Origin of the sequence: Mycobacterium alsense (genome assembly GCF_002086635.1) — a bacterium.
In the GTDB taxonomy this organism is placed as follows: Bacteria; Actinomycetota; Actinomycetes; order Mycobacteriales; family Mycobacteriaceae; genus Mycobacterium; species Mycobacterium alsense.
Genome location: NZ_MVHD01000008.1, coordinates 1 through 57,295, shown reverse-complemented (window position 1 = coordinate 57,295; position 57,295 = coordinate 1). Strand labels below are relative to the sequence as shown.

The window sequence follows — 57,295 nt, the reverse complement described above, 5'->3', positions numbered from 1 at the left end:
AGGACCCCGAGGTCGGTTACACGCGGACGGGCCGCGCGCTCGACGAGACGGTCACGTTCGTCCACGGTTAGTCCACCCGATGACCGCCGAAGCGCCCGGGCGTTGAATCGTTTGATGCTTGAATCTGCCACCGGAGCGGCGGGCGAATTATTCGATCGTTGACCCAAATGCCGTGCGGCGTGAGGATGAGCACGGTTGGCGTCCGATGACGGGAGTTGCAGATTCATGGGTGTCAAGACCGCGAGTGGACTGTCCTATGACCCCTACGATGTCGAACTCAACGCCGATCCGTATCCGCTGTTTCAGCGGCTCCGCGAGGAGGCGCCGCTGTCCTACAACGAACGACACGACTTTCACGCGCTGAGCCGATTCGACGACGTGCATGCGGCGCTGCATGACCATGAGACGTTCAGCTCTGCCCGGGGCAACATTCTCGAGTTGATCAAGGCTGACATGCCGATTCCGCCCGGAGTGTTTCTCATGGAGGACCCGCCGCTTCACGACATCTACCGCCAGAGCCTTTCTCGCATGTTCACGCCGCGCAAAATGCGCGAGGTCGAGGCCACCGCACGGCAATTCTGTGCCGAGAGTCTCGATCCGTTAGTCGGTACCGGTGAATTTGACTTCATCGCCAACCTGGGCGCCCAGATGCCGGTGCGAGTCGTGTGCAGGCTGCTGGGAATTCCCGACGAGATGCGGCAGGAGGTGCTCGACCTCGCCGAGGGTCACGTCAACACCGAGGCCGGCGGAAAAATGAAAGCGGCGTCCTCAGGGCTGGAAACGGGGCAGTTGTTCGCCGACTACCTCGATTGGCGCGCTGAACACCCCTCCGACGACGTTGTCACCGAATTGCTCGGCGTCCAATTCACCGACCTCGACGGCACGACACGGGGGCTGACCCGCGAGGAACTACTGATTTGCATCACGCTGGTCGCCGCGGGCGGCGCCGAGACAACGACCCGGCTAATCGGTTGGGCGGGCAAGGTTTTGGCCGAGCATCCCGAGCAACGGCGGGAGCTGGCCGCCGACCGCAGCCTGATTGCCGGCGCGATCGAGGAGCTGCTGCGTTTCGAACCCCCCGCGCCACACATCGCGCGCACCCTCACACGCGATGTGCAGTATTACGGACAGCACGTGCCGGCTGGCAGCATCATGATGTTGCTCGCCGGTGCTGCAAACCGCGACCACCGGCAGTTCCCACCCGATGGCGACGTCTTCGACATTCACCGCAAAGCCGGAGCCCATGTCGGATTCGGCGTTGGCGTGCACTACTGCCTGGGAGCGTCGTTAGCCCGGATGGAGGGCCGCGTGGCGCTCGACGAGGTGCTCAACCGCTTCCCGGAGTGGGACATCGATATGTCTCGGGCACGCATGACCACGACATCGACGGTTCGCGGCTGGGAGACGATGCCGGCCGTCCTCGCATGAAAACCAATCGCGGCGCCCCGACTTGACATTCGGCCCTGATGTAGTGCCGAAGAAACGCCCCCGGTTCATCGCCGGGGGTGTTTCGCTATGGGCATGGATCGCATCTGGCAATTGGCGTGGGAGCGGTACAAATCCAGGTATTCGTGGGTGGGCTGGGCGCTCACCCTCCCGGTGGCGCTCCCGGTCTATCTCGCCTGGTCGTTCGGCATCGTCGCTTTCGAGAGGTCCGATCGCTACACCGAGGCGGCCGCGGTGACCGCGGTCGCCGTGCTCGCGTACCTGTGCGTGCTGGTAGCTCCCGGCGCCAGGGATCCCCGCCTCATCGAGCGGTGGGCCGCCGGCGAAGACGTCGATCGAGAGAGCGCGCTGCGTGCCACCTACAGCTATGGCCGGAAACTGATCACGAGGGGGGTGGTCGTCACCTTCTTCTGGATCGCGGCCCTGTTCGTCGGTGTCGGGATGATTGCGGGAGCCAGCGGGTCGCGGCTCATCCAGTACGCGATTCTGGGCGCCGTCGTCGGGACCGCCGGCCAGCTGATCACTCTGCACAGCTACACCGAACAAACCCTGCGACCCGCCCGGACCGCGATGGTCTCGGACACCGGGATCGGCGATTCCCTGCCTCGCTCCCGCCCGACGTTCGCCATCTGGACCAACGTGGCCATGCTCGCGGTCGGGTTCGCGTTCGCCGTCGCGGGCGCGATCCTGGGGGCCGTACTGGACCTGACGAGCCACGGCCCCGCCCTCGCCATGGTGATCGGTGGTGTCCTGGTGCTCGTCATCGGGCCGTCGCTGTGGGCCGCGTACTCGCCAATGCTGCAACCCATTCGCGATCTTGCCGAGGGCACGAAACGTGTTGCGGCCGGGGATTACTCGCGACGGTTGCCGGTGGTGCAGGACGATGATTTGGGTGCGTTGGCGGCGTCGTTCAATCGGATGCAGGCGGGTTTGGCTGAGCGGCAACGTCTTCAGGCCGCGTTCGGTACCTATGTTGATCCGGCCTTGGCGGCGCGGTTGCTCGAGCAGGGCGACGACGTGTTCAGCGGGGAGCGTCGCGAGGTGACGGTGATGTTTGTCGACATTCGTGACTTCACCCCGTTCGCGGAGGCCAACAGTGCCGAGGACACGGTGGCGCGGCTCAATGCGCTGTTCGAGATCGTGGTGCCGGCCGTGGTGGACGCCGGGGGGCATGTCAACAAGTTCCTGGGGGATGGCGCGCTGGCGGTGTTCGGTGCCCCCAATGATCTTGCGGATCATGCCGAGGCCGCGGTGGCGGCGGCGGTGCGGATCCATCGGCTTGTGGCCGAGCGCTTCGGCGGGGAGCTTCGCATCGGCATCGGGATCAACACCGGCAAGGTGATCGCCGGGACGATCGGCGCCGCGGGCAAGCTGGAGTTCACCTTGATCGGTGACGCCGTCAACGTCGCGGCCCGCGTCGAGCAGCTGACCAAAACCACCGGCGACGCGATCCTGCTCACCCAGCAGACCGTCGACGCCCTGGTTTCTCCACCGCCCGGCCTCACCGACCGGGGCCCTCACGCGCTGAAGGGCAAGTCGACGCCCACACACCTTTTCGGCCTGGAGCCGGCCGCGGTCGGTTAGCCCGCGCGTCGGGGTTGACGCGCCGCACGCATCGGGTGCAGTGTGATACTCGTCATATGACCACTGGTCACACGGAGCAGAGAGGTAGTGGCTCATGACCACGCGGGACAAGTACACGGACGTGCCCGAGCCTTATTCGTGGGAGGTTCCCAGCGCCGGCGACGCGCGCTTCACGTGGGAGTACGACGAGGGGCGCGCCCGGCTCCTTTCGCTGTACCAGAAGGGCAAGGACAAGCAGTGGGATGCCCAGTCGCGCATCGACTGGGCCCAGGACGTCGACCCGATGAACCCCGTCGGGCTGCCCGACGAGTTCCATCCGCTGTTCGCCAGCCCGATGTGGGAGGCCGCCGACGAGGCGCGCCGCGATGAACTGCGCCAGCACTTCCAGGCCTGGCAGTTCTCCCAGTTCCTGCACGGCGAGCAGGGTGCGATGGTGTGCGCGGCCAAGATCGTCGAGGTGGTTCCGGATCTGGACGCGAAGTTCTACGCGGCCACCCAGACCATGGACGAGGCCCGGCACGTCGAGGCGTTCTCGCGATTCCTGCAGGAGAAAGTCGGCCTGGTCTACCCGATCAACAAGCACCTGACCGCGCTGCTGGACGACACCCTGCGCGACGCGCGTTGGGACATGCCCTATCTCGGCATGCAGGTGCTCATCGAGGGGCTCGCACTCGCCGCCTTCGGGGTGCTGCGTGACATGGCGCCGCAGGATTCGCTGGCCAAGAAGGTGCTGGCCTACGTCATGCAGGACGAGGCCCGGCACGTCGCCTTCGGCCGCATCTCGCTGAAGGACTACTACGCCGCGCTGACCGAGGCCGAGCGCGACGAGCGCGAGGAGTTCGTCGTGGACGCCTGCTACCTGATGCGCGACCGGTTCCGCGGCGAGGAGGTCTTCGAGACCCTCGGCATGGACGTCCAAGAATGCGCCGCGTGGGTCGACGCGTCGCCGCTGATGATCCAGTTCCGCTCGCATCTGTTCAGCCGCATCGTGCCGATCGTCAAGGACATCGGGCTGTGGGGAGACAAGGTGCAGAAGGCCTTCCGGGACATGGGTGTCCTCGACATGGCCGCCTTCGACATCGAGGCGCTGATGAAGGCCGACGAGGACCAGGCCGACGCCCTCGACAAGGCACACGCCGAGATGGCGGACCGGGCCCTCGAGGTGAACGAGGTGATCGCCGCGGGCGCGAGCTGACCCGGCAAGTCAGCTCCCACAAAGGTTTTCGGCCTCGACGTTGCCCTTTGGATTTCGTCATCGCCCGAATAGCCCGACGATCACGATGCCCACGCCGAACACGATCGCCAGCGCCAGGGAGATCAACAGAAGGCTGACGAGCCCTTCCTTCGCCGCCGGGGCCTCGTGGCCGGCGGCGGCGATGGGCGCGAGCCTGCGGCCCGCGCCCCATGCCGCTGCGAGCAGCGAGGCCAGCCAGTTCGCGTAGCCGGCGTACACGATCAGGGCGACCGCCGTGACCCCCCACGCTCGGGACAGGTGGATGTGCGGCCAGAGCAGGCCGAGTATCACGAGGAACATGCCGTTGATGACCGCCTCGAGGTGGCTCGACAGCGCCATGCGCGGGTTCTTCAGTGCCGGGACGGCGAACCCGGTAAGCAAGCCGATCAAGAACAGGACCAGGCCCAGCACGAACAAGACCGTCTGCATGTCAGAACAGTAGGGGCGCGCGGCCGCGCGCGCTGGCGTTATGGCGATCGACGTGCCTCTCGGAACTGAGGTGCCGCGGTGCGCCAGGTCAGCGATGCCAGATCGGCGAAATTCGCAGCACATTCCCAGAATTTCGTAAGATTGCGTCGTCCAGATGGAGGTCGGGCCGATGGCAGCGTTCCCCGTTGACCCCTCGTCCGTGACGGCGGAATGGCTCAGCGAGGTGCTGCGCGCCGACGTGCGGGAATGCCGGCTCGAACAAATCGGCATCGGCGTCGGACTGCTCGGCCGCTTGTACCGTGCGCATCTGCAAGGCGAGTCGGGTGTGCCGCAATCGGTGGTGGTGAAGCTGCCGCTGGTGGACACCGAAGCCCGGACGGCCGTCTGCGAGGACCTCGAGTTTTACCTCCGTGAGGTGCGCTTCTATCAAGAGATTGGCCACGCCAACCCGTTGCGGCCGCCGCGTCCGTACTTTGCGGCGTTCGACGAGACGACACACGATTTCGTGCTCGTACTCGAGGATCTCGGCCGACTTCGCGTCGCCGATCAGATCGCCGGCTGCGCCGCCGCGGATGCCGAAACAGTCGTCGAGGCCATCGCCGGCCACCACGCCCACTGGTGGGAGACCGATCGCCTCGCGGCTTTGCCGTGGCTGAAGCCGTTGAGCAGCGCGCCCTTCCCGGCAGTGCTGGCCGGCAACTTCGAGGCCGCGTGGCCACGCTTCCTCGAACGAGTGGGCTTTGACCTGTCCCCGCAGCTGCGTGCCTTCGGGGAGCGGTTTTCCGCGCTCATTCCATGGTTCCTGCAGGAGCTCGCGCGGCCGCCCCGCACCTTCCTGCACGGCGACTTGCGCCTCGACCAGCTGTTCTTCGCCGTCGATGCGGGCGATCCACCGGTGACGGCGCTGGACTGGCAGGTCACCTCGAAAGGCCGGGCTGCCTACGATGTCGGGTATTTCTTGTGCCAGAGCCTGGTCACCGAAACGCGGCGCGGCTGCGAAGGCCGGCTCATCGAGCGGTATGCCGAGGTGCTCGCCGAGCACGGTATCGACTACCCCCGCGACGAGCTGTGGCGCGACTACCGGCTCAACACGGCGTGGTGCTTCATCTACCCGGTGATTGCCTCCGGCCGGATCGACGTGGCCAACGACCGCCAGCTACAGCTGCTCCGCACCATCCTCGACCGCACCGCCGCGGCGATCGAGGACCATGACGCCCTGTCGCTGAGGCCCGACTGACATGTCCGATCCGCGACAGGGCCGCACCTGCGCCTCGTGCGGCACTGACAACGAAGACGACGCCCGCTTCTGCGAGGGGTGCGGCGGGTCGCTCGGCCGGGCGTGTCCGTCCTGCGGCGTGGAGGCCAGTGCCACCGCGCGATTCTGCCGGGCGTGCGGGGCGCCGCTCGAGGATCGGGATCGCCCGGAGCCGGGGCCGGCGCGGGCCGCGGCGCGCAAGACCGTGACGGTGATGTTCGCCGATCTGGCCGGTTCGACCAGCTTCGAGGAGCGGGTCGATGCGGAGACGGCACGCGAGGTCATCGGCCGTTACCACGACCTGCTTCGCTCGACTGCCGAACGCAATCGCGCGGGCGTGACCAAATACATCGGCGACGGATTCATGGCCGTGTGGGGCGTTCCCGAGATCGGTCCCGACGACGCCGGGCGGGCGGTCGATGCCGCCGTCGAGCTGCAAGAGCGCTTCGTCGACCTCGCCGCCGACGTGTCGCACGCGCACGGCGTCGATCTCGCCCTGCGGGTCGCGGTGAACACCGGTGAGGTCGTCGTCGGCACCGGCGACGCCGATCTCGTCGGCGACGCCGTGAACGTCGCGGCGCGGCTCGAGGCCGAATGCCCGCGCGGGCACGTCGTCGTCGGCGGGGAGACGTGGCGGTCGACCCGCGGCCGGCACTCCTACGACGCCCTCGGCCAGGTGCACGTCAAGGGCCGGACCGCGTCCGTGGCCGTCTACCAGTGGCTCGGCCGCCAATCCGAAGCCGCCGACTCCGCCGTCTTCGTCGGCAGGGCCGACGAGCTCGGGCGGCTCGGTGCCGCTTTCGACGACGCGGTCGCGGCGCGGGCGGCGCGGTTGGTCACGGTCATCGGTGACCCGGGCGTCGGCAAGAGCCGCTTGGCGGCGGAGTTCGTCGAGTCGCGGCCCGGCGCTCGCGTCGTGGCGGCCCGGTGCGACGCCGAGCAGACCGTGGCGCTGGCGCCGATCGTCGAGATACTGCGGGCCCGCGACCTCGATGCCGACCTCCCCGTCGGCGTCCCCGAGCGGGACCGCGTGCTCAGCGACCTCGAGGGCCTGGCGGCCGGCGTCCCCGCATCGGTGGAGGAGACGTTCTGGGCGCTGCGCCGCTTCGTCGAGGTGCTGGCGTCCGATGAGCCGCTGATCGTCATTCTCGACGACCTGCACTGGGCCGACACCCTGCTCGTCGACTTCGTCGAGCACCTCGCGGAGTGGGTCAAGGACGTGCCGGTTCTCGTGGTGGCGCTGGCCCGGCCCGAGCTGCGCGAGGCCCGACCCGATCTCGTCGGATGGGTATCCGAGGCGTTCCACCTCGGCGGCCTCGGCCCCGACGCGACAGCCGAGCTCGCGGCCGGCGTCCTGGGCGCCTCCCGGCTGCCGCAGGAGCTGGTGAGCCGCCTGCCGTCATCGACCGGAGGCAACCCCCTGTTCGTCCGCGAGCTGCTCGGAATGCTCGTGCACGACGAGGTCCTCGTGGCCGACCCGGCCGGTTGGCGGCTGACCATCGACGCCGACGCCATCACCATCCCGCCCACCATCCAGGCGCTGCTGGCGTCGCGGCTGGAGCGACTCGACGCGAGGGATCGGCGCGTGCTGGAGATCGCGTCGGTGGTCGGCACCGACTTCTCGCCGACGGCGGTCTGCGCCCTGGAGGAACGCGGTGTCGACATCAGGGCCTCGCTGGACCGGCTGCGCCGCCTTGAACTCGCGCAGCCGAGCGGAGCCTACATCGGCGACGAGCCGGTCTGGCGGTTTCACCATGTCCTGATTCGCGACGTCGCCTACCGCCGGCTGTTGAAGTCGGACCGCGCGGAGCTGCACGAGCGCCTCGCCGCGTGGGTGGAATCGGGCGGGGCGAGCCTTGCGTTCGACGCCCACGAGATGGTCGCCCGGCATCTGGACTACGCGCACAGGTACCGCCTGGACCTCGGCGTGCACGACGAGCACACCGCGGCGCTCGCGCTCCGGTCGGCGCGCGGCTACGCAACCTCGGCACGCCGCGCGCTGGACCGTGACCAACTCGTCTCGGCCGGCACCCAGGCGGCACGCGGCGCGGCCCTGGCCGCCGCCGACGAGGCGCTGCACGCCGAACTGCTGATGGTCGGCTGTGAAGCGTTCCTCGCCGCCGGCGACGTCGCCGCCGGGGCGCCGCTCGTCGACGACCTGGAGCGCATCGCCGGCGAGGCGCTCGAACCGTGGGCGACCTGCTACCGGTGCCAATTCGTCGTCTACACCGATCCGGAGCGGTTGTTGGAGGCCGACGCCCGCCTGCAGGGCGCGATCGATGAGTTCTCCCGGCGGGGGGACCAGGCCGGGCTGGCCAAGGCACACCAGGTGCGCGCGGGTGCGCGGGCCCGGCTCGGCCGGATCGGCGACTGCGAGGTCGACCTGTTCGAGTCACTGGTCGCGGCGCGGCAGGCCGGGGACCACCGGCGGACCACCGCGGCGCTCGCCGCGGCGCCCAATGCCGCGCTGTGGGGACCCAGCCCGGTGCCCAAGGCGGGCGGGCGGTGCCTCGACGTGGTTCGGATGCAGCGCATGACCACGGCGACGCCGTCGCTCGAGGCGACCTCGCTGCGCTGCCTGGCGGTACTCGAGCTGCTGCGCGGGCGACCCGACAAGGCCCGCTCGATGCTGGCCGACGCCCATCAGATCGTCGCCGAGCTCGGTTTGCGGCACGGGCTGATGGAGACCGAGCTCTTCGCCGGGATCATCGAGTTGATGGGCGGCGACCCGGTTGCGGCCGAGCCGCACCTCCGGGCCGCTCTGCAGGGCCTGGACGCGTTGGGTGTGGGCGCCGACGCCGGCCTGGCCGCCGCCCTGCTGGCACGATCGGTGCTCGCCCAGGGCCGCGTCGACGAAGCCGACCGGTACGCCTCCGAAAGCGAGCACCTCGCCGGGCACAACCTGAAGACGGCCATCGCGTGGCGCGCGGTGCGGGCCGAGATCCTGGCGGCACGGCGCCGCTACGACGAAGCCGTCGCGATGGCACGGGACGCGGTCGCCGTCGCCGCCGGGACCGACCTCGTCCTCGACCACGCCGATGCCTGCCGCGCACTCGGGCGGGTGCTGGCCGCGGCCGGTGACGCGCCGGGCGCGGCCGACGCGCGGCGTCACGCCGAGGCGTTGTACGCGGCGAAGGAGGCGCAGGGCGCGATCGCGCGGCCGGTCGAACAAGACGCGCCCAAGGCGGCCGGCGCGGCGCAGTCACGCCTGGCCGTCGCGAACCGTGCGAGCGCCCTCAGCGATCGCGCATTGTTGGCGATGCGAGCCGGAGACATCGACGCCGTGGCGGCGACCTACCAGGACCGGCATGTCTACGAAGACCGGCGTCGTCTCGCCGGTGACCCACTCACGGGTGGGATCCGTGCGGCCGCGGAGCGCCTCCACGATCAGTACGGCCACGTGGAGTGGCGCACGCTGGCCGTGCGGGGCGAACGCCTCCAGCTGCTGTGGACGCGCTGGTCGGATGACTCCACCAACGAGGCGGCATATCTGCACGTGACCGAGGTCGGCGATGACGGGCGGGTCTGCTACGAAGGTCGCTTCGACGAGGACGACTTCGAGAGTGCGTACGGTGAGCTGGAACGCCGGTATTACGCCGGCGGGGGCGCGGCGTTCGCCGAGGCGGGCGCTGTCGCGACCGATTTCATCACCGCCGTCAACCGGGGCGACTTCGACCGGGCGTTCGGCGAGCTCAGCTTTCCCGAGATGCGTTGGGAGAACCGGTCGCGGTCGGGTTTCCCGGATCAATCGGCCGGTGACCTTCGCGCCAGCTTCGAGGAGCTGGACGCGACGATGGGGTCGGTGCGGATGTGGCTGTCGGCGGTGTGCTGGCTGTCGTCGGCCCGCGCTGTCACCCGGCTGGAGCGCGAGGCCGTCGGGCCCGGAGGCGAGCGGTACGCGTGGACGCGGCTCCACGTGGTCGAGTTCCGTGACGTTCGAATCGAGTCGATGTGCGAGTTCGAAATCGACGACGAGGCAGCGGCGTTCGCCCTCGCCGAGGAGCGGATGCGAGCGAGACCCAGCCGGCTCGCCCTCAGCAACCGCGCCAGCCGGGCGATGGACGGCGTTATCGACGCGCTGCGGGCCCGGGATGCGACCGCCGCCGTCGAGTTCTACTCGGATCGCGGCACCTCCGACGATCGGCGCCGATTCAGCGGCGACCCGATCGGCGACCGCGCGGCGCTGGTCGGGGCCATTGACCGAGTCCTCGCCCAATACTCGCAATTCGAGGTACACACCTTGGCGGTGCGCGGTGAACGCCTGCAGCTGTCCAGGTGCCGCTGGTCCGATGAGGCCGGGAATCAAACTACTCATCTGCGCGTGACCGAGGTCGGCGATGACGGGCGGATCACACATGTCGGGCGCTACGAGGACGACGACTTCGAGAGCGCCTACCGAGAGCTGGAGCGCCGCTACTACGCCGCCGAGGGCTCGGCGTACGGCGAGGCCGGTGCCGTCGTGGTTGACTGCATGACCGCCTTCAACAAAGGCGACTTGGACCACGTGTTCGGCGAACTCAGCGCACCCGAGATGCGTCTGGAGAACCGGTCGCGCGCGGTCTTTCCCGACTTTTCGGTTGCCGAATTTCGCACCAGCGTCGAAACACTGAACGAGGGCGTCGCGTCCGTCAGGATGTGGCACTCGGCCGTCTGCTGGGTGTCGCCGACCTGTGGCGTGGTTCGCCAGGAGCGGGAGGCCGTGTGGCTGGACGGCGAACGCTACCTGTGGACGCACATCTTCGCGTACGGGGTGCGCGACGGCCGCGTGGAATGGATATGCCACTTCGACCCGGACGATGAGGAAGCGGCGTTCGGCCTCGCCGAGGAGCGGGTGCGGGCGACCTCAAGCCGGCTTGCGGTCAGCAACTGCGCCAGCCGGGCACACAACCACGTATTCACCGCGTTGCGGGCCCAGAACGCACACGCCGCCGTCGAGTTCTATTCCGATCGCTGCATTCACGACGACAGGCGCCGACTCAGGGGCGGCCTGGTGGACGACCCGGCGGTGCTGCTCGCAAGCGCTGAACGGGCCCTATTGCAATACAAGCGATTCGAGGATCGCACGCTGGCCGTGCGCGGTGAACGCGTGCAGCTGTCCTGGAGCCGCTGGTCCGATGACGCGGGGAACGAGAGCACCCATCTGCACGTGGTCGAGATCGGCGATGACGGGCTCATTTGTTACGACGGCCGCTTCGACGAGGACGACTTCGAGGGCGCCTACCGAGAGCTGGAGCGCCGCTACTACGCCGGCGAGGGCGCGGCGCTCGCCGAACCGGGCGCCGTCGCGACAGAAGCCATGATCGCCTTCAACCAAGGCGACTACGACCGGTCGTTCGGCGAGCTCATGGCGCCTGAGATGCGCCTCGAGACCCGGTCGCGGTCGGCTTTTCCGGATCGTTCGGCTACCGACCTGCGTGCCACTTCCGGGGAGCTGAAAGAAATGGCCGGCTCGGTGCGGATGTGGTTGTCGTCGGTGTGCTGGGTGTCGCCGGCGTGGAGTGTTGCGCGGTTTGAGCGGGAGGCCGGCGCGCCGGAAGGGGAGCTCCACGCGTGGACGCGGATCATGGTAGGCGAAATCCGTGACGGTCGAATCCAGTCCATGTGCACGTTCGAACCCGACGATGAGGAAGCGGCTTTCGCCTTGGCCGAGGAGCGGATCCGAGCAACACGGAGCCGGCTTACGGTCAGCAACCGCGCCACCCGGGCGATGGACGCGGTCTTCGATGCAAGGAACGCCGAGGCCGCCGTCCAGTTCTACGCGGATGCGTTCACCTACGATGATCGGCGCCGGCTCAGCGGCGAGCCGATTCACGACCGCGCGGCGCTACTGGCGGCCGGTGAACGAGTCCTGGCTCAGTACAAGCGATTCGAGGCCCGCATCCTGGCGGTGCGCGGTGAGCGGGTGCAGCTGTCCCGGTGCCGCTGGTCCGACGAGGCCGGGAACGAAACAACCCACCTACGCGTGGTCGAGGTCGGGGATGACGGACGAATCACGTATGCCGGGCGCTTCGACGAAGACGACTTCGAGGGTGCCTATCGCGAGCTGGAGCGACGCTACTACGCGGGCGAGGGCGCACCGTTCGCAGAGGCGGGTGCCGCGCTGGCCGACGCGATCGATGCCTTGAACAACCACGACTTCGACCGGTTGTTCGGCGGGCTCAGCCTCCCGGAGCTGCGCGTCGAGAACCGGACGCTATCGGCTTTCCCGAGTCGCTCGGCCAGCCAGCTTCGCGCCAGCCTGGACGACCTGTACTCGATGGTCGCCTCGGTTCGGACGTGGCTCTCTGCGGTGTGCTGGCTATCGCCGACCTGGTGTGTTACCCGCCTTGACCGAGAAGCCGTCGGGCCCGAAGCCGAGCAGTATGCGTGGACCGGGACCCTTGTTATCGAGATCCGCGACGGCGACTCGCGTTGCTTGGTCAGTTCGAACTCGACGACGAGGAAGCGGCGTTCGCGTTCGCCGAACAGCGGGCACGAACGTAGCCGTCGCGAAAATATGAGATGGGTATGAGGCCTGGCTTTGCCCGGGCTTCTCGCGCCGGACGCGTGCGAGCGTGGGTGGTGTGGCCTCCGACCCGCAGATAGAAGAAGCGCTCCGACAGGCGTCGACCTATCTATGGTTGGCCGATGTCGTCGGCAAGCGGAGGCTGCCGATCATCCAGTCGCTCTACAGCTTTGCCGCCCGGCAGATGGTCGCGTACACCACCGACGGCGAGGACTGGCACATCCGGGCGGCGACCGCCGCCGCACACGATGCCACCGAGATGCATCAGCTGATCACGGGCCGCGTCCAGCCCACCCCGGGCACACTGGACAAACCGTCGAACCTCTGAGACGTCAGCCGCCGGGCGGAAGGCTGTTCGTCGTCGTACTCGGCGTCGTCGTGACAGCCGGGCTGCTGGTGACCGTGACGGTGCTCGTGCTCGTGCTGGTGGACGGCGGCGGCACGGCGGTCGTCGTGGTGCTCGTGGTGACGCTGGTCGTCGCCGTCGCCGTCGCCGTCGTCGCCGTCGTCGTCGTCGCCGAGCCCGCCGCGATCACCCCGCAGGCCACGCGCTTGGCCGCGGCACCGGCGGGAGAGCCACCGAGGTTGTCCGCGTCCTGGTGGACGACCAGCGCGGTGCCCGAGCTGTTCCTCAGGTCCGCGGCGGTGAACGCGTTGCTGGTGGTGACGAGTTTCGCCGAGCCGTCCGAGCGCACCTGCAGGGCGGTCAGGTCGCCGCTGGCCGGGTAACCCGTGTGGCCCGGCGCCTGGTAGACGTCGCCGGCGGAGGCGAAGTCGCCCTCGCAGGTGCCCACCGAGTGGATCTGGAGCCCGTGGAAACCGGGGGTCAGGATCCGGTTGGGGCCGGCGTCCACGGTGACCGTGGCGTAGCCGTTCGCAAAATCGATGGTGGCGTTTGCGACGACGGTCCCGTCGGTGCTCTTCAGCTGCGTGGTCAGCTTCTCGGCGCCGGGCGGCGCGCTGCTGAGTGGCTCGGTATTGGGTTGGCTGCCGCGCTGGTTCGCGCATGCGGCCAGCGGTGCGATGGTCGCGGTGAGCACCGCGACCGCGAGGGATGCGCCCTTTTTCATGGGCCGTGCCTACCCCGATGCACCACCGGCGAAACGAGTGCGCCGGTGGAGTCGGGTAGGCGCACCCCTATGCAAAGCCGGGGCGCGGGCGTCATGCTCACCGGATGGGGGTCAAGGAGGAACGAGATGTCAGCACCTACGGCCGAGGAGATCCGAGCGGCCCTCGAGCGGCACGTCGAACTGTGGAACGCCGGTGACAAGGAGGCGTGGCTCGCGCACTGGAAGCGCGTCGTGCCGGGTGAGGTCACGATGGAGGACCCCGTGGGCACGCCGGTCAAACGCGGATGGGACGTGATGGCCGACGTGTGGGACGCCTCGCCCAACGCAGACTGGAAGCTGGGCATCGGCCTGCTCTACGTGTGCGGGACGACCGGCGCCGCCGTCATTCGCAACTCGGGCACCGTGAATGGCCAACCGGCGCTCATCCAGAGCATCGAGATCTACCGGTTCGGTGCCGACGGCTCGCTGCACACCTCGACGTTCTGGGACCTTGCCGCGGGCAACGAGTACGCGCAGTGGACGGCCGAGACCGGCGAGGCGGCGCGGTAACCCGCTCGGCCGCCGCTAGTCGGTCGCGACGTCGGGCGGGTCGTAGATCACGAGGAAGACCAGGTCGTCGCCGCCGGTGTTGGTGAGGCCGTGCCACGTGTTCGCGGGAACCTTGACGAAGGCGCCCGGCGCCGTCTCCCAGAACCGCTCGCCGAGCTCTCCTATCTCGTCAGGCGGCGACGCTTCCGCCGCCGTCGGCGCGAATGATCTGACCGGTGATGTAGCCGGCGTCCTCGTCGAGCAGCGCGCAGATCGCGTGCGCGATCTCCCGCGGTGTTCCGAGGCGGCGCATCGGAATGGTTTGCAGGAGCCGCGATTCGCGCTCGGACCCGACCGGGCTGAGCTCGCGGTACATCTCGGTCTCGATGGGGCCGGGGGCCACCGCGTTGACCGTGATTCCGGTCTGCGCGAGCTCGCCGGCCCAGATCCGGGTGGCCGCGTCCAGCGCCGCCTTCGTCGCGGCATACGGGGTGCGCTCCGCGGAGCCCAGGGTGGTGAAGCTGCTGACGTTGACGATCCGGCCCCACCCGGCGGCCAGCATTCCGGGCAGCACCGCCTGGACCACCTGCACGGCGGCGCGCACGTTCAGGTCGTAGGTGGTGAACAGGTCGTCCAAGTCGATCGAGCCGATTCGGCCGAACCGTGCGATGGCGACGTTGTTGACCACGGCGTCGATGTGGCCGCTCGCCACAATGCGCTCGAGCGCGTCGGCGGTGGCCGCCCGGTCGGCGAGGTCCACCTCGTAGAACTCGCCCGGGAATTCCGCCGGTGCCGTGCGCGCGAGGCCCACCGGTATGCCCCCGGAGCCGGCGAGCCGGTCGGCGACCGCCCGGCCGATTCCCTTCGACGCCCCGGTGATCAGTACTCGCCTTGCCGTCATGGTGTCCTCCTTCGGTGGTGCCTGTATGATTACTTAAACGTTCTGGAAGAACAAATGATCATCACGTTGTTGATATGAATAATGACGTGGGTGATATGGAGGTCCGATGACGACCTTGTTGCAGCTGAAGGCGTTCACCTCGGTGGTCGATCAGGGTGGCTTCACCGCGGCCGGCCGGCGGCTCGGGTTGTCGCAGCCTGCCGTCAGCCGCGCGGTCGCCACGCTCGAAAAGGAGCTGGGGCTGCCGCTGTTCGTTCGCCGCCGCGACGGGCTCTCGCTGACCGAAGCCGGCTCCGTCGCGCTGACCCACGCGCGGGAGGCCGTGCGGCACTTGACCTTGATGCGCACCGAAGTCGCCGGCCTGGCCGGTGACATCAGCGGGACGCTGAGCCTGGCGAGCCTACCGACCGCGACCGCCGCGCTCGTCGCTCCGCAGCTGCAAGCCTTCGTCGAACGGCATCCGGCCGTCACCATCCGGCTCCTCGAGGGAAGCGAACAGGAAATACGGGACTGGCTCGACCAGGGGGCGGCCGAGGCGGGCGTGGTCAGGCTGCCGATCAGGGGCCTCGACGTGGCCGTCCTGGGTGAACAGGAAATGGTCGCCGTGGTGCCCGCGGGCAGCCGCCTGGCGTCGAAAGAAACCATCACCTATCCCGACCTGGCCTCCGAACCCTTTGTGCGTGGCACCGGCGGGTGCGCCGACGTGTTCATGCCGGTGGCACGGCAGGCCGGGGTGCATTTCGATCTGGCCTTCGACGCGCGCGAAGTGACCGCGGCGCTCGAGATCGTGCGGGCGGGGCTGGGGGTGAGCATCCTGCCGAGCGTCGGGCTGCCCGACCTGCCCGGTGTCGCCGTGCGACCGCTGGTGCCCAAAACCGTGCGGCGCCTCGGCGTCGCGGTCTCCGCCAGCGCCTCCGCACCCGCACGCGCGTTCCTCGAGCAGGTCGCCGCCTCATCGGCTCGCCGGCACAGCGACTCACACCGAGCTCAGTAGCGCGATCCGGCCTCGAACGCGCAGGCTGTTGAGCGTGGAGTGGCGCAACTTGGCGATGCGCCCGGCCATCCGGCTGCCCAGCTCATCAAGGACCTGAGGTTCCAAAGCTATTGGGGGCGGGCACAAGTCGCGCTCCTCTTCGCTGGCGTGAGCGTCCAGTACCGCGACGAACGAGCGCCATTCGTCCTCGTATCCGGGGGCCGTCGGGGGTACCCGGAGGAGCACCGCGAGTTGATCCCAGACTTGCCGGTGTTCGGCGTGGGCGATCGCGACGAGTTCGCCGGCCGCCGACACCGCCGGGTAGAACAGGTCGTCTTCGATCCGCATGTGGATGTCCAGCTCGATCAGCAGTTCGTCGAGCGCGTCCTGCCGCTCGTCGGCGACCGCCGGTATCGCCGTGATCGCCGAGCAGAGTCGGCGCAAAACCTTGTGGTGCGCGAACAGCACGTCGTACGCGTTCATTTCGCCACTCCTCGCACCTCGACGAGTCCGTCGCGGACCCGCGCCGAATAACGCGGCAGGGCCGCTGTCGACGGTCCGCGCAGCACTTCTCCGGATTCACAGGCGAATCTCGAGCCATGCCACGGGCACACGATCCTGTCGCGGTCGATCCAGCCGTCATCCATCGGCGCACCCAGGTGGGGGCAGCGGTGGCCGACGGCCAGCACCCGATCGCGGTTGCGAAAGAGAACCACACCGACGCCGTTCACCTCGACCCGACGCGGCCCGCCATCCAGGGCCGCCGCCGGTAGCACCGCGGTCCAGGGGCCCACCCCGAGCCGCAGACCGGAACGATCGACCCCGATGGCTGATCCGAAAACCAAAGCGCCGCCCAGGTAGCCGCTACCGAGCGTGATGCCATAAGCCACGCCGCTGGTTGCCATCCCGCGCCGATGGCGGCCGCGGTAGCGGTCGCACCACGACGCCGCATACAGGACCGTTGAGACCGCGTTCAGCACCCCATGGACGAGGCCGACCCGGCGCGGTTGCTGATGGCTGTGCTGCCAGTCCGTCACGCCGGTGGCGGCCGCACCCACGCTGCCCACGATTGCGACGCCCAGCGCCAACCTCGACGCAGCACGCCATCGCGCGGAGTGACCCGGCAACAGGCCGGCCGCGTCCATCACGACCGTCGCCGTCACCGCCCCCGTCGGCACCGACGTCAAAGCCGGGTGCAGGGGATGGCCGAGCCATGTGCCGTGCAGCGCGTTGCTCACGCGGTCTCGATGCCGGCCCATTGCCGCGAAGAAAAACGTCAGAAGGTGCTCGAGGCGGTAGCTCGGCCGATCCAGCCATTCCTGCCGCCCCAGGGTTGCTATGACGCCAAGTCCGGCATCGCGGACCCGGCTTACGGAATGATGTGGGCGCTCACGCACGGCACGCTCCTTTGTGCACGCGAGCGAACCGACGCGGGCCCCCCGACACGACGGAACGCACTGGATCCACGCCGGCGCGGCGCAGGGGGTTTCGACGCGGCGTCGACGATGGACCGGGACCCTGCGAGGGTCTAGTCCACGACTAGGACACGAACTGCGGTGCGCGAAGCGTTCAATGTCCGCGATCGCAGTTGCGGAACGCGTTGATTACCAGCAATTTTGGCCTACGTCAGGCCGTGCGACGGATGCCGCGCACGCGGCCGAAGTCGCCCTTCAGCAACAACTCGCGCTCGGTCTCCGACAAACCGCCCCAAACGCCGTACGGCTCACCGACTTCCAGCGCATGCGAACGGCACTCCGCGATCACCGGGCACTGCCGGCACATCTCTTTGGCGCGCTGCTCGCGTTGCATGCGGGCGCGGCCACGCTCGCCGTCGGGGTGAAAGAACATCGACGAGTCGACGCCGCGGCACAGGCCCTGCAGTTGCCAGTTCCAGATGTCGGCATTGGGTCCAGGTAGCTGCTCCGGCTGTGGCATTGGTTCGTTCCCTCTCTGCACCGCACGCTTGGAAGGAGGTTCGCGAAGCGTCCGAAAAGCGATTGTGCAACCGATTTCGAGTGGAGTCACCGATGACTACCCGTCAAACATAGAACCTAGGGGCGGCGGCGAATTTCCGTCAATAGCCACTTAGGCCGCCAAAGTATATACGCGTTGGAGCAAAATTAACGTACCGTTCATATGCTATGGATTTGCTAAGCGGGAGCCCCGCTACCAGGCAGTTGACGGCTCCGTAATTTCCCAGCTCAGCGCGGGGGGCGGCGGAAACGGCGATTAGTACAGACCCGATTGTGATTAACACTTCGGTAACACCGGCAGCACGAAGTGTTTACTACTATCACCGTGATTGAAACTGGTCACACTTCGACGATCGAGCCGGCGCTGGCCGCCGCCGCCTTCGGCGACCGCCCGGCGAGCTGGCCGCTGCCCGCGGCGACCACGCCCCGGCAACTGTGGCTGCGCGCCGTCGCGGCGGGCGGCCAGGGGCGCTACGGCAGCGCCTATCGCGACCTGGCGGCGCTGCGCCGCGGCGCCCCGGGCGACCGGTTGGTCTCGCTGGCCCACAGCACGCAGGCGTCGTTTCTGCGCCAGCTCGGCTGGCACACGTTGGCGCGCGGCTGGGACGGTCGCGCCCTGGCCCTGGCCGGCACGGATCCCGAGGCCTGCGCCGACGCGCTGATCGGGTTGGCGGCCGATGCCCTGGGGGTCGGCCGGTTCGCCGCCGCGGCAACGTTGTTGGCCCGCGCCGACGCCGAGCCCGGCGCCGTCCCCGACCGGCTCCCGGTGCGCCGCCGCTGGGTGGCCGCCGAGCTGGCCATGGCCACCGGCGACGGCGCGTCGGCGGTACGCCACGCCGAGGAGGCGGTCGCGCTGGCCGCGGCGATGGCCGTCCCGTCGGCGCGGCACCGCGCCAAAAGCGACGTGGTGCTGGCCGCCGCGGTGTGCGCCGCCGGCGACATCGAGCGCGCCCGCGCGGTCGCCGACGCGGCGCTGGAGGTCACCGGCCGATTGCACCTGATACCGCTTCGGTGGGCGCTGGCGTGCTTGCTGATCGATATCGAAAGTGCCACGTTTTCAACACAAAAGCTGCACGAAATTCGCGATATCTGCGCAGGCCAGGTGCGGCGCGCCGGGGGCGCGTGGCGTTCCGCCTGAAACGGCCTTCCGCCCGTTATTGTCAGTTCGACAGTTAGCCCGCGATGTGTCCCGTTCGTAACGTTGGAGATACCGCCGTCGATGACAATTCAAGGGGAACGTCTCGACGCTGTGGTTGCGGAGGCCGTGGCGGGGGACCGGAACGCCTTACGGGAGGTGCTGGAGACCATCCGTCCGATCGTCGTGCGATATTGCCGGGCGCGAGTCGGCACGATCGAGCGGGGCGGCCTGTCAGCGGACGACGTGGCTCAGGAGGTGTGCTTGGCCACTATCACGGCGCTGCCGCGCTACCGCGAGCGCGGGCGGCCGTTCTTGGCTTTCCTGTACGGCATCGCCGCGCACAAGATCGCCGACGCCCACCGGGCCGCCGGCCGCGACCGTGCCTACCCCGCGGAAACGGTGCCGGAGCGCTGGTCGCCGGAGGCGGGCCCGGAACAGCGTGCCATCGAAGCGGATTCGGTCAGCCGCATGAACGAACTGCTGGAGATCCTTCCCGCCAAGCAGCGCGAGATCCTGATCCTGCGGGTGGTCGTCGGCCTGTCGGCCGAGGAGACCGCCGCCGCCGTCGGCAGCACCACCGGCGCGGTCCGCGTGGCGCAGCACCGGGCGCTGTCACGGCTCAAGTCCGAGATCGTCGCGGCGGGTGACTATGCCTGAATTCGGCTACGCGCTCCCCGATCAGCCGGCCCTGGACGAGTTGGCCCACACCGATTTGCTCCTCGACGCGCTCGCCGAGCGACGGTCCGTGGACCTGCACGACGCCGGCGACCCGAACTTCGAGGCGCTGGCCGTCCTGCTGGAGGACTGGCGCGACGACCTGCGCTGGCCGCCGGCCAGCGCGCTGGTGTCGCCGGAGGAGGCCGTCGAGGCGCTGCAGACCGGGCTCGCCGAGCGCCGTCGCGCCCGTCGCGGCCTTGCCGCGATCGGATCGGTCGCCGCGACGCTGTTGGCGCTCAGCGGGTTCGGCGCCATGGTGGTCGAGGCCCGTCCCGGCGACGCGCTCTACGGCCTGCACGCGATGTTCTTCGACCAGCCGAGGGTCAACGACGACCAGATCACGTTGTCCGCCAAGGCCGAACTGGCCAAGGTCCAGCAGATGATCGACCAGGGCCAGTGGGCGCAGGCCTCCAATCAGCTGGCCGAGGTGAGCAGCACCGTGCAGTCGATGAACGACGGGGCCAGCCGGAACGACCTCCTGGACCAGGTGAACCTGCTCAACACCCGGGTGGAGTCGCGCAACCCGAACGCGACGCTGCCGCCGGCGGCACCGAAGCCGAGCGCGCCGGTGGTCTCGTCCACGACGGGGCTCTCGCCCGGCCCGACCACCACCCCGCCGTCGGTGGCCGGCACCACGGCCCCGGCCCCGGGCGCCACGGCGACCCCGTCGGCCGGGCCGTCGGAAAGCCCCTCGGAAAGCCCGACAACCAGCCCGTCGTCCGGCCGGCATCGCCATCACCATCACAAGACGACACCGTCATCGGTGGCCCCGGACGACACGCCCTAGTTCAGGGGCGGCTCAGTGGCGGTGGTGGAAATCGGCGTCTGACGTCGCCTCGTTGAGCGAGGCGTCGGCGTAGCCCCGGCAGTAGTCCCACGTGACGTAGGAGTCCGGTTCGGGGTCGTAGGCGGGCTCGTGCGGGCGCACGGTGCCGTCGATCAGCAGCTGCAACAGGTTGGCGCGCAACATGTCCCAGTCGTGATAGTGGTCCTGCTGGCACTCGTCGCAACACACCACGAGCCCGCGAATGCCCTTGTGCGCCAACAGCGCCTCGTACACGGCCAGATCGGCCAGGTCGGCCTCGACCGCCATCCGCTCCTGCTGATCCAGCGGTTGCCCCGGCTCGACGGCATCGAGCGCCGCCGACGGATCGCAGGGGTCGTCGGCGAACGGGTCGGGCGGCAAACCCGGCGGTAGGTGGTCGCGCACGCCCCTAGCCTACGCAGGGGGGCCGTCAGAACGCCAGCAGGTCAGGTCGCCGCCGGCCGGCGCGGGTGAGTGCCCGCGGCGCGCCCGGGCAAGCGGGTACCCGGGGCCCGCGAGCCGATAGGATGGGTTTCTCACTCCGCGCGCGTATGGAGGGCTCCCGATGACCCGTGGCATGTCCCACCTGGAAGACAGCTCCGACCTGGTTGCCAGCCTGCGCGAAACCCCCGTCCCCGGACTGGCCGACGACCCGGTGCCCACCGGCGGTGACAACCCGTTCAAAGTCGCGATGCTCGGCTTGACCTTCGACGACGTCCTGCTGTTGCCCGCGGCCTCCGACGTGGTTCCGGCGACCGCGGACACCTCCAGCCAGCTCACCCGCAAGATCCGCCTCAAGGTGCCGCTGGTCAGCTCGGCGATGGACACGGTGACCGAGTCGCGGATGGCGATCGCGATGGCCCGGGCCGGTGGCATGGGCGTGCTGCACCGCAACCTGCCGGTCGCCGAACAGGCCGGTCAGGTCGAGATGGTCAAGCGCTCGGAGGCCGGCATGGTCACCGATCCGGTCACCTGCCGGCCGGACAACACCCTGGCCCAGGTCGACGCGCTGTGCGCCAAGTTCCGCATCTCCGGGCTGCCGGTGGTCGACGAGTCCGGCGCGCTGGTCGGCATCATCACCAACCGCGACATGCGCTTCGAGGTGGACCAGACGCGGCCGGTTTCCGAGGTGATGACCAAGGCCCCGCTGATCACCGCGCAGGAGGGCGTCAGTGCCGACGCGGCCCTGGGGCTGTTGCGCCGCAACAAGATCGAGAAGCTGCCCGTCGTCGACGGCCACGGCCGGCTGACCGGGCTGATCACCGTCAAGGACTTCGTCAAGACCGAACAGCACCCGCTGGCCACCAAGGACAGCGACGGGCGGCTGCTGGTCGGCGCCGCCGTCGGCGTCGGCGGTGACGCCTGGGTGCGCGCGATGATGCTCGTCGACGCCGGGGTGGACGTGCTGATCGTGGACACCGCGCATGCGCACAACCGCCTGGTGCTCGACATGGTCGGCAAACTCAAGGCCGAGGTCGGCGATCGCGTCGAGGTGATCGGCGGCAACGTGGCCACCCGGGCCGCGGCCGCGGCGCTGGTCCACGCGGGCGCCGACGCGGTGAAGGTCGGCGTGGGGCCCGGCTCGATCTGCACCACCCGGGTAGTGGCCGGCGTCGGCGCGCCCCAGATCACCGCGATTTTGGAGGCCGACGCGGCGTGCCGCCCGGCCGGCGTGCCCGTCATCGCCGACGGCGGCCTGCAGTACTCCGGCGACATCGCCAAGGCGCTGGCCGCCGGCGCGTCGACGGCCATGCTGGGTTCGCTGCTCGCCGGCACCGCCGAGGCGCCCGGTGAGCTGATCTTCGTCAACGGCAAGCAGTTCAAGAGCTACCGGGGCATGGGGTCGCTGGGCGCCATGGCGGGACGGGGCTCGGGCGGGCAGGCCAAGTCCTACTCGAAGGACCGCTACTTCGCCGACGACGCTTTGAGCGAGGACAAGCTGGTGCCCGAGGGCATCGAGGGCCGCGTGCCGTTCCGCGGACCGCTGTCGTCGGTGATCCACCAGCTGACCGGCGGCCTGCGCGCCGCGATGGGCTACACCGGCTCGCCCACCATCGAGGCGCTGCAGCAGGCGCAGTTCGTCCGGATCACGGCGGCCGGGCTCCGGGAGAGCCACCCGCACGACGTCGCCATGACCGTCGAAGCGCCCAACTACTTCGCGCGGTGAACAGCGAACTGAGCATGGTCGAGATCGGGATGGGCCGCGCCGCCCGTCGCACCTATGAACTCAGCGAAGTCAGCATCGTGCCGTCGCGGCGCACCCGCTCGTCGCAGGACGTGTCGACGGCCTGGCAGCTCGACGCCTACCGGTTCGAGATCCCGGTGCTGGCCCATCCGACCGACGCCCTGGTGTCCCCGGAGTTCGCGATCGAACTCGGCCGCCTCGGTGGACTGGGCGTGCTCAACGGCGAGGGCCTGATCGGCCGGCACGCCGACGTCGAGGCCAAGATCGCCCAACTCGTCGAGGCCGCCGAAAAGGAGCCCGAACCGTCGGCGGCGATACGGCTGCTGCAGGAGCTGCACGCCGCGCCGCTGGACCCGGACCTGCTGGGCTCCGCGGTCGCCCGCATCCGCGAGGCGGGGGTCACCACCGCGGTGCGCGTCAGCCCGCAAAACGCCCGGGCGCTGACGCCGGTGCTGGTGACCGCCGGCATCGACCTGCTGGTCATCCAGGGCACCATCGTCTCCGCCGAACGCGTGGCCCTGGACAGGGACGGGGCTGGGGAGCCGCTGAACCTCAAGACCTTCATCTCCGAGCTCGACATCCCCGTCGTCGCCGGCGGGGTGCAAGACCACCGCACCGCCCTGCACCTGATGCGCACCGGCGCCGCCGGCGTCATCGTCGGCTACGGCTCAACCCGCGGCGTGACCACCACCGACGAGGTGCTGGGCATCAGCGTGCCGATGGCCACCGCGATCGCCGACGCCGCCGCGGCGCGGCGCGAATACCTCGACGAGACCGGCGGGCGCTACGTGCACGTGCTGGCCGACGGCGACATCCACAACTCGGGCGAGCTGGCCAAGGCCATCGCCTGCGGCGCCGACGCGGTGGTGCTGGGCACCCCGCTGGCGGAGTCCGCCGAGGCCCTCGGGGGCGGGTGGTTCTGGCCGGCCGCGGCGGCACACCCGTCGTTGCCGCGGGGCGCGTTGCTGCAGATCGCCGTCGGCGAGCGCCCGCCGCTGGCGCGGGTTCTGGGCGGGCCGTCCGACGACCCGTTCGGCACCCTGAACCTGGTCGGCGGGCTGCGCCGGTCGATGGCCAAGGCCGGCTATTGCGACCTCAAGGAATTCCAGAAGGTCGGGCTGACGGTGGGGGCCTAGCCGCCCGCTGTCGGGCTCGCTGGTTTAGTACCGGCCGGTATGCCCATACTGGTGGGCATGAAGCCGGATTACGACGTCCTGATCATCGGTTCGGGGTTTGGGGGCAGCGTCAGCGCGTTGCGGCTGACCGAAAAGGGCTACCGGGTCGGCGTGCTGGAGGCCGGGCGGCGCTTCGCCGACGAGGAGTTCGCCGAGACCTCCTGGGACCTGCGCAAGTTCCTGTGGGCGCCCCGGCTCGGCTGCTACGGCATCCAACGCATCCACCCGCTGCGCAACGTGATGATCCTGGCGGGCGCGGGGGTGGGCGGCGGTTCGCTGAACTACGCCAACACGTTGTACGTGCCGCCGGAGCCGTTCTTCAAGGACCCGCAATGGTCGCAGATCACCGACTGGCGCGACGAGCTGATGCCGCACTACGAACAGGCGCGGCGCATGCTCGGCGTGGTGGAGAACCCGACGTTCACCGACGCCGACCGCCTGGTCAAGGAGGTCGCCGACGAGATGGGCTGCGGGGACACCTTCGTGCCCACCCCGGTCGGGGTGTTCTTCGGGCCCGACGGCACCAAGACGCCCGGAAAGACCGTGCCCGACCCGTACTTCGGCGGCGCCGGCCCGGAGCGCACCGGCTGCCTGGAATGCGGCTGCTGCATGACCGGTTGCCGCTACGGCGCCAAGAACACGCTGGTGAAGAACTACCTGGGGCTCGCGGAATCCAATGGGGCACAGGTTATTCCGATGACGACGGTGAAGGGATTCGAGCAGCGCCCCGACGGGCTGTGGGATGTCCACACCGTCCGCACCGGGAGCTGGCTGCGCCGCGACCGGCGCACCTACACCGCCGAGAACCTGATCCTGGCCGCGGGCACCTGGGGCACGCAGCACCTGCTGTTCAAGATGCGGGACAAGGGCAAGCTGCCGCGGCTGTCGAAACGGCTGGGCGTGTTGACGCGGACCAACTCCGAGTCGATCGTGGGCGCGGCGACGCTGGAGGTCCGGCCCGACCTCGACCTGACCCACGGCGTGGCGATCACGTCGTCGATCCATCCGACGTCCGACACCCACGTCGAGCCCGTCCGCTACGGCAAGGGCTCCAACGCGATGGGGCTGCTGCAGACCCTGATGACCGACGGCCACGGTCCGGGGGGCACCGACGTGCCGCGGTGGAAGCAGCTGTGGGACCAGGCCCGCGAGGATCCGCGCGGCATCATCCGGATGATCAACGTGCGCCAGTGGAGCGAGCGCACGGTCATCGCGCTGGTGATGCAGCACCTGGACAACTCGATCACCACGTTCACCAAGCGCGGCAGACTCGGAATCCGTTGGTACACAAGCAAACAGGGTCACGGCGAGCCGAACCCGTCGTGGATCCCGGTCGGCAACGAGGTCACCCGCCGCATCGCCGCCAAGATCGACGGCGTGGCCGGCGGCACGTGGGGCGAGCTGTTCAACATCCCATTGACCGCGCACTTCTTGGGCGGCGCGGTGATCGGCGACAGCCCCGAGCGCGGCGTCATCGACCCCTACCACCGCGTCTACGGCTACCCAACGCTGTTCGTGGTCGACGGCGCGGCGATCTCGGCGAACCTGGGCGTGAACCCGTCGCTGTCCATCACCGCGCAGGCCGAGCGCGCCGCCTCGCTGTGGCCGAACAAGGGCGAGAACGACCAGCGGCCGCTGCAGGGCGACACCTACCGCAGGCTGGATCCGGTCGCGCCCGCGCACCCGGTGGTACCCCTCGACGCACCGGGGGCGCTGCGCTGGCTGCCGATCGATCCGCTCAGCACGGCGGGCTGACGCTAACTGGCGATCGCCTGGAGCGGGGCGCCGCTGATCACCCGGCTGCGCTGCCGGTGCACGTTGACGGGCACGTCACCCATCAGCGTGACCCGGTGCATGAGCCGGCGCTGGCCGTCGTAGTCGTCGATGGCCCGGTGCTGGGTGGCCCGGTTGTCCCAGATGGCGACGTCGCCGGGCTTCCAGTTCCAGCGAACGGTGTTCTCGGGCATGGTGATTCGCCGCTGCAGCAATTCGAACAGGACGGACGATTCGTAACTGTCCAGGCCGACAAACCCGCGCACGAAATCGCCCAGCAGCAGGGTCCGCTCACCGGTCTCCGGATGCACCCGCACCACGGGATGCTCGGTGCGGAAATCGGGCTTGTCGAACGCCTGCCGGAACGCCCGCTGCGCCTCGGTCAACCATTCGTCCGAGCCGGGCGTGACGTAGTCGTAGCGGTTGCTGTGCAGCGCCCACAGGTCGTCGACGAGCCACGTAAGCGGCTCGGGCAGGTCGTCGTAGGCCGCCGCCGTCGACGCCCATAGCGTCGAGCCCCCATAGCTGGGCAACGTGACCGCGCGCAGGATCGACACCGCGGGGTAGTTGGCCACGAAGGTGACGTCGGTGTGCCAGCGGTTGGCCTTGCCGTAGTCGGAGTCGATCGGCGTGATGATCGGCGCGTCCTTACCGGCGAGGGCGCCGGCCGCGGGATGGCCGATCGGGGTGCCCAGCAGCTCGCCGAACGCCAGCTGCTGTCCGTCGTCGAGGTGATGCTGCCCGCGGAAGAAGATCACCTTGTGGGCCAACAGCGCCCGGTGGATCTCCGCCACGGTGGTCTCGTCCAGGTCGCCACCGAGGCGCGCGCCGTCGATCCGCGCGCCGATCCGGCTGCCCAGCTTGGTAACGGTGATCGAGTCGGTCATTTTCGTTTCGTCCTTTTTCGCCGAAGTCGGTGTAGTCAAGCGACTACATGAGCTAGTGTAGTCATATGACTACACGTTCGGCAAGTACCCGTCGGAAAATGCCCACCGGCCGCGAAGAGGTGGCCGCGGCGGTCCTGGAGGCGGCCATCGAACTGTTCGCCGAGCGCGGCCCGGCCGCGACGTCGATCCGCGACATCGCCGCCCGGTCGGGGGTCAACCACGGGTTGGTGTTTCGGCACTTCGGCACCAAGGAGCAACTGGTCGGCGCGGTGCTCGATCACCTCGGCGCGACGACGACGGCGCTGCTGCAGAGCGACCCGGGCCCCGCGGAGGCGGAGCGGGCGCTGGACCGGCACATGCGGGTCATGGCGCGCGCCGTGCTCGACGGCTATCCGGTGGGCAGGCTGCAGTCCCGGTTTCCGGGTGCCGCGCAGATGTACGACGGCATCCGCCCCCTTTTCGGCCCCGGCCGCGACGGGGACCTCGGCGCGCGCCTGGCCGTGGCGAACGCCTTTGCGCTGCAGTTCGGTTGGCGGCTGTTCGCGCCGTTCCTCCGCTCGGCGGTCGGCATCGACGACCTGGCGGACGACGAGCTACGCGGGGCCATCTCCGCCGAGATGGCCCGGACCCTGCAGCCTCACTGAGTGCGGGCCAGGGCGCGCCGGTGCAGCGGCTCGCGGCCCGGCGGCTGCTGCGGCGGCGGCAGCAGCGGCTTGCGGATGCGCACGGAGACGGTCGTCGGCGACTCGGTGCTCAGGGTGAGCTGCTGACCCGCGTGCCGGATGGTCAGGTCGTGCTCGGGCCCGTCGTGCACCGTGTAGGTGACCTCGGCGTGGTTGACGTCGACGGTCAGCCGGAAGTCTCGCCAGCGCAGCCGGAAGCGCAGCCGCGAAATGCCGTCGGGCAGCCGCGGATCCAGCGAGAGGATGCCCTCGTCGTCGCGCAGGCCGCCGAACCCGACCACCAGCGTCATCCAGGCCCCGGCGAGCGAGGCCATGTGCAGCCCGTCGCGGGTGTTGTGGTGCAAATCGCGCAGGTCGATCAGCGCGGCCTCGTAGGCGTAGTCGTGGGCGAGCTCCAGGTGGCCGACCTCGGCGCACATCACGGCCTGCGAGCAGGCCGACAGCGACGAGTCGCGCACCATGCGCCGCTCGTAGTAGTCGACGTTGCGCGCCTTCTGCTCGGGGGTGAACGCGTGGCTCTGCCACTGCATCGCCAGCACCAGGTCGGCCTGCTTGATCACCTGCGCGGGGTACAGGCGCACGTAGGCCTCGTGCAGCAGCAGCGGATAGGTCTGGTTGCCCTCGAAGTCCCACTCGGCGAAGGTGGTGAAGCCCTCGCACTGCTGGTGGACGCCCAGCTCCGCGTCGTAGGGGATGTTGACGGCGTCGGCCGCGTCGCGCCAGGCGGCGGCCTCCTCGGTGGTGACGTCCAGCGCCGCCGCCTCCTCGGGGTGGCGGTTGCAGGCCTCGGCGGCGGTGACCAGGTTGTGCGCCGCCATCAGGTTCGTGAAGACGTTGTCGCGCACGACCGCGGTGTACTCGTCGGGACCGGTGACGCCATCGAGGTGCCACACGCCGTGCCGGTCGTGGTGCCCGAGCGACATCCACAGCCGGGCGGTCTCGACCAGCACCTTCAGGCCGCACTCCCGCTCCAGGCTGTGGTCGCCGGTGACGATGCGGTAGCGCTCGAAGGCCATCGCGATGTCGGCGTTGATGTGCCAGGCCGCGGTGCCGGCCGGCCAGTACGCCGAGCACTCCTGCCCGCGGATGGTCCGCCACGGGAAGCTGGCGCCGTCGAGGCCGAGCTCGGCCGCGCGATCCCTGGCGAGGTCCAGGGTCGAGGCCCGCCACCGCAGCGCGTCGGCCACGGTGTGCGGGGCGGTGTAGGTCAGCACCGGCAGCACGTAACCCTCGGTGTCCCAGAAGGCGTGGCCGTCATAGCCGGTTCCGGTGAGCCCCTTGGCGGGGATGGCGCGGCGTTCGGCGCGGGCGCTGGCCTGCAGCAGGTGGAACATCCCGAACCGGACCGCCTGCTGGGATTCGGGGTCGCCCTCGACCTCGACGTCGGCGTTTTCCCAGAACTCGTCGAGGTAGGCCCGCTGCGAGTCCAGTAGCCCCTGCCACCCGCTGTAGCGGGCGCTGTGGATCGCGGCGGCGGCCTGGTCGCGCAGCGCCGGGCGGGAGCGGATGCTCGACCAGCCGTACGCCAGGTACTTGACGATGCGCAGCTTCTGGCCCGCGCGCAGCCCGCAGATGACCGTGGTGCGCGCCAGGTCCGGCCGCGCGTCGGTGCTGAACTCGACGCGCCCGGGAACCTCGATCTCGTGCTCCATCGCCGCCGACATCATCAGCGCGCTGCTCCGCGTCCGGTGCATGAGAAGCGCTCCGGTTTCGGTGTTTTCGTGGTCGACGGCCTCCAGCGGGTTCTCCAGGATGGCCGACACCCGCGGGTCGTCGGAGGTCTCGGGCTGGTCCTCGTTGGTGACCAGCTCGGACTGCACGGTCACGCGGACGAACTCCTCGACCGCCTCCACCACGTACTCGATGGCGGCGACGCCGCGGTGGGGCAGGGAGACGAGCCGGGTGGACACGACGCGGACTTGCTTGCCCGCCGGCGAGCGCCAGTGCGCCCGGCGGGTCAGGGTGCCGGCGCGCAAATCCAGGATGCGCTCGTGGGAGATCAGCTCGCCGTAGCGGACGTCGAACGGCTCGTCCTCGACCAACAGCCGGATGATCTTGCCGTTGGTGACGTCGACGATCGTCTGGCCGGCCTCCGGATAGCCGTAGCCGGCCTCGGCGTAGGGCAGCGGCCGGATCTCGTAGAACGAGTTCAGGTAGGTGCCCGGCAGGCCGTGCGGCTCGCCCTCGTCGAGGTTGCCGCGCAACCCGATGTGCCCGTTGGACAGGGCGAACAGGGATTCGGACTGGGCCAGCAGGTTCAGGTCGAGCCGGGTTTCGCGGACCTGCCAGGGTTCGACGGGGAAGGCTTCCTCGGTGATCATCGGGCGATCATGCCAGCAGGTCGGCGAGATCGGTGACCACCACGTCGGCGCCGTTGCGGCGCAGGTCCTCGGCCTGGCCCACCCGGTCGACGCCCACCACGTAGCCAAAGTTACCGGCCCGGCCGGCCTGCACGCCCGACAACGCGTCTTCGAAGACGGCCGCGGCCTCGGGGTCCACGTCGAGCAGCTGGGCCCCGCGCAGGTAGGAGTCGGGGGCCGGCTTGCCGGCGATGTGCTCGTCGCGCAGCGTGATGCCGTCGACCCGCTTGTGGACGAGCCGGTCGAGGCCGGTGACTTCCAGGACGTCGCGGGTGTTGGCGCTCGACGACACCACCGCGATGCCCAGGCCCGCGGACGAGACCGCCTCCAGGTAGCGGCGCGAGCCCTCGAACACCTTGACCCCGTCGTCGTGCAGGACCTTCTGGAACATGTCGTTCTTTCGGTTGCCCAGGCCGTATATCGTCTCGGCGTCTCCCGCGTCGTCCGGGCTGCCCTCGGGCAGCTCGATGCCGCGGCTGGCCAAGAACGACCGGACCCCGTCCTCGCGCTTCTTGCCGTCCACGTATCGCCGGTAGTCGGCGGCCGCGTCGAAGGGCACGAACTTGTCGCCGGTCTTCTTGGCCCGTTCGGACAGGAACGCGTCGAACATGGCCTTCCAGGCCTTGGTGTGCACGCTCGCGGTATCGGTGAGCACACCGTCGAGGTCGAAGAGACAGGCGCGCACCTTGTCTGGCAGGCCGAGCACGGGGACCTCACTCTCGGTGTCGGGGTCGGGCGACCTCCACTCCACCATGCTTACCCGAGCGCCGCCAGTGTCACGTGATCGCGCGGGCGAGCCCCTGGACGGCTCTTAGGCGACCGTCGGATAGGGCCTGGGTGAGGTTTTCGACCTTGCGCGCGAAGTCGGGGACGAAGGCGTGCAAGCCCAGCGGGTTGGCGGGCTGGGCCAGCATGGCCCGCATCAGCGCGGCCGCCTGGTCGGTGAGGTCGTTGAAGTGTCCGATCGCAAACCCGGCGGCCTCGACGACGGCGCGCAACCCATCGACGGTGACCAGATGGCTGCGCGCGGGGTGATCGGCCCACGGCTGCGGGTAGTCGAGTTCGCCGTGGTCTCCAATGACGATGTCCCACAGGGCGAGCCGCCCGCCGTCATGCAATACCCGGCGCGCCTCGGAGTACAGGCGCGCCTTGTCGGCCACGTTCATCTGGACGTGCTGGCTGATGACGACGTCGAAAGTGCCGTCGGCGAAGGGGAGTTCGGTGACGTCCGCCGGACGAACGCAGATCCGGTCGTCGAGCCCCACGAGCCTGTTCAGCCAACGGTTGGTCTCGCAGTATTCGTCGGTGAGGTCCACCGCGGTGACCGGGCAGCCGTAGCGGGCGGCGACGTAGCGGGCGGTGCCGCCGACGCCGCCGCCGGCGTCGAGGACCGCACTGTCACTCGTGATTTGGGCCAGGTCCACCAGCTGGGCGGTGGCGATACGGCCCATCGTGTGGAAGTCCTCCAGTGCGGCCAGATCGGCGGGTTCGAGGCGATCGAGGTCCTTGCCGGCGGCGACCAGCGCGCGCTCGATGTTGTTGCGCGACAAGCCCGTCGAGTATTGGCTCTGGATCGTGGCGTTCATGCCCGTGCCCTCGCCCACGCGGTGATGAGGGGAGGCATCGTGATGACGGCGTTGGCCGCGAGCGCCTCCCGGCGGAACCGCGGCACGAACTCGTCGATGTCGGCCAGCTCGTCGATGGCGAAGCCGCCCCGTTCGGCGATGGGGGAGACCAGCCGCCAGACCTCGGCGGCGTAGGCCAGGATGTCGGCGTCGGCGACGGTGCCGATCGGCGTGCCCAGGGTCAACCGCGGTGCGCCCAGGCCGGCGTCGGAGAAGACCGTGTGCAGCGTGGTGCCGAATCGCGCGCTGAGCCCCATGGCTTCGAAGGCGCGAACGATGCCGGCCGTGACCCGTCCGAACAACGGCAGTTCCGGGATGCTGCGCGCCCCGGCGATGTCGTTCTCCGAAAACGCGATGACACCGCCGGGGCGCACGAATGCGGCGAGGTGTCGCAGGGTCGCGGCCGGGTCGGGCAGGTGCATCAGGATCAACCGGCCGATCACCGCGTCCACTGGTTCGTCCAGGGTGATCGCGTCGATCGCGGCCTCGGTGAAATGCGTTGTGGTCAGGCCTTGTTCGGCGGCGCGTCTGCGGGCCAGCGCGACCATGTCTGGCGCCGCGTCCACGCCGAGGACGCTTCCGGTCGGGCCGACGAGCCGGGCGGCGACGAACGACACGTCGCCGGGGCCGGAGCCGATGTCGAGCACCCGCATGCCCGGGCGCAGCCCGGCGAGCCGCAGCGCGTGTTCGGTGTAGTGGTCATAGAGCCGTCCTTGGAGGAGCAGGCGTTGCACCTCCACGTCGGCATGGCCGAGGACGTAAGTGCTGTCGCTCATGACATGATCCTTTCGGTTTGACGTGCCGGCTCCCGGGACGGCAGAAGCCAGCCGACGACGAGCGCCGCGCCCGCCGCGATGCCCGCGCAGACCAGCGAGCTGACCCGCAGGCCGTCCAGGAACGCGTGGTCGACGGCGGCTCGGACATAGCCGGCCCGTTGGGCGGGCAGCTGCCCGATCACCGTGTGCGCCAGCGCCATCGAGTGCCGCATCGCGTCGGCGGGCAGGCCCGCCAACGCGGCGCCCCCGAGATGTCCGGAGTACACCGACGCGAAGATGCTGCCGGCGATGGCCACGCCGAGGGTGCCGCCGAACTCACGCGTCGTGTCGTTGACGGCCGACCCGAGGCCGGCCTTGTCGATGGGCAGCGATCCCATGATCGCCTCGGTGGCCGGGGCCGTCGTCAGGCCCAGGCCGCCGCCGAGCAGCACCATCTGCATGGCGATCTGGTCGTAGGGCGTGGCGGCGTCGGCCGTGGACGCCCAGGCCAGGCCGGCGGCGAACACGGCGAGCCCGGCGGCGACGACGGCCGTGGTGCCGACGCGCTCCACCAGTCGGGGTCCGGCGATGCTGGCCAGCGCGATGGAGGCCGCGACCGGCAGCAGGCGCACACCACTCTGAAATGCCGTGTAGTCCTTGATGAATTGGAAGTACTGGGTGATGACGAAGATGAACCCGAACAGGGTCAGAAAGCCGGCGGTGACCGCGAGGCTGCCCCCGGAGAAGCGGCGGTTGACGAACACCGAAACGTCCAGCATCGGATGGGTGCTGCGCCGCTCCCACAGGGCGAACACGACGAGAACCGTTGTGGCGAGCGCGAATCCGGTGACGGTGCGGTGGCTGGTCCAGCCCCGGGTGGGCGCCTCGATGACCGAGTAGACCAGCATCGTGATGCCGGCCACGGACAGCATCAGGCCGGGGACGTCGACGCGCGGTGCCGCGGGGTCCCGTGAGGTCGGGACGAACAAGATGCCGCCGACGATGGCCAGCGCCGCGATCGGGATGTTCACCATGAAGATCGAGCCCCACCAGAAGTGCTCGAGCAGCCAGCCCCCGCTGATCGGGCCCACGGCCACCCCGACGCCCACCATCGCCGCCCACACTCCGATGGCCTTGGCGCGCGCCACCGCGTCGGTGAAGATGTTTGTGATCAGGCCCAGCGTGGTGGGGAAGATCACCGCGGCGCCAACGCCCATGGCCGCGCGCGCCGCGATCAGCGTGTCCGCCGAATTAACCTGGGCCGCAACGCCGGAAGTGACCGCGAATAGGGCCAGGCCGAGGCTCAGCGAGCCACGCCTGCCATAGCGATCGGACAGGCTGCCGGCCGACAGCAGCAGGCCGGACATCACCAGCGTGTAGGCGTCGACGATCCATTGCAGCTGGGCGGTGTCGGCGCCGAGTTCGCGCGACAGGGTGGGCAGCGTGACGTTGACGATGGTGGCGTCGACGCTGATGACGAAGACGCCGAGGCAGATGACGGCGAGGGCGGGGAGCGGGTGATTGCGGAAGAGCGGCTCGGCGCGCATGGACAAGACGGTAAAGTAGATAGACAAATAAATCAAGTAGATGATTGAAAATAATTTCTGGTGTCGGTAAAGTCGGGAGGGTGCGGGCCCGCAAGTACAACCAGAACTGCCCCATCGCCATCGGCCTCGACATCCTGGGCGAGCGGTGGACGCTGCTGATCCTGCGCGAATTGGTCGGCGGGCCGCGCCGCTACGGAGACCTGCGCGCCGCGCTGCCGGGCATCGCGACCAACCTGCTCGCCGAGCGGCTCAAGGAGCTGCAGGGCGACGGGCTGGTCGACCGCGTCGACCTGCCCGCCCCCATCGGACGGACCGTCTATGCGCTCAGCGAGCTCGGCTGGACGAAGGTGCTACCGATCCTGCGGAGCATCGCGTGGTTGGGTCTGGACCGGCTTGATCCGGTCGACAGCGGCCCGGTCTCGCCGCTCAACGGATTCCTCGCCGGAGTGCTGCTGCCCTTCGAACCCGGCGTCACCGACGGTTTGGACATCACCTGCCGCGTCGAGATCGACGGTCGCCGTTTCGATTTCGCGGTGAGCGACGGCCATCTCGCCGCCCCGCACGGCGATCCCGCGGTGACGATCACCGCCAGCGCGGCGGATCTCGTCGTCGCGCGTCAGGGATCCACCGAGGCCAAGCGCAGGGCGGCGCTGCGGCGCGTCGGCGTCGAAGGCGACCCGGATGCCGTCGCCGCGGTGCGTCAGGCGTTCGCGCTGTAGGCGTGGGCGAGCACCTCGTCCACCGTCCATTGGTCGTTGGCGTGGCGGCCGCGCTTGCACACCAGGACCTTGCCGTCCGTGCCGATCAGGAAGTCGCCGGGTAACCCGAGGCGGCCACCGGTCGGATGCGGGTTGGTCAACGGGCGGCGAGTCCGGATACGGCCGACCTGCTCACGGGCAATCGGTGCCAGCACGGGCGCCAGCGAGCGCGGGTCGAGCACGGCTCGCGGCGACGTGCCGACGCCGAACTCGGCATAGAGCGCCTTGTCCGGATCGCCAACCACCGCGAACGGCAGGTCGTCGACGTAGCGAGCCAACTCCTCATCGGTCGAGTGGAACACGACGACCTCGCGGACACCCGCCTTGGCGATCTCCTCGTGTCGACGAACGATCGACTGCAGGTGGACATTGCAGATGGGGCAGCCGGCGAAGCGGCGCAGTTGAAGGTGTACGAGGCGCTCGGGGTCGGGAATCGCGACCGCGTCGCCGGAAACAGCGGTGAGTTTGCGCGCGGGGATGACGCTGCCCGGTCCGATCGTGGCGTCGTTGCTCATGCAGACAAATGTACGGCGTGATTCAGGCTGTGCAGAGGATCCCGATTCACCACGACACCGGGAGGGTGACGAGCCCGCCGGCGAGCGCGTCGCCTCGCATCGGCAACGTCGCGGGATCGGCCGTCAGGTGCATGGACGGGAATCGCGAAACGAGTTGGCTGAAGACCACTTTCAATTCCATGCGTGCCAACGGAGCCCCGATGCAGTAGCGCGCGCCGTATCCGAACGCCACGTGGGTGGCTTCCCTGCGGGCGATGTCGATGCGTTCGGGATCGGTGAACACCAGCGGGTCGTGATTGGCCGATCCGACGTCCAGCAGCACGAGGTCCCCGGTGTGGACGGTCGCCCCGTCGATGTCGAAGGTCGTGCGAGCGTAGCGGGGGATCCCGCCCACGCCACCGGCGATGGGCGCGCCGCGCAACAGTTCCTCCACCGCGCTGGTGACCAACGCGGGGTCTCCCGTCAGCGCACGCCACTGATCGCGGTTGGTCAGCAACAGCAACGTCCCGAGCCCGATCTGGACGACCGTGGTCTCGTGCCCGGCGAACAGCATGAACATCGACAACGCGGCGGCGTCCTCGTCGGAGACGCCGTCGGTGGCGCACAGCCGGGATATCACGTCGTCGCCCGGCTGGGTGCGCTTGCGTTGCACCAGCTCCCGGCCGTATGCGAACAGCTCGGCCAGCCCGCGCTCGGAGCGGGCGTGATCGCGCACGTTGCTGGCATCGTTTGCCCACGACCGGAAACGGTCGCGGTCGGCATAGGGTACGCCGAGCAGCTCGCAGATCACCAGGATCGGCAGCGGCACCGCCAGCCGCTCGTGCAGATCGGCCGGCGGGCCGTGCTCCGCCAGTTCGTCCAGCAGCCCGGTGGCCAGCGCCTGGACCCGTGGCTCCAGCGCCCGCAGATGCCGGGGCGCGAAATGGGGCTGCAGCAGCGCCCGCATCCGACTGTGGTCGGCCGCTTCGGTTTCGAAGTCGCCCAGGGGGCCGCCGAACAACGCGGATTCCCCGGTGCGCGCCGCGGTGTCGGGGTCGGGGTGCGAGCGGCCGAGGCGATCGTCGTCCAGCAGCGGGCGCACGTGGGCGTAGTCGGTGACCAGCCAGGCCGGGTGGCCCACCGGCGTGCGCACCCGCTGGATCATCTGCGTCCTCCGCGTGCCAGATCATGTATAGATACTTATATACAAGATAACTTGTATACTGAGGCCTAGACAAGAGGAGGTGGCGTGACCGCCGTCCGCTCGGAGCCGACCCGCCGGATGCCGCGCGCCCAGCGGCGCCAACAGATCCTCGAGGCGGCCACGCGCGCGTTCGCCCGCGGCGGATTCGCCAACACCGGCCTGGACGCCATCGCCGCCGAGGCCGGTGTCACGCCGGTGATCCTCTACCGGCACTTCGCGTCGAAGGCCGACCTGTACCGGGGAGTGATCGAAAGCGGTCACATGCGGCTGCGCGAGGCCACCGGGGGGGACCACCTCGACGACGCCAGCATCCCCGCGCTCATCCGCGCGGCCGCGGCCGATCCCGACGCCTTCCGGCTGCTGTATCGCTACGCCGCACGCGAACCGGAATTTCGTGACGTGATGGACGCGCTCGTGGAGAGATCGACCGATATCACCCGCCGGCACCTCGCGGACGTAGCCGACGACCGATGGCGGGGCTGGGCGGCGCGGCTGCTGCCGAGCATGACGATCGACGCCGTCATCGCCTGGCTCGATGCGGGCCAGCCCGACCCGGATCAGGCCGCCGTGCGGATCCGCCGGGTCGTCGACGCCGTGATCCGGTCGGCCGCCGCGCACTAGGACGCCGACACCGCTGACACCCGGCGCCGTGCCACTAAGCTTGCGGCGTGGCGAAACCTGTCGACTCCGAGGCGGCCGGCCCGGCGCATCGGCCCGTGCTGGTCGTGGACTTCGGTGCCCAGTACGCGCAGCTGATCGCCCGGCGGGTCCGGGAGGCGCGGGTGTTCTCCGAGGTCATCCCGCACACCGCCTCGATCGAGGAGATCAAGGCCCGCGATCCGGCGGGCATCGTGCTGTCCGGCGGCCCGGCCAGCGTCTACGCCGACGGTGCGCCGCAGCTCGATCCCGCGCTGTTCGACCTGGGGTTGCCGGTGTTCGGCATCTGCTACGGCTTCCAGGCGATGGCGCAGGCGCTCGGCGGCACGGTCGCCCACACCGGCACCAGCGAGTACGGCCGCACCGAGTTGAAAGTGCTTGGCGGCGAACTGCATTCGGACCTGCCCAGTGTCCAGCCGGTCTGGATGAGTCACGGTGACGCGGTGACGGCGGCCCCGGACGGATTCGACGTGGTGGCCAGCAGCGCGGGCGCGGCGGTGGCCGCCTTCGAGAACCGGGAGCGGCGGCTGGCCGGGGTGCAGTACCACCCGGAGGTGATGCACACCCCGCACGGCCAGCAGGTGCTCAGCCGGTTCCTGCACGACTTCGCCGGGCTCGGCACCGAGTGGACGCCGGCCAATATCGCCGGTGCGCTGGTGGAGCAGGTGCGTGCGAAGATCGGTGACGGCCATGCGATCTGCGGGTTGTCCGGCGGGGTGGATTCGGCGGTCGCCGCGGCGCTGGTGCAGCGCGCCGTCGGGGACCGGTTGACGTGCGTGTTCGTCGACCATGGGTTGTTGCGCGCCGGCGAGCGAGCGCAGGTGCAGCGCGATTTCGTCGCCGCCACCGGCGCCAACCTGGTGACCGTCGACGCGGCGGACACCTTCCTGCAGGCGCTGTCGGGGGTGACCAACCCCGAGGGCAAGCGCAAGATCATCGGCCGGCAGTTCATCCGTGCGTTCGAGGGTGCGGTGCGGGATGTGTTGGGGGACAAGCCGGTTGAGTTCCTGGTGCAGGGCACGCTGTATCCGGACGTGGTGGAGTCCGGCGGGGGCAGCGGCACCGCGAACATCAAGAGCCACCACAACGTCGGCGGCCTGCCGGGCGACCTGAAGTTCAAGCTCGTCGAGCCGCTGCGGCTGCTGTTCAAAGACGAGGTGCGCGCGGTCGGGCGGGAGCTGGGCCTGCCGGAGGAAATCGTTGCGCGCCAGCCATTTCCGGGGCCGGGGCTGGGCATCCGCATCGTGGGCGAGGTCACCGCGGGTCGCTTGGAGACGTTGCGGCGCGCGGACTCGATCGCGCGCGAGGAGCTCACCGCCGCCGGCCTGGACAACCAGATCTGGCAGTGCCCGGTGGTGCTGCTGGGCGACGTCCGCTCGGTCGGGGTGCAGGGCGACAACCGCACCTATGGGCATCCGATCGTGCTGCGGCCGGTGTCCAGCGAGGACGCCATGACCGCCGACTGGACCCGGGTGCCCTACGAGGTGCTCGAGCGCATCTCCACGCGCATCACCAACGAGGTGCGCGAGGTCAACCGCGTGGTGCTGGACATCACCAGCAAGCCGCCGGGCACCATCGAGTGGGAGTAGCTGGCCGCCGGCTTATGCCGCGAAGCTGCAACTGCCGACGCCTCTTCTCGAGAAATGCGTTGCCAGTTGCAGTTTCGCGGTGTGTCTGCGCGATCGTCACGTTGTTCGCCACCGATACCACGCTACTCAAAAGCACCATTTGCCACACCAGCATCGCCCGCCTAAAGCAGCATCTTGCGTTGCTTGACGGTTGTCAGAGGGTGGGTGTTTACTCGCAAATGTATCGAACATAAGTTCGAAAAGAGCTGATCGAGGAGGTTGGTCATGACCGCGGCTTTTGCCTCCGATCACCGTGCTGACCAGCTGGAATCGCTGCGCCGGCGGATGGCTCAGATCTCCGGAAAAATGTCGGGCGCGGTGGCCGGGGCCGCCGCCCCCGCCGACGACCTGCTGCCGGATTCGGAATCCCGGCTGGCGCTCCCGGGGTGGCTTGCGGAGTCGCTGCCGGTGCCGTTGCCGCGGGGCACGGTGGCGGTGCTGTCGGGGGCGCGGTCGCTGTTGGTGAGCATGGTGGCCGCGGCGACGGCGGCCGGCGGCAACGTCGCCATCGTCGGCCAGCCGGACATCGGGCTGCTGGCCGCCGCGGAGATGGGGGCGGACCTGAGCCGCCTCGCCGTGATCCCGGATCCCGGAACCGATCCGGTCGAGGTGGCCGCGGTGCTCATCGACGGCATGGACCTGGTGGTGCTCGGCCTGGGCGGGCGCCGGGTGCCGCAGACGCGGGCGCGCGCGGTGGTGGCGCGGGCCCGCAGCAAGGGGTGCACGCTGCTGGTCACCGACGGCGACTGGCAGGGCGCGCCGACGCGGCTTGCGGCCCGGGTTTGCGGCTATGAGATCACCGGCGGCGGCCGCCCGGGATTCGGCCGGATCGGCAGCGTACGGCTGCAGGTGAGCGGGGTGTGCGCGGGCAGGCGGGTGGCCGGCCGGGCGCGAGCCGGATGAACCCTTCCGGCTCAAGGGTTTTGGCGATCTGGTGCATGGACTGGCCCGCGGTCGCGGCGGCGGCGGCCGCGGACCTGCCCGCGACGGCCCCGATCGCGGTCACGCTGGCCAACCGGGTGATCGCCTGCTCGTCGGCCGCGCGTGCGGCGGGGGTGCGCCGGGGGCTGCGACGACGGGAGGCGGCGGCGCGTTGCCCGCAGCTGCACGTCGCGACCGCCGACGCCGACCGCGACGCCCGCTTCTTCGAGGGGGTGGTCGCCGCGGTGGACGACCTGGTGCCCCGCGCCGAAGTGCTGCGGCCCGGGCTGTTGGTGTTGCCGGTGCGCGGCGCGGCCCGCTACTTCGGCTCCGAGGCCCAGGCCGCCGAGCGGCTGATCGACGCGGTGGCCGCCGCCGGCGCCGAGTGTCAGGTCGGCATCGCCGACCGGCTGTCCACCGCGGTCTTCGCCGCGCGGGCGGGCCGCATCATCGAGACGGGGGGCGACGCGAGATTCCTTGCGGCGCTGTCGATCCGGCAGCTGGCCACCGAGCCGAGCCTGTCCGGCCCTGGGCGCGAGGAGCTGACGGACCTGTTGTGGCGGATGGGGATTCGCACCATCGGTCAGTTCGCCGCGCTGTCGCGGACCGACGTGGCCTCCAGGTTCGGCGCCGACGGGGTGGCCGCGCACCGCTTCGCCCGCGCCGAACCGGAGCGGGGTCCGTCCGGGCGCGAGCCGCCGGAGGAACTCGAGGCCGTGCTGGACTGCGACCCGCCGGTCGACCGGGTCGACGCCGCGGCATTTGCCGGGCGCTCGCTGGCCGGCGCGCTGCACCGGGCGCTGATGGCCGCCGGGGTGGGCTGCACCCGGCTGGCCATTCACGCCGTCACCGCCAACGGCGAAGAGCGGCAACGGGTGTGGCGGTGCGCCGAGCCGCTGACCGAGGACGCCACCGCCGACAGGGTGCGCTGGCAGCTGGACGGGTGGTTGAGCAACAGGAGGGCGCAAGACCGCCCCACGTCGCCGATAACGCTGCTGCGGCTGCGGGCGGTGGAGGTGGTGTCGGCCGGGGCCCTGCAGCTTCCGCTTTGGGGCGGCCTGGGCGAGGAGGACCGGATGCGGGCCCGCCGCGCGCTGGTGCGGGTGCAGGGCCTGCTCGGCCCGGAGGCGGTGCGGGTGCCGGTGCTGTCCGGCGGTCGCGGGCCCGCCGAACGCATCACGCTGACCCCGCTGGGCGACGAACCGGTGCCGCAGGCCGACCCGGGCCTTCCGTGGCCCGGCCGGCTGCCGGAGCCGTCGCCGGCCGTGTTGCTGGACGACCCGGTGGAATTGGTTGACGCCCAAGGCAATCCGATACGGGTGACCAGCCGGGGGATGTTCTCGGCCGACCCGGCGCGGCTGACCGCGCCCGGCCGGGACGAGCGGCTGCGCTGGTGGGCCGGGCCGTGGCCGGTCGACGAACGGTGGTGGGATGACCGGGGTAGGGCCGGTCAAGGGGAAAGTCGCACCGCCCGCGCCCAGGTGTTGCTGGAGGACGAGCGGGCCTTTCTGCTGTGCTATCGCCGGCGGCGCTGGTACCTCGAGGGAAGCTACGAGTAAGTGGGCCGCAACGCCTCCGGCGTCAGGTCCTTGAGCGAGGCGTACCCGTCGACGGCCATGATCAGGTCCGCCTCGGCCAGCAGCGAGCGCAGCACGTGCACGATGCCCTCGACACCGCCGAGGGCCAGGCCGTAGGCGTACGGGCGGCCGATGCCCACCGCCGTGGCCCCCAGCGCCAGCGCCTTGATGACGTCGGCCCCGCTGCGGACGCCCGAGTCGAACAGCACCGGCATCCCGTCGGCGGCCTCGAGCACCCCGGGCAGGCAATCCAGGCAGGGCAGTCCGCCGTTGGCCTGGCGACCGCCGTGGTTGGAACAGTAAATGCCGTCGACGCCAATGTCTTTGGCGCGGCGCACGTCGTCGGGGTGACAGATGCCCTTGACCAGCAGCGGCAGGCTGGTCTGGTCGCGGAGCCACTCCAGGTCGCTCCACCGGAACGGGCCACCGAAGATCGGCAGCTTGCGCACCGCCGCCTCGGTGGCGTCCTCACCCGGATCCAGGCCCGCGCGAAAGACCGGGTCGGAGGTGTAGGTGGCCAGGCATCCGCTGGGCACCTGGGGGTAGTTCCCGCCGCTCAGGTCGCGCGGCCGCCACCCGGTGACCCAGGTGTCGAGGGTGACCGCGATGCCCTTGAACCCGCATGCCTCGGCGCGGTGCACCAGGCTGGCGGCCATCTCGCGGTCCGGCGGCGTGTACAGCTGGAAGAAGCCCGGCGTATCGCCGAGTTCGGCGGCGACCTCTTCCATCGGGTCGGACGTGAGCGTCCCCACGAAGAACGGCACGCCCGTGCGCGCCGACGCCCGCGCCGCGGCCAGGTCGCCGTGGCCGTCCTGGGCGCACACGCCGATAACACCGATGGGCGCCATGAAGATCGGGGACGGCAGCGCGATGCCGAACAGCTCGACGGACATGTCGCGCTGCTCGGGGGCGACGCCCATCCGCGGATACAGGCCCCAGCGCTTGAAGGCGTCGCAGTTGGCCCGCTGGGTGTGCTCGTCGCCGGCGCCGCCGGCGACGTAGTCCAACACCTTCGGCGGCATCGCCGCGGCCGCCTTTGCCTCCAGGTCGGCGAATCTGATGGGGTAGGGCGGCTGGCGTCCGGCCTGACCCTGCGCGTACAGCTCGTTTTGGTACTCGGCAAAGGGCATGGTGGGTTCCCTCCTAATCGCTTGCGGGCCAGAGCTTTCGCGCCGCAGCCACCCCGGCCAGTGCGGTCGCGCCCAGCGCCGCCACCGGCACGGCCACGCGGGCAACGCGCTTCCGTGGGCTGGGTTCGGGCCGGCCCGGCGCCGCCGCGGATCCGATGTCGGCCGAGCTTTTCGCCATGGCCATGATTTGACCCAGGTGCAGCGCGTCCGCCGAACCGGAGTCGCTGATCTGCGTCTGGCAGGAGAACCCGTTGGCCACCACCAGCGCATCCGGGTTCTTCCGGATCGCCGGCAGCAAAGCCTGCTCACCGCAGTCGAGCGAAAGTCGGTACTTGCCTTGCTCGAATCCCCACGAGCCGGCCAGCCCGCAGCACCCGCCGGAAACCGGTTCCACGTCGATGCCCATCTTCTGCAGGACCTGCTGGTCGGCGTCGACACCGCCGGTGGCCCGCTGGTGGCAGTGACCCCACAGCAGCGCCCGCGCGGTCGACACCTTGGGCACCTCGACGTCGAACTCCGTGAAGAACTGCGCGAAGTGATAGCTGTTGCGCACCAGGCGGTCCGCGTCGTCGTCGTGCGGCAGCAGCTTCTTGAGCTCGTCCTTGAAGACCGCCAGGCAGCTCGGCTCCATCCCGACGACCGGTGTGCCGGCGCGTATTTCGCTGCGCAACTGCTCCAGAACGTCGTGTAGGTAGTGCTCGGCGACGTCGAGGAAGCCGTAGTCGTACAGCGGGCGGCCGCAGCAGATGTGCCCGGTGGGCATGATCACCCGCCACCCGGCCGCCTCGATCGCCTCGACGCATGCGACGCCGACGTCGGTGTGCAGGCGGTTGTTGAAGGTGTCGGGAAACAGGATCACCCGCGGCCCGGAGGCGTTGACGACCGGACGCGCGGCGAACCACTGTTGCAGCGTCATCGGCGCAAAGGTGGGCAGCGGCCGATGCCGGTCGATCCCGCCGAGGGCCTTGGCGATTCGGGAAATCCCGGGCGTCTGGGTCGCGAAATTCGCCAGCTCCGGCACCGCACTGGCCAGCCGCGCGGCCTGGTCGATGAACCCGAACGCGTAGGCATAGCGCGGCCGCCAGCGGCGCAGCGAGCGGAAGTGGTGGTAGAGGAACTCCGCCTTGTAGGTCGGTATGTCCACGTCCACCGGGCAGTCGCTGGTGCAGCCCTTGCAGGCCAGGCACAGGTCCAGCGCATCGGCGACCTCGTTGGACTGCCAGCCGTCGGTGATCACCTCGCCGCGCAGCATCTCGAACAACAGCCGGGCCCGCCCGCGGGTCGAGTGCTTCTCCTCCTTGGTCACCTGGTAGCTGGGGCACATGGTGTCCTGCGCCTCCGGGACCCGGCACTTGCCGACGCCGACGCAGCGCAGCGCCGCATGTGAGAAGTCGCCGTGGTCTTCGGTATAGGCGAATTTCACCTTGGGCCGCGGCGGGTTGTAGTCGGTGCCGAGCTTGAGGTTCTCGTCGAAGCGGTACGGGTCGATCACCTTCCCGGGGTTCATCTTCCACTCGGGATCCCAGATCAGCTTGAACTTGCGCATGGCTTCCATCAGCCGTGGCCCGTACTGCTTGTGCAGCAGCTCGGCGCGCTGCTGGCCGTCGCCGTGCTCCCCGGACATCGACCCGCCGTAGGACGCGACCAGGTCGCCGGCCTCCTCCATGAACGTGCGGTAGTTGACCAGCCCGTCCTTGTGGCGCAGGTCGAAGCCGACCCGGGAGTGGATGCAGCCCTCCCCGAGGTGGCCGTACATGGCGCCGCGCAGGTTGTGCTTGGCATAGAGCCGCTGCAGGTCGCGCACGTAGTCACCGACCCGCCGCCACGGGACCGCGGAGTCCTCCCAGCCCGGCCAGTGATTTCCGCTGTCGACCGGAAACGCGGTGGACCCGAGCCCGGCCTCGCGGATCGCCCACAGCTCGGAGCTGTTCCCGCCGTCCTGCTTGGCGCGGGCCAGCACGATGCGGTCGTCCTCGATGTGTTTCTTCTTCTTCAACCAGCGCACGAATTCCTCTGCGCGCTCGAGGGATTCGTGCGGCTCATCGGACCCGAACTGCACCATCAGCCAGGCCCCGGTGGAATCCGGGCGCGGCAGCGCGGCCCGCCCGGCGGCATTGGCCCCGGTGAGTTCCTGGTCGTGCACCAGCATGTGGTCGACGGCCTCGAGCCCGATCGGCTTCCACTCCATCATCTCCGGGGCGAGGTCGCCCGCCGCGCCGAGCGAGTCGAACTCCACCACGACCACGGTGCGATGCAGCATGGCCGGGGTGAGCATGACGGTGGCGGTCAGCGCCACCGCGCAGGTGCTCTCGGTCCCCACCAGCGCGCGGGCGACGTTGAAGCCCCGCTCGGGGAGCAGCTCGTCGAGGTTGTAGCCCGACACCCGCCGCGGCACATCGGCCACATCGGCGAAGCCGTTGCGGATGTCGTCGGCGTACTCGTCACGCAAATCCCTTAGCGCGGCGTAGATTTCGCCCTTTCGACCGCCGGCGGCGATGATCGCGTCGAGGTCTTTTTCCTCGTCGACGCCGACGGTGAATCGGGCACCGTCATAGGTGACGATGTCGAGCTCGTGGGTGTTGTCGGAGGTGCGCGGCCCCGGCCCGTAGAAGCGGGACTGCACCGAGTGCACGCCACAGGAGTTGTTGCCGATGTTGCCGCCCAGGGTGCACCGCGAATGCGACGACGGGTCGGGGCCGAACACCAGCCCGTGTTCGCCGGTGGCCTTGTTGAGCTGTTCGTTGATCACCCCGGTCTGCACGGTGGCCAGGCGGTTCTGCGGGTCGATGTCGATGATGTCGGTGAGGTACTTCGAAAAGTCGATCACCACCGCCACGTTGACGGTCTCCCCGGACAGGCTGGTGCCGCCGCCGCGGCACAGGACCGGGGCGTGGTAGGCGTGGCAGGCCCGGACCGTTTGCACGACATCCTCCAGCGTCTCGGGGACCACCACCCCGATCGGAACCTGGCGGAAGTTCGAGGCGTCGTTGGCGTACATCGCCAACGACGCGGTGTCGAACCGCACCTCGCCGCTGACGTGCCGGCGGAGCTGGCTTTCCAGGCCGGTGACGTTGACCTTGTCGACGCTGGCCATTCCGGCGGCGAAGCGCGTGTCGGGGCGGGCCGGAATGGTCCGCGACCGGTCGGCCCGCAGCAGGCTCATTCCTGTTCGCTCCGGCCGCCGACGCTCTTGATCGACTCGGTGAACTCGTGCATCTTCTGCTTGGCGCCCTTCTTGCCGATGCTCACGCGGTCCGGATCCTTCCGGACCGCCTTGGCGGTCTTCTTCGCCATCATCTTCTTGATGTGCGGCGGGACCGGCGGGATGTCCTTGTCGACGACCACCTCCAGCACCACCGGACCGCTGGCCGCCAGCGCCTGGTCCCAGGCCTCGCCGATCTTCTTCGGGTCGTCACAACGGATGCCGGTCAGCCCGAGCAGCTTGGCGAACTCGGCGTAGGGGACATCCGGAATGTACTGTGAGCCCTCGAATTTCGGCTCACCGCCCATCGCGCGCTGCTCCCAGGTCACCTGGTTGAGGTCTTCGTTGTTGAACACACAGAAGATCAGCGGGCCGTCGGAGAGCCGATCCTTGTAGCGCTTGACGGTGATCATCTCGGCCAGGCCGTTCATCTGGAACACGCCATCTCCGATGAGCGCGATCACCGGGCGGCCGGGGTGGGCGAACTTGGCGGCAATCGCATACGGCGTCCCCGGCCCCATCGTGGCCAGGTTTCCGGCCAGCGACGCGGCCATCCCCGGGCGCATCTTCAGGTGCCGCGCCCACCAGTTGGCGACCGAACCCGCGTCCGTGGTCAGGATCGCGTTGTCCGGCAGCCGCTTTGACAGCTCGTGGGCCACCAGTTCGGGATTCAGCGGGTCGGCCTTGTCGTGCGCGCGCTTGTCCAGCACCGCCCACCACTCGGAAACCTCTGTTTCGATCTTGTCTCGCCACGACCGGTCGTCCTTGCGTTTCAGCAGCGGAACCAATTCGTGCAGCGTGCTTTTGGAATCCCCGACGAGATTGGCCTCCATCGGGTACCGGGTCCCGATCATCTTCCCGTCGAGGTTGATCTCCACGCCGCGGCACTGCCCCTCCTCGGGCAGCCATTCGGCGTAGGGGAAGCTGGTGCCGACGAAGAACAGGGTGTCGGCGTCGGACATCATGGCGTGGCTGGCGGTGGAGCCCAGCAGCCCGATGGGCCCGGTGACGTACGGCAGGTCGTCGGCGAGCACGGCGCGGCCCAGGGAGGTCTTGGCAACTCCCGCGCCGAGTAACTCGGCCGCCTGAATGACCTCGTCGACGGCCTCGACGGCGCCCTGCCCGACGACCATCGCGACCTTCTTGCCCTCGTTGAGGATCTGGGCCGCCTTCTCCAGTTCGGATTGCGGCGGAATCACCCTCGGCTTGGTCCAGCCGACGCTGGTGTACACCGCCCCGTGCATCCGCGGCGGGGAGGGCACGGCCTCGGACTCGCCCACATCCTCGGGCAGGATGATCGTCGCCACCGTCCGGTTGTTCAGCGCCACCTTGCACGCCCGGTCGACGAGTTGCCGCGCCTGCTCCGGTGCCATGCAGATCTGCACGAAGTCCGACGAGACGTCCTTGTACAGCGACAGCGGGTCGATCTCCTGCTGGAAGGCCGCGCCCAGCGACATCCGCTTCTGCTGGCCGACGATGGCGACCACGGGGTGGTGGTCGAGCTTCGCGTCGTAGAGGCCGTTGAGCAGGTGGATCGCGCCGCCGCCGGAGGTGGCCAGGCAGCAACCGATCTCACCGGTGAACTTGGCGTGCCCGGTCGCCATGAACGCGGCCATCTCCTCGTGGCGCGGCTGGATCAATTCCGGGTCGCCGCCGGCCCGGTCGAGGGCGCCGAGCATCGACAAGATCCCGTCCCCGGGATATCCGAAGATCCGGTGAATGCCCCACTGGCGTAGGCGGTCGACGATGAAGTCGGCGGTTTTCGGCATGATCGCTCCTTCAATCCGGCCAGCGGCCAAGTCGCTGTCGAGTCCGTAAGTGCCCGTGGCAACGGTTGCCGAGGGTCACGATCGGTGCTTACCCGGCGCGACCGCCGTCAAACAGCCCAAACTGCGAGTCATCCGGTGCCGGTGCCAACGCAGCGGCCGCTGGCGTCGGCGAGCCGGTGCGCGGCTTCCAACAGCAGGGCATGCACGAAGGCCTGCGGCAGGTTGCCGCGCAGCTGACGCTGTCCGATGTCGAATTCCTCGGCGAACAAACCGGGTGGACCGCAGGCCGTGCGGTTGCGCTCGAACCAGCGCACGGCCGCCACGGTGTTGCCCTGCTGATGATCGGCCAGCGCCATCAGGAATCCGCACAGCAAAAAGGCGCCCTCGGCCTCGCCGAGTGGCCGCTCGTCGGGGCGGAACCGGTACACGAAGCCGTGCCGGCCGAGATCGGAACGCACCGCTTCGAGGGTCGCGATGCTGCGCGGGTCGTCGGCCGGAACGGCTCCCCGAATCGAGGGCAGCAGCAGCGCCGCGTCGATGCGCGAATCATCGGGTGCGCGTTGCCATCTCCCCGAGGGGTGCAGGCAGTCCGAATTCGCGTCGGTCACCAGACGGCCGGCCAGCCCATCCCACTCGGCCCGCTCGCGCGCCGGGGCCACCTCCGCGATGCGCCGCAGTCCCGCCGCGCAGATGAGCCGCGACTCCGCCCAGTGGCGGTTGCCGAGTTCCCAGACGCCGGCGTCCGGTTTGCGCCACCGCCGCCCGATCGCGTCCACCAGCGTTTGGGCGGCGCGCCACCGCGCGCCGTCGAGGCGGTCCAGCCGGCCGGCCGCCGCCAGCAGCAGCAGCGCCTCCCCATACACATCGAGCTGGAACTGGCCGGTCACCGAGTTGCCGAGCTGGGTGACGGCGCCGGGATAGCCGGGCAGGTCGAGCTCCCGCTCCTCGGGCAGGGCCGTCCCGGTGACGGTGTAGGCCGGACGCAACTCGGGCCCGTCGGCGAGCACCCGTTCGGTGACGAAGCGGACCGTGTCGTCGAGCAACGGGTGCGCGCCGGCCGACGCGATGGCCTGCCCGGTGTAGCACTGGTCGCGAATCCAGCAGTACCGGTAGTCGTAGTTGCGGCCCTGTTCGGCCCGTTCCGGCAGCGACATCGTCGCCGCCGCGACCATGCCGCCGCCGCCGCTGGTCAGGCCGCGCAGCACGGCATACGCGGTCCCCACGTCCACATCCGCGAGGGTGCCGGAGAACTCCGGAACGGCGCGCGCCCACGCCCGTTCGGTGTCCGCCCACGCGTCGTCGGCGCCGGCGGGGTGTCGACCCAGGTCCCGGTCCGACAGCTCCAGCACCAGGTCGTGCTGGGTGCCCGGGGCGACGTCGACAACCCCCTGCAGCGAGCCGTCGTCGCAGCGGCGGGCGGCACCCGCGCCGGCCCAGCGGAACCGCAGCGGACCCGACCGTCCCGTCCAAATAGCGTCGGTGTGCGACAGGTCCCGCATGTCATCGGCGCCGAAGTCCGCACGGAGGTCGAGCGCGACCCGGACGCGCGCCGGCCCGTCCAGGGCGCGGATGCGGCGCAGCACCACGGCGGTGTGCGGGTCGCCGGGAAACGCCAACGCCTCGCGGCATTCGACGATGCCGTCGGTGGTCACCCAGCGCGACCGCCAGATCAGGGACCGCCGCTCGTAACGGCCGCCCCAGACGAAGCGCGGTGGGTCGGGTGCCACGGCGTACACCCCGCCACCGCCGAGCAGCGAGTTGAAGGCCGCCGGACTGTCCCAGCGCGGCAAGCACATCCAGCAGAAGTCGCCGCGCGGGCCCACCACGATCCCGCGTTCGCCGTCCGCGAGCAGGCTGTACTGCCGGAGCACCTGTGGTGGGAACTGCCGGGCCAGTGGGGGTATGTCGCTCATCGGTTTCCTTCGCCTTCTGCCGCGCATACCCCGTCCGGCGTGCCTCGATTCGTCGACGACGATTCCGGTCGGGACCGTTCGCCGGGGACGCAGGACGGTGCGGGTGCTTCGCCCCGTGTCCGCCGGCGGGCACCACCTCGTCAGCCGCCGCCCGTTGACACGGCGCTGCGTCTGGGTTGGGAAAGAAACAGGCCGGTCTTCGGCCTGCAGGACGACCACCCATCACCGGATTTCTGGGGCGCCGCTTGATCAGGAGAGCGTCATGAGCCAGGCCATCGAGACCTTCCGCTCCGCGATCGCGTGGAGCGCGGGATTTTTACGCGAATCGCCAAGCGCCACGGCGCTTCTGGAGGTTGAAATCGGTGCGCCCGTTGGTTTCCAGGGTGAGTTGGCTACGGGGTGATCGCCATGACCGCGCTAAAGCCGTTCTATGCGGACTCTCAGTCGACCTACGACATATCGGATGAGTTCTTCTCGTTATTCTTAGACCCCCCAATGACTTACACGCGTACTTCAAGCGCGACGGGATGACACTCGAAGAGGCCCAAACCGCCAAGTTGGATCTGGCGCTGGACAAGCTCAAGCTCGAGCCGGGAATGACGGTGCCCGACATCGGCTGCGGCTGGGTTCGGCCCTGGTCCGGGCCGTCGAGAAGTACGACGTCGATGTCATCGGTATCACGCTGAGCCGCAACCACACAGCATCTTTTCCTATCCTCAGCGCTACATGCGCGAGCACGGCATCACATTGACGATGAGCGATCTGCGGTTTTCCGTTTTCTGCGCACCGAGATCTTCCCGGGAGGGGAGATGCCGGGCAAGCACGACGTCCTGGAGTACTCCGAGGCCGGCGGCTTTTCGGTGGAAGAAATCGAACTACTGCGGCCGCACTACATACGGACCGTGGACACCTGGGCGGAAAATCTGCGGGCCAACCGCGAGCGCGCGATCGCCATTCAGTCCGACGAAGTCTACGACCGCTACCTGCGCTATCTGACCGGCTGCGCGCAGCTTTTCCGCAAAGGCATCTCCAACGTCGGTCGATTCGCTCTGGTCAAATAGGCCGCAGGGCCTTCGTTTTCCGGACGGTCCCGGCCGCGGCGCATACCCGGGTTGCGCGCGGGTAGTCACCCGGCATGGCGTTGCGTGCGAGCGAACCGATCGAGATCGAATCCGTGGAGACCTCGGCCTACTCCATCCCGACCGACGCGCCGGAGTCGGACGGCACGCTGGAGTGGGACTCGACGACGTTCATCCTGGTCGGCGTGCGGGCCGGCGGTGAGCTCGGAATCGGCTACACCTACGGCGGCACGGCCGTGGCCACCGTCGTGCGTTCCAAGCTGGCCGGCGTCCTTGCCGGTGCGGATGCGCTGCAACCCCCGGCCCGGTGGGCCCAGATGCAGCGCGCGGTGCGCAACCTGGGCAAGCCCGGCCTGGCCGCCGAGGCGATCTCGGCCGTCGACATCGCGCTGTGGGACCTGCGTGCCCGCCTGCTGGGTGAGCCGTTGGTCATCGCGCTCGGGGCCGTTCACGACAGCACACCGATCTACGGCAGCGGGGGATTCACCTCGTACGACAACGAGACGTTGCGCGCCCAGTTGTGCGGCTGGGTGGAGGCCGGCATTCCCCGCGTCAAGATGAAGGTGGGCCGCGATCCCGACGCCGACATCGGCCGGGTTGCGGCCGCCCGATCGGCGATCGGCGACACCGAGTTGTTCGTCGACGCCAACGGCGCATACACCCGCAAACAGGCCCTGCTGTGGGCGCAGCGCTTCGCCGAGCACGACGTGCGCTGGTTCGAGGAGCCGGTGACCTCCGACGACCTCGACGGCTTGCACCAGCTGTGCGAGCAGGGGCCCCCCGGAATGGACATCGCCGCAGGCGAATACGGATATCACCTGCCCTACTTTCACCGCATGCTCGCCGCGGGCGCGGTGGACTGCTTGCAGGTCGACGTCACCCGCGCCCTCGGCATCACCGGAGCCCTCAAGGTCGGCGCGCTGTGTGACGCCCGCGGCATGGACGTCTCACTGCACTGCGCCCCACAGATCAGCGGCCAGGTCGGCACCGCCGTCTGGCATTTGCGCCACCTCGAGTATTTCCACGACCACGTGCGAATCGAAGGCTTGGCGTTCGACGGCACCATCGATCCCGAGCCGGGCGGCGTGCTGCGCCCGGACCGGTCGGCGCCCGGGCACGGGTTGAGCGTCAAGCACGCCGACCTCGAACAGTTCCGGGTCGCGTGATGTCCTGGCCGCCGAGCCGGCGCGCGAACGGACCGACCCGCCCGATGAACCCGTCGAAGAACGCCGTGGCGTCCACGTCAACCCCGATCAGGGCGTTGGCTTTTCGGCCCGTCCCCCAGGACGCGGACGTCACCCCGCGGGTAGCGACATCCGCCAGCTCGACCTCCACCGTTCCCGCCCGGGTCGGCACCAGGCGGGGGTCCAGCGCCACCGCCGCGGCCAGCGGATCGTGCATGAACGCGACGTAACCGTGGCCGCGGTCCTCGTGGGATTCGAAGTAGAACCGCATAGCATCCTCGATCACCGACATCAACGGGGACGGGCCCGCGATCCCGGCCAGCCCGGCCAGGAGCTCCGGCGTCATGGCGACGCGCCTGGTGAGGTCCAAACCGCAGACGATCGGAAGCCGTTGGTGCCCCGCCCAGCCGGCGAAGACCTCGCCCGCCGCCTCGGGATCCACCCGAATGTTCCACTCGGCCAACGGGTTCGTGCCGTGCCCGAAGGAGCCACCCATGATCACCAGCCGTCGTAGCTGCGTCGGCAGCGCGGGTTCGGCGCGCAAGGCGAGCGCCAGATTCGTCAGCGGGCCGGTGACCAGCCCGACGAGGTCCCCCGGATGGGCGCGCGCCGCGGCCAGCCACGCCTCCGTGGCGTCGTGGCCGGTGAGGATCCGGGGGGTGCGGGGGAGTTTGGCATAGCCCAAACCCGTGGGGCCGTGGAACTTCGAGTGGTGGGGCCACCGGCCGCACAGCGGCTCGTCGGCCCCTTTGGACACGGGTATGGCCGGGGCCCGGCACAATTCGAGCAAGCCGAGGTTGTTGGCGCAGACCTGTTCCACGTGGATGTTGCCGCCGGTGGAGGCGATGCCCACAACGTCCGCGTCCGGACTGGCCAGCAGGTAGATCAACGCCAGCGCGTCGTCGATACCGGTGTCGACATCGACGAAGACGGCGTTTACGGCCATCCCGAATCGTACGTCACCACGAGGACGTCGCGCTGCGCCGGCCCGCGGCCGTCGAGCGGCCGGATCGGTGAAACCCCGTGCAGGGTGCGACGATCGTCGCCCACGAGCAACGCTCCGGCCTCGGTCAGCGTCGTCCCCAGCAACTGCCGACCATGCGTCGCTAAACGCGTCGGCTCGGTTACCAATGCACTCCGGGCACCAGCCGCACCAGTCGTTTGACCGGTCGGGGTGTCCGGATGCCGCCGGTGACGGCGCGCACGGGGCGCTTGGGCCTGCGTTTCGGCGGCCGGGCCTCCATGTCCGGCGGCGGAAGTCCGCGCGCCGCGGCCGAATCGGGATAGCCCAGGTACAGCTGATGCAGGATGCGCCGCGACGTCCTGGGCGCGAAGTAGTTGCCGGCCTCGGCGAGCGTGCCCAGCGGGGTGTCGATGCGCGCCGGCTTGTCGACGAGGCCGCGCACCACCATCGCGGCCGCGCGCTCGGGGCTGATCGCGGGCACCGGGTTGAGCCGGTGTGACGGCGCGATCATGGGCGTGCGGACCAGCGGCATGTGGACGTTGGTGAAGGTGATGTGGTCGGAGAGCGTCTCGGACCCGACGACGTCGGCGAACGCGTCGAGGGCGGCCTTGGTGGGCAGGTATGAGCTGTATTTGGGATTGCGGGCCTGCACGCCGGCGCTGGACACGTTGACCACGTGACCGAACCGGCGCTCGCGCCAGTGCGGCAGCAGCGCCAGCACCATCCGCACCGCGCCGAAGTAGTTGACCGCCATCACCCGCTCGTAATCGTGCAGCCGGTCGGTGGAGTTGACCACCGAGCGGCGGATCGACCGGCCGGCGTTGTTCACCAGGTAGTCGACGTGGCCGAAGCGCCCCAGGATGTCCTTGACGGTGTGGTCGACCGACGTGGAGTCGGTGACGTCGCACGTGAACGCGTAAGCCTCGCCGCCGTTGGCGCGGATCTCGGCGACCAGCTGATCGAGCGCGTCGGCGTTGCGGGCCAACGCGAACACCGTCGCCCCTCGCTCGGCCACGGCGATCGCCGACGCCCGCCCGATCCCGCTGGACGCGCCGGTGATGATGACGTGGCGGCCGCGCAGCGGCCCCTTCGGGTCGGCGCGGCGTGCGCGATCGGGATCCAGGTGCTCGGCCCAGTAGCGCCACAGCCTGGGCGCGTAGTCCGCGAACTCGGGGACTCCAGGGCCATCAAAGCCGGTGGCAGCCAAGGCCTTTCGCGTCTCTTCGCTGACGAACTGCGGCGCCAGGTCGACGACGTCGAAGACCTCGGGGGGAATCCCCAGCTGGGTGGCCCCCATGTTGCGCAGCACCCTGGCGCGCCCGCGCAGCCCGAGCACCGGCGCGGCCGTCGAGCGGGGCAGCGACCCGCGCAGCGGTGGCAACCCGGCCGCCTTGGCGACGCCACGGTAAATGCCGCGCAGCCCAATGGTTTTGGGCGCGGTGAGGTGAAACGTTCGCCCGACTGGCCCCTCCGGCCCGTCGGCGTGCATGAGCGCCACGAGCGCGTCGGCGACGTAGTCGACCGGGACGATGTTGGTGCGACCGGTGTCGGGCAGCAGGATCGGGGTGAACCTGGGCAGCACGGCCAGCCTGGCGAGCACGCCGAAGAAGTAGTAGGGCCCGTCGATCTTGTCCATCTCGCCGGTGCGCGAATCGCCCACCACCACCGCCGGGCGGTAGACGCGGTAGCGCAGCGCGGGCGCCGACCGTACCAGCGACTCGGCCTCGAACTTGGTCCGGTGATAGGCGGTCGGCAGCTGCTGTCCGACGTCGAAGTCCTCCTCGGTGTACTCGCCGCGGAAGTCGCCGGCCACGGCGATCGACGACACGTGGTGCAGGGTGGCGCCCAGCCGTCGGGCCAAGTCGATGACGGCCCCGGTCCCCTCGACGTTGGCGGCCCGCTGTTCGGACTCGCCGGCGGTGATGTCGTAGACCGCCGCGCAGTGCACGACGTGGTCGACGGCCCCCAGTTCGGCGAGGGTCTCGTCGGCCACGCCCAGCTCCGGCAGCTCGCCGACCAGGGGCTTGACCCGGTCACCCCACTGCGCGGCGAGGCGTTCGAAGCGGCCCAGCGACGCGCGGCGTACCAGCACCCAAACCTGCGCATCCGGGCGGGTTTCCACCAGGCGAGACACGACGCGGCGACCAATAAACCCGGTACCGCCGGTAACGACATACCGCATGCCAGCCATCGTGGCTGCTGGTGGCCGCAGCGTCAACCGGCGCTTTGAACACCGGGATCAGCCCGTGAAGTCGCGGATGCCGTCCCAGTCCTCGAGCGTCCAACCGGTCACCGGATTGCCGCTGATCACGACGCGGCCGGTGTTGGGCAGCGGATGCTTGGTCCGCAGCTCGTCCCTAGCGTTCTTCACGTTCATCAGCGTCCAGTACTCGATGGCGAACTTGTGGCCGAACACCACCGGTTTGGCGTTTTTGCTGTCGTAGATCTTCTGAACCGCCGCGGTGAAGCGGTCGTTGAACTCCTTGCCGCTGACCGACCCCGGGATTCTGTTCCGGACGTCGCCGTTCAGCCAGTCCGCCGGTGCCAGCAGGTACGTCGAGGGATCCATCGAACTCGGCTTGCCCTCGAACCACCCGGCATCGATCTCCTGGATGCCCTGCAGCACCTCCACCCGCTTGTGCAGTTCGGCGGCCAACGGCTCGGCGGTCTGCTGGGCTCGCGTCATGGTGGAGGCGTAGACGGCGTCGTAGTTCTTGCCGAGGAGTTGGTGCGCGATCTGCTCGGCCTGCCCCTTGCCCGCCGGGGTGAGGCCGGGGCCCGGCACCGTGGTGTCGGTGACCCCGTCGGCGTTGGCCTCCGACTCGGCGTGCCGGATGAACGTCAGCGTGATGCTGCGCTGCTGCGGTGATGAGCCGCAGGCACCGACGATTACCATCGCGGCGAGCACCGCCGCTAGTTTCCAGATGCTCCCCTTGCGCATGCCGATAGCCTGCCCTGCCGACGGTGCCCGGGGGAAGGGTTTGCGATGGTTAGCTAGCGAAAAGGCGCGATTCCATCAGTCGAGAGGAGACCCCGCATGGCGATTGACCCGAGCGCGGTCGGCGCGGTGACCGAACCGATGCCGTTCGAGTGGACCGACCGGGACACGCTGCTGTATGCCCTCGGCGTCGGCTGCGGGACCGACGACCTGTCGTTCACCACCGAGAACAGCCACGACGTCACCCAGCAGGTGCTGCCCACCTACGCGGTGATCTCCTGCCCGGCGTTCGGCGCGGCGGCCAAGATCGGAACGTTCAACTGGGCCATGCTCTTACACGGATCGCAGGGTGTGCGGTTGCATGCGCCGCTGCCGCCGGCGGGCAAGCTGTCGGTGGTCACCGAGGTCGCCGACATCCAGGACAAGGGTGAAGGCAAGAACGCGGTCGTGATGCTGCGCGGCCGCGGCACCGACCCGGACTCGGGCAAGCTGATCGCCGAGACGTCGACCACGTTTGTGGTCCGCGGCGCGGGTGGCTTCGGGGGGCAGCCGGGCCAGCGCCCCGCGGCGCCGGAGTTCCCGGACCGCGAGCCCGACGCCCGGGTCCCGCTGCCCACCCGCGAGGACCAGGCGCTGATCTATCGGCTCTCCGGTGACCGCAACCCGTTGCACAGCGATCCGTGGTTCGCCCGCGAGCTGGCCGGGTTCCCCAAGCCGATCCTGCACGGGCTGTGCAGCTACGGGGTGGCCGGGCGCGCGCTTGTCGCGGAGCTGGGCAAGGGTGTGGCCGCCAACGTCACCTCGATCGACGCGCGGTTCAGCTCGCCGGTGTTTCCCGGTGAGACGCTCACGACGCTGATCTGGCGCACCGAGGCGGGCAAGGCGGTGTTCCGCACCGAGGCGTCCGGCGCCGAAGGCAACCCCGCCCGGGTGGTGCTCGACGACGGGGCGGTGGAGTACACGGAGGGTTAGCTGACGGGCTAGGTCCCGGGGGCGCCGGCGGCGCCGTACAGCTTCCCACCGGTGCCGCCGGGCGCCCCGGCGCCGGGGGCGCCGGGGTTGGCGCCGGTCCCGCCGTTGCCGCCGCTACCGCCGTTACCCCCGTTGCCGACGTACTGGGCACCGCCGCCGGCCCCGCCCGACCCGCCGCCACTACCGTCGCCGGTGCTGCCGGCGGTCCCACCGCCCACGCCGGCGCCGGGGTTGCCGCCGTCGCCACCGGCCCCGCCGTTGCCGCCGCCGCCGCCATTGCCGTACAGCAACGCGCCGTTGGCGCCGGTCCCGCCGCTACCGCCGATGCCGCCGTCGCCGCCGTTGCCGCCGTTGCCGCCGCCGGCGCCCCCGTCGCTGCCGCCGTGGCCGCCGGTTCCGCCGTTGCCGCCGTCGCCGCCGCTGCCGGCGCTTCCGCCATTGCCGATCAGCAACCCGCTGCGGCCGCCGTTGCCGCCGTTGCCGCCCGCGCCGCCGGCTCCGCCGGTACCACCCGTGCCGCCCGGGGTGGTGCCGTCCCCGTTGGTACCGAGTTGAGCACCGCCGCCGTTGCCGCCGTCGCCGCCGCCGCCGGCGTTACCGCCGCTGCCGAACAGCCCGGCGTTGCCGCCGCTCCCGCCGTCGCCGCCTTTGCCCCCGGCACCGCCGGTGACACCGTTGTGGACGCTGCCGCCGGGGGCCGCGGTGTTGCTGCCGCCGGTCCCGCCGCCGCCTCCGGCCCCGGCGTCGCCGAACAGCGTCCCGCCGTTACCGCCGGTGCCGCCGTCACCGCCGGCGCCGCCGACCGCGCCGGTCTCCCTGCCCTTGGTATCCCCGCCGATTCCGCCGTTGCCGCCGTTACCGCCGGCACCGATCAGTCCGGCGTGCCCGCCGGCCCCGCCGTCGCCGGCCGCCCCGCCAGCGGAGTTGGTGCCACCGGCGCTGTTTGTCCCGCCGGCCCCACCGTCCCCGCCGTCGCCGCCGTTGCCGTACAGCGACCCGCCGTTGCCGCCGGCGCCACCGCTTCCGGCGGCACCGCCCGGGCCCTGCCCGCCGGTTTGGTTTCCGCCCGCGCCACCGGCGCCGCCGTGCCCGCCGGTGCCGATCAGCCCGGCACTGCCACCGGTCCCGCCGCTACCCGCGGCGCCACCGGCCCCGCTCGCTCCATTCTGGCCGCCGGCCCCGCCGGCGCCGGCGGCGCCGCCGTTGCCGTACAGCCACGCGCCGGCCCCGCCGTTGCCGCCCGAGGCGCCCACGCCACCGGTGCCCTGGGCGGTGGTGCCGCCGCCACCACCGCCGATGCCGCCGGCACCGCCGTTGCCGTACAGCAAACCGGCCGCCCCGCCGGCCACGCCGACCC

General features: G+C 69.8%; 47 protein-coding genes and 2 pseudogenes (1 of these 49 cut by a window edge). 25 read left to right on the top strand and 24 right to left on the bottom strand.

The features are described from left to right. The 4 genes and pseudogenes from BST11_RS07390 to BST11_RS07375 form a co-directional block, all read left to right on the top strand. Positions 1–71 (top strand): annotated as a pseudogene (locus tag BST11_RS07390) (nitroreductase family protein); its annotated part reaches 322 nt to the left of the window's first position; the annotation flags it as partial. Positions 72–225: 154 nt separating this feature from the next. After that, a complete protein-coding gene (locus tag BST11_RS07385; protein ID WP_083137296.1) occupies positions 226–1,428 on the top strand; it encodes a cytochrome P450 in 1,203 nt (400 codons plus the stop codon). Positions 1,429–1,521: 93 nt separating this feature from the next. Then, positions 1,522–3,030: an adenylate/guanylate cyclase domain-containing protein gene (locus BST11_RS07380; RefSeq protein WP_083137359.1), complete on the top strand. Its 1,509-nt coding sequence runs from the start codon at positions 1,522–1,524 to the stop codon at positions 3,028–3,030. Positions 3,031–3,124: 94 nt separating this feature from the next. Continuing rightward, positions 3,125–4,225, top strand: a complete 1,101-nt coding sequence (locus BST11_RS07375; protein ID WP_083137295.1) for a ferritin-like domain-containing protein — start codon at positions 3,125–3,127, stop codon at positions 4,223–4,225. Between the two features lie 57 nt (positions 4,226–4,282). Here the strand turns inward: BST11_RS07375 and BST11_RS07370 are convergent, their stop codons facing one another. Next, positions 4,283–4,693 (bottom strand): hydrogenase, encoded by a 411-nt coding sequence (locus tag BST11_RS07370; RefSeq protein WP_083137294.1) that lies wholly within the window; start codon positions 4,691–4,693, stop codon positions 4,283–4,285. 169 nt (positions 4,694–4,862) lie between these two features. Between BST11_RS07370 and BST11_RS07365 the strand changes: the two genes are divergently transcribed. The 3 genes from BST11_RS07365 to BST11_RS07355 are packed head-to-tail and all read left to right on the top strand — an operon-like array spanning position 4,863 to position 12,781. Continuing rightward, entirely contained in the window at positions 4,863–5,930 is a 1,068-nt protein-coding gene (locus BST11_RS07365) for a protein kinase family protein (protein WP_083137358.1), read from the top strand. A 1-nt stretch (position 5,931) separates the two neighbouring features. Further along, a complete protein-coding gene (locus BST11_RS07360) occupies positions 5,932–12,459 on the top strand; it encodes an ATP-binding protein (RefSeq protein WP_244897562.1) in 6,528 nt (2,175 codons plus the stop codon). A 52-nt stretch (positions 12,460–12,511) separates the two neighbouring features. Further along, the gene (locus tag BST11_RS07355; protein ID WP_142276231.1) at positions 12,512–12,781 is read left to right on the top strand and encodes a hypothetical protein; all 270 of its coding nucleotides are present in this window, start codon (positions 12,512–12,514) and stop codon (positions 12,779–12,781) included. 4 nt (positions 12,782–12,785) lie between these two features. Here BST11_RS07355 and BST11_RS07350 read toward each other — a convergent pair whose 3' ends face one another. Beyond that, entirely contained in the window at positions 12,786–13,523 is a 738-nt protein-coding gene (locus BST11_RS07350; RefSeq protein WP_083137292.1) for a superoxide dismutase family protein, read from the bottom strand. Between the two features lie 126 nt (positions 13,524–13,649). Here BST11_RS07350 and BST11_RS07345 point away from each other — a divergent pair, with 126 nt between their 5' ends. After that, a complete protein-coding gene (locus tag BST11_RS07345) occupies positions 13,650–14,072 on the top strand; it encodes a nuclear transport factor 2 family protein (RefSeq protein ID WP_083137291.1) in 423 nt (140 codons plus the stop codon). Positions 14,073–14,241: 169 nt separating this feature from the next. Here BST11_RS07345 and BST11_RS07340 read toward each other — a convergent pair whose 3' ends face one another. Continuing rightward, complete coding sequence (locus tag BST11_RS07340) at positions 14,242–14,952, bottom strand: SDR family oxidoreductase (protein ID WP_083137290.1); 711 nt, start codon at positions 14,950–14,952, stop codon at positions 14,242–14,244. Between the two features lie 106 nt (positions 14,953–15,058). On the opposite strand from BST11_RS07340, the gene BST11_RS07335 reads away from it, so the two are divergent. Further along, a complete protein-coding gene (locus tag BST11_RS07335) occupies positions 15,059–15,946 on the top strand; it encodes a LysR family transcriptional regulator (protein ID WP_083137289.1) in 888 nt (295 codons plus the stop codon). Here the strand turns inward: BST11_RS07335 and BST11_RS07330 are convergent. The 3 genes from BST11_RS07330 to BST11_RS07320 all read right to left on the bottom strand — a co-directional run bounded on the left by BST11_RS07330 (position 15,929) and on the right by BST11_RS07320 (position 17,860). Beyond that, positions 15,929–16,408, bottom strand: coding sequence for a hemerythrin domain-containing protein (locus BST11_RS07330; RefSeq protein WP_083137288.1), 480 nt, complete (start codon positions 16,406–16,408; stop codon positions 15,929–15,931). The genes BST11_RS07335 and BST11_RS07330 overlap by 18 nt on opposite strands. Beyond that, positions 16,405–17,184, bottom strand: coding sequence for a Rieske (2Fe-2S) protein (locus BST11_RS07325; protein ID WP_083137287.1), 780 nt, complete (start codon positions 17,182–17,184; stop codon positions 16,405–16,407). Before BST11_RS07325 ends, BST11_RS07330 begins: the two co-directional genes overlap by 4 nt. Positions 17,185–17,551: 367 nt before the next feature. Beyond that, entirely contained in the window at positions 17,552–17,860 is a 309-nt protein-coding gene (locus tag BST11_RS07320; protein ID WP_067323121.1) for a WhiB family transcriptional regulator, read from the bottom strand. Between the two features lie 363 nt (positions 17,861–18,223). Between BST11_RS07320 and BST11_RS07315 the strand changes: the two genes are divergently transcribed. From BST11_RS07315 to BST11_RS07305, 3 genes are all read left to right on the top strand, one after another. Continuing rightward, positions 18,224–19,036 carry a hypothetical protein gene (locus BST11_RS07315; RefSeq protein WP_083137286.1) on the top strand — a complete coding sequence of 271 codons (813 nt, stop codon included), beginning with the start codon at positions 18,224–18,226 and terminating at the stop codon, positions 19,034–19,036. An 81-nt stretch (positions 19,037–19,117) separates the two neighbouring features. Continuing rightward, the gene (locus BST11_RS07310; RefSeq protein ID WP_067323234.1) at positions 19,118–19,693 is read left to right on the top strand and encodes a sigma-70 family RNA polymerase sigma factor; all 576 of its coding nucleotides are present in this window, start codon (positions 19,118–19,120) and stop codon (positions 19,691–19,693) included. Further along, positions 19,686–20,540, top strand: a complete 855-nt coding sequence (locus BST11_RS07305) for an anti-sigma-D factor RsdA (RefSeq protein WP_083137285.1) — start codon at positions 19,686–19,688, stop codon at positions 20,538–20,540. Before BST11_RS07310 ends, BST11_RS07305 begins: the two co-directional genes overlap by 8 nt. Before the next feature lie 12 nt (positions 20,541–20,552). Here the strand turns inward: BST11_RS07305 and BST11_RS07300 are convergent, their stop codons facing one another. Continuing rightward, on the bottom strand, positions 20,553–20,963 hold the full coding sequence (locus tag BST11_RS07300; RefSeq protein ID WP_067323130.1) for a DUF5319 domain-containing protein: 411 nt from the start codon (positions 20,961–20,963) through the stop codon (positions 20,553–20,555). Positions 20,964–21,123: 160 nt separating this feature from the next. Here BST11_RS07300 and guaB point away from each other — a divergent pair, with 160 nt between their 5' ends. The 3 genes from guaB to BST11_RS07285 are packed head-to-tail and all read left to right on the top strand — an operon-like array spanning position 21,124 to position 25,673. Beyond that, complete coding sequence (gene guaB / locus BST11_RS07295) at positions 21,124–22,725, top strand: IMP dehydrogenase (protein ID WP_067323134.1); 1,602 nt, start codon at positions 21,124–21,126, stop codon at positions 22,723–22,725. Positions 22,726–22,739: 14 nt separating this feature from the next. Then, the gene (locus BST11_RS07290) at positions 22,740–23,879 is read left to right on the top strand and encodes a GuaB3 family IMP dehydrogenase-related protein (protein ID WP_083137357.1); all 1,140 of its coding nucleotides are present in this window, start codon (positions 22,740–22,742) and stop codon (positions 23,877–23,879) included. A gap of 57 nt (positions 23,880–23,936) precedes the next feature. After that, a complete protein-coding gene (locus BST11_RS07285; protein ID WP_083137356.1) occupies positions 23,937–25,673 on the top strand; it encodes a GMC oxidoreductase in 1,737 nt (578 codons plus the stop codon). A 2-nt stretch (positions 25,674–25,675) separates the two neighbouring features. Here the strand turns inward: BST11_RS07285 and BST11_RS07280 are convergent, their stop codons facing one another. Then, positions 25,676–26,578: a TauD/TfdA dioxygenase family protein gene (locus BST11_RS07280; RefSeq protein ID WP_083137284.1), complete on the bottom strand. Its 903-nt coding sequence runs from the start codon at positions 26,576–26,578 to the stop codon at positions 25,676–25,678. A 65-nt stretch (positions 26,579–26,643) separates the two neighbouring features. Here BST11_RS07280 and BST11_RS07275 point away from each other — a divergent pair, with 65 nt between their 5' ends. Next, positions 26,644–27,222 carry a TetR/AcrR family transcriptional regulator gene (locus tag BST11_RS07275; RefSeq protein WP_083137283.1) on the top strand — a complete coding sequence of 193 codons (579 nt, stop codon included), beginning with the start codon at positions 26,644–26,646 and terminating at the stop codon, positions 27,220–27,222. On the opposite strand, the gene BST11_RS07270 is transcribed toward BST11_RS07275, so the two are convergent. The 5 genes from BST11_RS07270 to BST11_RS07250 are packed head-to-tail and all read right to left on the bottom strand — an operon-like array spanning position 27,216 to position 33,548. Further along, positions 27,216–29,582 (bottom strand): glycoside hydrolase family 65 protein, encoded by a 2,367-nt coding sequence (locus BST11_RS07270; RefSeq protein ID WP_083137282.1) that lies wholly within the window; start codon positions 29,580–29,582, stop codon positions 27,216–27,218. The two genes, BST11_RS07275 and BST11_RS07270, sit on opposite strands and share 7 nt — an antisense overlap. Positions 29,583–29,589: 7 nt before the next feature. Further along, on the bottom strand, positions 29,590–30,375 hold the full coding sequence (locus tag BST11_RS07265; protein WP_142276230.1) for a beta-phosphoglucomutase family hydrolase: 786 nt from the start codon (positions 30,373–30,375) through the stop codon (positions 29,590–29,592). Between the two features lie 22 nt (positions 30,376–30,397). After that, positions 30,398–31,207 (bottom strand): class I SAM-dependent methyltransferase, encoded by an 810-nt coding sequence (locus BST11_RS07260; protein ID WP_083137354.1) that lies wholly within the window; start codon positions 31,205–31,207, stop codon positions 30,398–30,400. Then, a complete protein-coding gene (locus tag BST11_RS07255) occupies positions 31,204–32,022 on the bottom strand; it encodes a class I SAM-dependent methyltransferase (RefSeq protein WP_083137281.1) in 819 nt (272 codons plus the stop codon). The genes BST11_RS07260 and BST11_RS07255 overlap by 4 nt, the downstream gene beginning before the upstream one ends. Next, positions 32,019–33,548, bottom strand: a complete 1,530-nt coding sequence (locus BST11_RS07250) for an MFS transporter (protein ID WP_083137280.1) — start codon at positions 33,546–33,548, stop codon at positions 32,019–32,021. The genes BST11_RS07255 and BST11_RS07250 overlap by 4 nt, the downstream gene beginning before the upstream one ends. Positions 33,549–33,628: 80 nt before the next feature. Between BST11_RS07250 and BST11_RS07245 the strand changes: the two genes are divergently transcribed. Continuing rightward, positions 33,629–34,267: a winged helix-turn-helix transcriptional regulator gene (locus BST11_RS07245; protein ID WP_083137279.1), complete on the top strand. Its 639-nt coding sequence runs from the start codon at positions 33,629–33,631 to the stop codon at positions 34,265–34,267. Here the strand turns inward: BST11_RS07245 and BST11_RS07240 are convergent. After that, on the bottom strand, positions 34,249–34,821 hold the full coding sequence (locus tag BST11_RS07240; protein ID WP_083137278.1) for a peroxiredoxin-like family protein: 573 nt from the start codon (positions 34,819–34,821) through the stop codon (positions 34,249–34,251). The genes BST11_RS07245 and BST11_RS07240 overlap by 19 nt on opposite strands. 46 nt (positions 34,822–34,867) lie before the next feature. Then, positions 34,868–35,965, bottom strand: coding sequence for a cytochrome P450 (locus BST11_RS07235; protein ID WP_083137277.1), 1,098 nt, complete (start codon positions 35,963–35,965; stop codon positions 34,868–34,870). An 84-nt stretch (positions 35,966–36,049) separates the two neighbouring features. On the opposite strand from BST11_RS07235, the gene BST11_RS07230 reads away from it, so the two are divergent. The 4 genes from BST11_RS07230 (at position 36,050) to BST11_RS07215 (ending at position 40,769) form a co-directional block, all read left to right on the top strand. Further along, positions 36,050–36,625 (top strand): TetR/AcrR family transcriptional regulator, encoded by a 576-nt coding sequence (locus BST11_RS07230; RefSeq protein WP_244897561.1) that lies wholly within the window; start codon positions 36,050–36,052, stop codon positions 36,623–36,625. A gap of 47 nt (positions 36,626–36,672) precedes the next feature. Continuing rightward, a complete protein-coding gene (gene guaA, locus BST11_RS07225; RefSeq protein WP_211284669.1) occupies positions 36,673–38,250 on the top strand; it encodes a glutamine-hydrolyzing GMP synthase in 1,578 nt (525 codons plus the stop codon). Between the two features lie 264 nt (positions 38,251–38,514). Next, positions 38,515–39,192 carry a hypothetical protein gene (locus BST11_RS07220; protein WP_083137275.1) on the top strand — a complete coding sequence of 226 codons (678 nt, stop codon included), beginning with the start codon at positions 38,515–38,517 and terminating at the stop codon, positions 39,190–39,192. After that, entirely contained in the window at positions 39,189–40,769 is a 1,581-nt protein-coding gene (locus BST11_RS07215; RefSeq protein ID WP_211284667.1) for a DNA polymerase Y family protein, read from the top strand. The genes BST11_RS07220 and BST11_RS07215 overlap by 4 nt, the downstream gene beginning before the upstream one ends. Here BST11_RS07215 and BST11_RS07210 read toward each other — a convergent pair. The 4 genes from BST11_RS07210 to BST11_RS07195 form a co-directional block, all read right to left on the bottom strand. Next, positions 40,760–41,917: an alpha-hydroxy-acid oxidizing protein gene (locus BST11_RS07210; protein WP_083137274.1), complete on the bottom strand. Its 1,158-nt coding sequence runs from the start codon at positions 41,915–41,917 to the stop codon at positions 40,760–40,762. The two genes, BST11_RS07215 and BST11_RS07210, sit on opposite strands and share 10 nt — an antisense overlap. 13 nt (positions 41,918–41,930) lie before the next feature. Further along, complete coding sequence (locus BST11_RS07205; protein WP_083137273.1) at positions 41,931–45,080, bottom strand: FAD-binding and (Fe-S)-binding domain-containing protein; 3,150 nt, start codon at positions 45,078–45,080, stop codon at positions 41,931–41,933. Beyond that, positions 45,077–46,888 carry a thiamine pyrophosphate-requiring protein gene (locus BST11_RS07200; RefSeq protein WP_083137272.1) on the bottom strand — a complete coding sequence of 604 codons (1,812 nt, stop codon included), beginning with the start codon at positions 46,886–46,888 and terminating at the stop codon, positions 45,077–45,079. The genes BST11_RS07205 and BST11_RS07200 overlap by 4 nt, the downstream gene beginning before the upstream one ends. Before the next feature lie 128 nt (positions 46,889–47,016). After that, on the bottom strand, positions 47,017–48,801 hold the full coding sequence (locus BST11_RS07195) for a glycoside hydrolase family 15 protein (RefSeq protein WP_083137271.1): 1,785 nt from the start codon (positions 48,799–48,801) through the stop codon (positions 47,017–47,019). Positions 48,802–49,063: 262 nt separating this feature from the next. On the opposite strand from BST11_RS07195, the gene BST11_RS27560 reads away from it, so the two are divergent. From BST11_RS27560 to BST11_RS07185, 3 genes and pseudogenes are all read left to right on the top strand, one after another. Next, positions 49,064–49,204 carry a hypothetical protein gene (locus tag BST11_RS27560; RefSeq protein ID WP_158086771.1) on the top strand — a complete coding sequence of 47 codons (141 nt, stop codon included), beginning with the start codon at positions 49,064–49,066 and terminating at the stop codon, positions 49,202–49,204. 5 nt (positions 49,205–49,209) lie between these two features. Next, positions 49,210–49,862 (top strand): annotated as a pseudogene (locus BST11_RS28405) (class I SAM-dependent methyltransferase). Between the two features lie 74 nt (positions 49,863–49,936). Then, positions 49,937–51,046: an enolase C-terminal domain-like protein gene (locus tag BST11_RS07185; protein WP_083137270.1), complete on the top strand. Its 1,110-nt coding sequence runs from the start codon at positions 49,937–49,939 to the stop codon at positions 51,044–51,046. Here the strand turns inward: BST11_RS07185 and BST11_RS07180 are convergent. Genes BST11_RS07180 through BST11_RS07165 form a run of 4 tightly spaced genes read right to left on the bottom strand, consistent with a single transcriptional unit; the run spans position 51,009 to position 54,969 of the window. Beyond that, the gene (locus tag BST11_RS07180) at positions 51,009–52,010 is read right to left on the bottom strand and encodes a nucleoside hydrolase (protein WP_083137269.1); all 1,002 of its coding nucleotides are present in this window, start codon (positions 52,008–52,010) and stop codon (positions 51,009–51,011) included. The genes BST11_RS07185 and BST11_RS07180 overlap by 38 nt on opposite strands. Beyond that, positions 52,001–52,195: a 2OG-Fe dioxygenase family protein gene (locus BST11_RS07175; RefSeq protein ID WP_083137268.1), complete on the bottom strand. Its 195-nt coding sequence runs from the start codon at positions 52,193–52,195 to the stop codon at positions 52,001–52,003. Before BST11_RS07175 ends, BST11_RS07180 begins: the two co-directional genes overlap by 10 nt. Further along, on the bottom strand, positions 52,189–54,210 hold the full coding sequence (locus BST11_RS07170; RefSeq protein WP_083137267.1) for an SDR family oxidoreductase: 2,022 nt from the start codon (positions 54,208–54,210) through the stop codon (positions 52,189–52,191). Before BST11_RS07170 ends, BST11_RS07175 begins: the two co-directional genes overlap by 7 nt. Before the next feature lie 57 nt (positions 54,211–54,267). Further along, entirely contained in the window at positions 54,268–54,969 is a 702-nt protein-coding gene (locus tag BST11_RS07165; protein ID WP_083137266.1) for a histidine phosphatase family protein, read from the bottom strand. A gap of 96 nt (positions 54,970–55,065) precedes the next feature. On the opposite strand from BST11_RS07165, the gene BST11_RS07160 reads away from it, so the two are divergent. Further along, positions 55,066–55,938: a MaoC family dehydratase gene (locus BST11_RS07160; protein ID WP_083137265.1), complete on the top strand. Its 873-nt coding sequence runs from the start codon at positions 55,066–55,068 to the stop codon at positions 55,936–55,938. Positions 55,939–55,946: 8 nt separating this feature from the next. Here the strand turns inward: BST11_RS07160 and BST11_RS27555 are convergent, their stop codons facing one another. Next, positions 55,947–57,287, bottom strand: coding sequence for a hypothetical protein (locus BST11_RS27555; RefSeq protein WP_483406802.1), 1,341 nt, complete (start codon positions 57,285–57,287; stop codon positions 55,947–55,949). Positions 57,288–57,295: the final 8 nt, after the last annotated feature.

Coding starts and splice junctions, on each gene's coding strand:
- BST11_RS07320 (WP_067323121.1), bottom strand. CDS start 17,860: ATGCCACAGCCGGAGCAGCTACCTGGACCCAATGCCGACATCTGGAAC.
- BST11_RS07335 (WP_083137289.1), top strand. CDS start 15,059: ATGACGACCTTGTTGCAGCTGAAGGCGTTCACCTCGGTGGTCGATCAG.
- BST11_RS07235 (WP_083137277.1), bottom strand. CDS start 35,965: ATGATCCAGCGGGTGCGCACGCCGGTGGGCCACCCGGCCTGGCTGGTC.
- BST11_RS07250 (WP_083137280.1), bottom strand. CDS start 33,548: ATGCGCGCCGAGCCGCTCTTCCGCAATCACCCGCTCCCCGCCCTCGCC.
- BST11_RS27560 (WP_158086771.1), top strand. CDS start 49,064: ATGAGCCAGGCCATCGAGACCTTCCGCTCCGCGATCGCGTGGAGCGCG.
- BST11_RS07255 (WP_083137281.1), bottom strand. CDS start 32,022: ATGAGCGACAGCACTTACGTCCTCGGCCATGCCGACGTGGAGGTGCAA.
- BST11_RS07185 (WP_083137270.1), top strand. CDS start 49,937: ATGGCGTTGCGTGCGAGCGAACCGATCGAGATCGAATCCGTGGAGACC.
- BST11_RS07360 (WP_244897562.1), top strand. CDS start 5,932: ATGTCCGATCCGCGACAGGGCCGCACCTGCGCCTCGTGCGGCACTGAC.
- BST11_RS07220 (WP_083137275.1), top strand. CDS start 38,515: ATGACCGCGGCTTTTGCCTCCGATCACCGTGCTGACCAGCTGGAATCG.
- BST11_RS07280 (WP_083137284.1), bottom strand. CDS start 26,578: ATGACCGACTCGATCACCGTTACCAAGCTGGGCAGCCGGATCGGCGCG.
- BST11_RS07385 (WP_083137296.1), top strand. CDS start 226: ATGGGTGTCAAGACCGCGAGTGGACTGTCCTATGACCCCTACGATGTC.
- BST11_RS07275 (WP_083137283.1), top strand. CDS start 26,644: ATGACTACACGTTCGGCAAGTACCCGTCGGAAAATGCCCACCGGCCGC.
- BST11_RS07215 (WP_211284667.1), top strand. CDS start 39,189: ATGAACCCTTCCGGCTCAAGGGTTTTGGCGATCTGGTGCATGGACTGG.
- BST11_RS07345 (WP_083137291.1), top strand. CDS start 13,650: ATGTCAGCACCTACGGCCGAGGAGATCCGAGCGGCCCTCGAGCGGCAC.
- BST11_RS07305 (WP_083137285.1), top strand. CDS start 19,686: ATGCCTGAATTCGGCTACGCGCTCCCCGATCAGCCGGCCCTGGACGAG.
- BST11_RS07290 (WP_083137357.1), top strand. CDS start 22,740: ATGGTCGAGATCGGGATGGGCCGCGCCGCCCGTCGCACCTATGAACTC.
- BST11_RS07205 (WP_083137273.1), bottom strand. CDS start 45,080: ATGAGCCTGCTGCGGGCCGACCGGTCGCGGACCATTCCGGCCCGCCCC.
- BST11_RS07330 (WP_083137288.1), bottom strand. CDS start 16,408: ATGAACGCGTACGACGTGCTGTTCGCGCACCACAAGGTTTTGCGCCGA.
- BST11_RS07200 (WP_083137272.1), bottom strand. CDS start 46,888: ATGCCGAAAACCGCCGACTTCATCGTCGACCGCCTACGCCAGTGGGGC.
- BST11_RS07260 (WP_083137354.1), bottom strand. CDS start 31,207: ATGAACGCCACGATCCAGAGCCAATACTCGACGGGCTTGTCGCGCAAC.
- BST11_RS07180 (WP_083137269.1), bottom strand. CDS start 52,010: ATGGCCGTAAACGCCGTCTTCGTCGATGTCGACACCGGTATCGACGAC.
- BST11_RS07165 (WP_083137266.1), bottom strand. CDS start 54,969: ATGCGCAAGGGGAGCATCTGGAAACTAGCGGCGGTGCTCGCCGCGATG.
- BST11_RS07270 (WP_083137282.1), bottom strand. CDS start 29,582: ATGATCACCGAGGAAGCCTTCCCCGTCGAACCCTGGCAGGTCCGCGAA.
- BST11_RS07195 (WP_083137271.1), bottom strand. CDS start 48,801: ATGAGCGACATACCCCCACTGGCCCGGCAGTTCCCACCACAGGTGCTC.
- BST11_RS07160 (WP_083137265.1), top strand. CDS start 55,066: ATGGCGATTGACCCGAGCGCGGTCGGCGCGGTGACCGAACCGATGCCG.
- guaB (WP_067323134.1), top strand. CDS start 21,124: ATGACCCGTGGCATGTCCCACCTGGAAGACAGCTCCGACCTGGTTGCC.
- BST11_RS07285 (WP_083137356.1), top strand. CDS start 23,937: ATGAAGCCGGATTACGACGTCCTGATCATCGGTTCGGGGTTTGGGGGC.
- BST11_RS07170 (WP_083137267.1), bottom strand. CDS start 54,210: ATGCGGTATGTCGTTACCGGCGGTACCGGGTTTATTGGTCGCCGCGTC.
- BST11_RS07375 (WP_083137295.1), top strand. CDS start 3,125: ATGACCACGCGGGACAAGTACACGGACGTGCCCGAGCCTTATTCGTGG.
- BST11_RS07340 (WP_083137290.1), bottom strand. CDS start 14,952: ATGACGGCAAGGCGAGTACTGATCACCGGGGCGTCGAAGGGAATCGGC.
- BST11_RS07210 (WP_083137274.1), bottom strand. CDS start 41,917: ATGCCCTTTGCCGAGTACCAAAACGAGCTGTACGCGCAGGGTCAGGCC.
- BST11_RS07240 (WP_083137278.1), bottom strand. CDS start 34,821: ATGAGCAACGACGCCACGATCGGACCGGGCAGCGTCATCCCCGCGCGC.
- BST11_RS07370 (WP_083137294.1), bottom strand. CDS start 4,693: ATGCAGACGGTCTTGTTCGTGCTGGGCCTGGTCCTGTTCTTGATCGGC.
- BST11_RS07380 (WP_083137359.1), top strand. CDS start 1,522: ATGGATCGCATCTGGCAATTGGCGTGGGAGCGGTACAAATCCAGGTAT.
- BST11_RS07325 (WP_083137287.1), bottom strand. CDS start 17,184: ATGGGCCGGCATCGAGACCGCGTGAGCAACGCGCTGCACGGCACATGG.
- BST11_RS07265 (WP_142276230.1), bottom strand. CDS start 30,375: ATGGTGGAGTGGAGGTCGCCCGACCCCGACACCGAGAGTGAGGTCCCC.
- BST11_RS07365 (WP_083137358.1), top strand. CDS start 4,863: ATGGCAGCGTTCCCCGTTGACCCCTCGTCCGTGACGGCGGAATGGCTC.
- BST11_RS07310 (WP_067323234.1), top strand. CDS start 19,118: ATGACAATTCAAGGGGAACGTCTCGACGCTGTGGTTGCGGAGGCCGTG.
- BST11_RS07350 (WP_083137292.1), bottom strand. CDS start 13,523: ATGAAAAAGGGCGCATCCCTCGCGGTCGCGGTGCTCACCGCGACCATC.